The organism is Bradyrhizobium sp. CCBAU 051011 (assembly GCF_009930815.1).
Classification (GTDB): Bacteria; Pseudomonadota; Alphaproteobacteria; order Rhizobiales; family Xanthobacteraceae; genus Bradyrhizobium.
Map to the genome: position 1 here is coordinate 8,857,252 of NZ_CP022222.1, position 56,929 is coordinate 8,914,180.

Consider the following 56,929-nt stretch of genomic DNA (forward strand, 5'->3'; position numbering starts at 1 on the left):
GTGCGCGCGCTGGAGGGACGGCTGGCCTGCCTGCTCGAGCATCACGGCATGATCGCGGTCGGGCCGTCGCTCTCAAAGGCGATGTGGCTGGCGGTCGAGGTCGAGACGCTGGCGCGCCAATATCACGGCTGCCTGCAGATCGGCCCGCCGCCACTCCTCTCAAAGGAGGAAATCGAGAAGGTACGCCTCCGCATGGCCGGATACGGCCACGCGGAGGAGTAGCAATGCGCTACTTCGCGACGAAGCCCGCTTCGTTCATCAGCGAGGTGTTGAGCTTGTCGTCCTCCTCGAGGAATTTCAGCATGTCCTTGCCGGTGAGGAAGATCGGCTTCAGCGCCTGCTTCTCCATATAGTCCTTGTACTCCGGCGTCTGCGTCACCTTCTGGAACAGGTCGACATAGAACGCCTGCTGGTCCGGCGTCACCTTGCCGGGCAGGAACATCGCGCGCAGCATCAGATACTGCACGTCGAGCCCCTCCTCCTTGCAGGTCGGGATGTCGTTCCAGGATTGCGTCTCCGTGACCTTGGTCTTGTAGGAGATCCGCTCCTTGTCGAACACGCACAGCGCGCGGACCTGACCGGCGCGCCAGACTTCGAGATTTTCGGATGGATTATTGACGTTGGATTCGGTGTGCTTGCCGACGAGCTGCGTCGCCGCCTCGCCGCCGGACTTGTAGGGCAGATAGGAGAATTTCGCGCCGGTCTTCTGCTCCATGAACACAGTGAGTACGTGATCCTCGCGCTTGGATCCGGTGCCGCCCATCTTGAACGGCGAGCTCGCCGCCTTGGCGGCAGCGATGAAGTCCTTCACCGTCTTGGGACCCTCGGCATTGTCCCACAGCACGAACTGATCGAGGGCGACCACCGACACCGGCGTCAGGTCACGCCAGTTGAACGGGATTTTGGCCGACAGCGGCAGCATGTAGATCAGCGAATAGGCGATCAGCACCTTGTTGGGGTCGCCGTCGCTGGACTTCATGTACATCAGCGCCTCGGCGCCGGACGCCCCGCCCTTGAGCGACACCACCATCGGCTGCTTCATCAGATTGTTCTTCTGGATCGCCGCCTGCATCATGCGCGCCATCTGGTCGGAAGCGCCGCCGGCACCGGCTGCGACCACGATTTCGACCGGCTTGGTCGGCTCCCAGGCGGCAAGCGCCGGGGCGGTTGCGATCATGGCCGCCATAGCGGCCGCGACTTTCAGGATATGTCCCACGAGTTTCATCCCTATGTAATTGTTGTATTTAGACAAATAGGCACTTCCCGCTGCGCCATTGTGCGGGGTAAAGCGGGCGAGTTCAAGCCGACCGGCAACCTTACTGCGTATGACTTTCGCATGAGTATGCGACATACGCAAAAAGGCGCGGGGATGGCCCGCGCCTTCATGGAGCCACTCACACGACAGCGAAGGCTACTTGCCCTTCCAGTTCGGCGAGCGCTTGTTGAGGAACGCGTCCATGCCCTGGCGGAAATCCTCGCTCATATAGGCGCGCAGGATCAGGTCCTCGCCTTCGTCGCGCGTCAGAGTCCGCCGGATGCGGCGCACCGCTTCCTTGGTGACCTCGAGCGTGATCGGCGCATGGCTCGCGACGAGCTTTGCGGTCTCATCGGCGCGGCGCTGCAGGGTCTCGACATCGGGCACCACTTCGTTGAGCAGCCCGAGCGCCAGCGCCTCGGGAGCCTCGACCAGCCGCGCCTTGAAGATCAGGTCCTTGGTCCGCGCCGGACCTACCAGCGAAACGAGCCGGGAAATGTTGGACATCGACAGGCAATTGCCGAGCGTGCGCGCGATCGGAAAACCCATGCGCGTCGTCTCGGTGCCGATGCGGATGTCGCAGCACGCCGCGATGCCGGCGCCGCCGCCGGTGCAGGCGCCGGCAATCGCCGCAATGGTCGGCACCCGGCATGCTTCCAGCGCGCCGAGCACGCGGTCGATCCGCGCTTCATAGTCAAGCGCATCCTGCGCGGTCTTGAAGGCGCGGAACTGCGAGATATCGGTGCCCGACGCGAACGCCTTGTCGCCGGCGCCGGTCAGGATCATCGCCTTGATCGAGCGATCATTGTTGACGGTCTCGCAGATAACAGCCATTTGCTCGTACATGGCAAAGGTCAGCGCGTTGCGCGCCTGCGGACGGTTGAACGTCAGGCGGGCGATCCCGTCCTCGACGGAATAGATCAGGTCTTCGGTCGAAGCTACCGGAGCGTTCATCGCAGCTCTCTCTGTTTTGTTTCGGTCAAACGATATCAGGCGACGGCGGCCTTCGGCATCGCGACGACGTCACGCCCCTTCAGCACTTCCATCGCCGCCAATACGCCCCCGCCGCGATGCGGCACCTTGGCGAGATCGAGGCCCATCTCGACGCCCGACAGCGTGCCCATCAGCATCAGATCGTTGAAATGCCCGATATGGCCGATCCGGAACACCTTGCCCTTGATCTTGTTCAGGCCGGTGCCGAGCGACATGTCGAAGTTTTCGAGCACGACCTTTCGGAAATTATCGGCGTCATGGCCTTCCGGCATGACGACGCCGGTCAGCGCGGGCGAGTGTGCGCCCTGCTCCTGACATTGCGTTTCGAGGCCCCAGACCTTGATGGCCGCGCGCGTGGCGGCGCTGTGGCGCTTGTGGCGGGCGAAGACGTTCTCCAGCCCCTCCTCCTCGAGCATCTTGACCGCCTCGCGCAAACCGAACAGCAGGTTCGTTGCCGGCGTGTAGGGCCAGGTGCCGGCCTTGTTGATGGCGATGACTTCCTGCCAGTCCCAATAGGAACGCATGGCGGGGTTCGCTTTCGCAACCGCGAGCGCCTTTTCCGACACGGCATTGAAGCCGAGGCCCGGCGGCAGCATCAGACCTTTCTGCGAACCGGCGACCGAGACGTCGATGCCCCAGGCATCGTGCTCATATTCCAACGAGCCGAGACCCGAGATGGTGTCGACCATCAAGAGCGCGGGATGATTGACGCGGTCGAGAATCTTGCGAACTTCCTGCGGATGGGTGACGCAGCCGGTCGAGGTCTCGTTGTGGACCACGCACACGGCCTTGATGTTGTGCGCCTTGTCGGCCGACAGCCGCGCCTCGATCTGCTCAAGGTCGGCGCCGTGACGCCAGTCACCGGGCAGGAAATCAACTTCGAGCTTGAACTTCTCGGCGATACCGTGCCACAGCACGGCAAACTGCCCGGTCTCCGCCATCAGCACCTTGTCGCCGGGCTGCAGGGTGTTGACGAGAGCCGCCTCCCATGCGCCGGTGCCGGACGACGGGTAGATGATCACCGGCTGCTTGGTCCGAAACACCCGCTGCATGGCCGCCAGAGCGGCATAACCAACCTCGGCGAACTCGGGACCCCGGTGGTCCATGGTCGGCATATCCATGGCCCGCAGCACCCGGTCCGGCACGTTGGTCGGGCCCGGAATCTGCAGAAAATGCCGTCCAGTATGCACAGTCATGGGCGTCCTTCCCGGTCTAGGCCTGGCGTTTCGAGCCGCTCGAATATCACCATTTGGCGGGCTTGTCGCCCGCCGGACGCCGCACGTCAATGCACAAGAAGCAGGGCTGGAGAAGCGAGGGCAGGCGCGAGCTGCCGACTAGCTGCCGACGACCTTGAGATGCGCCGGGGAATTGCCTTGCGGGCGCTGCTCCAGATACTTCATCGCGGCATCGACGCCGCCGGCCCGATAGGGAATTCCGGCGACTGACAATCCCATCTCCACGCCCGTCAGCGCAGCAAGCAAGGTCAGTTCGTTGCACTCACCGAGATGACCGATGCGGAACACCTTGCCGGCCACCTTCGACAGTCCGGAGCCGAGCGACATGTTGTAGTTGTCGAGCACGACCTTGCGGAACTGGTCGGCGTCATGCCCCGGCGGCATCAGCACGGCGGTGAGAACAGGAGAAAAGTCCTTTGGCTCCTGGCAGAGCACCTCAAGTCCCCAGTGATTGACGGCGGCACGCGTCGCCGCGGCCAACCGCTGATGGCGCGCGAAGACCTGGTCGAGCCCCTCCTCAAGGAGCATCGCGATGGCCTCGCGCAGGCCGTAAAGCAAATTGGTCGCCGGGGTGTACGGGAAGAAGCCGTTCGCATTCGGCTTCAGCATCTCCTCCCAATCCCAATACGACCGCGGCATTCTGTTGGTCTTGGCAGCAGCACGGGCCTTGTCCGAGATCGCGTTGAAGCCCAGACCGGGCGGCAGCATGAACCCTTTCTGCGAGCAGCTCACGCTGACATCGACCTTCCATTCGTCGTGCCGGTACTCGACCGACCCGAGCGAGGAGATGGTATCGACCATCAGCAAGGCCGGATGACCGGACCGGTCCATCGCCGCGCGGATTTCGCCGATCCGGCTGGTCGCACCGGTCGAGGTTTCGTTGTGAACGACCATCACCGCCTTGAGCGCGTGCGATGTGTCGCGCGCCAGCCTCTCTTCGATCACCGCAGGGTCCGCACCGCGGCGCCAGTCGCCGGGCAAGAAGTCGACGTCAATTCCCCACCGTGCAGCCATCTGGCGCCACAGGGTGGCGAAGTGGCCGGTCTCCACCATCAACACCTTGTCGCCCGGCGACAGCGTGTTGACGATCGCAGCTTCCCAGGCGCCGGTACCCGACGAAGGGAAAATCACGACCGGTCCGGAGGTCTGGAAAATCTTCTGGGAGCCCTCCAGCACCGTGCGCCCGAGCAGGCCGAACTCGGCGCTGCGGTGATCGATGACCGGCATGTCCATCGCCCGAAGAACGCGATCGGGGACAGGGCTCGGTCCCGGAATCTGCAAAAAATGCCGTCCTTGCCGCATGATAACCTCCGTCGTCGCGTCCTGACGCCAATTTTGCATTCATTTTTCTGTATGTAAATGATATTTTACATGCAATTCTGCCATCGACGCTGGTGTTTCCGCAAACTACGGTTGCGCCTATGAAATCGACGATTCCCGAATCCGGGGTGCCAATCGCCAAACTCGCCGATAGTGGCGACTCGGACCGTGCCGAGCCCTCGCTCCACGGGGAAATCCTGTCGCGGCTTCGCGACTATGTGGTCGAAGGCAACATTCCAGACGGCGGACGCGTTCCCGAACGGCAGCTCTGCGAAATGTTCGGAATTTCCCGCACCCCCCTGCGCGAAGCGCTCAAGGTGCTGGCCGCCGAAGGCCTGATCGAGCTACTGCCGAACCGCGGCGCGCGCGTGCGCCAGCTCGGCCAGCGCGATCTGGAGGAGCTTTTCGACGTGATGGGCGGCCTTGAAAGCCTTGCCGGACGACTTGCCTGCGAGACCGTCACCGACGAAGAGATCGCTGAGATCGAGCGGCTGCACTACGAAATGTACGGCCACTACCTGCATCGCGACATGCACAATTACTTTCAGGCCAACCAGCGCATCCATGAACGGATCGTCGCGGCATCCCGCAACGAGACTTTGCGCACCACCTACGCCAACCTGGCCGGCCGGATCCGCCGCGTTCGTTATTCCGCCAACTTCGCGCGCGAACGGCAACGCTGGACCGAGGCCATGCGCGAGCACGAAGCGATCCTGGATGCGCTGCGGCGTCGGGCCGGCAGTGAGCTGGCCGACATCCTGTTCCAACATTTGCGCAACAAGCGGACCGCGGCAGTCGAGCACCTCAATGGGGTGTCCGAGGGGGCAATCGCCGATGCCACAAAGGGCTAGCCCTCAATGGATTATGAATTCACAATTGACGCCACCCCAAGATAAATTGCATCTGTTTCCTTGAGAGATTGCCGAAGTAATCCTCTTGGACGATAGGATTTGGGATGAAGAACGCGTCACCGCTTGAGCGCCGGCTACGATCAAATATTACCGGCGATGTCCTGTTCGACCGATTTAGCCGCGGCCGCTACGCGACGGATGCCTCGTTCTATCAGATCCTGCCCCTGGGCGTGGTGGTTCCCCGGACCATGGACGAGGCCCTGCGGGCGCTCGCAGTCGCAAGGGACGAGGGACGAATCGTAACCCCGCGTGGTGGCGGGACTTCCCAATGCGGCCAGACCATCAACGAAGGCATCGTCGTCGACTTCTCCAAGCACCTGAACCGCCTGCTCTCGCTGGACGTCGAAAATCGCACCTGCGTGGTCGAGCCCGGCATCGTGCTCGACGACCTCAACCGCCAGCTCAAAAAGCACGGGCTGTGGTTTCCGGTCGACGTCTCCACCGCCTCACGCGCCACCATCGGCGGCATGGCCGGCAACAATTCCTGCGGCGGCCGTTCGCTGCGCTACGGCACCATGCGCGACAACACGCTATCGATGGATGCGGCGCTGGCTGACGGCACGCTGCTCCATTTCGGCGAAGTGCCGCGGGACCTCGCGCGGGTGAACTCGCCGCAGAGCGGGCTTGCCCTATTCCGCGACATGCTTGATCTCGGCGAGCGCGAGGCCGCCGAGGTCGCCGAGCGTTTCCCGAAGGTGCAGCGCCGCGTCGGCGGCTACAATCTCGATGCGCTGGTGCCGCGCAATGCGCCGAACAACATGGCCCACATCCTGGTTGGCTCCGAGGGCACGCTGGCGTTCACGACGCAGGTTGAGCTGAAGCTGTGGCCCACCATCCGCAACAAGATGCTGGGTGTCTGTCATTTCGGCAGTTTTTACGAGGCGATGGATGCGGCCCAGCATCTGGTGAAGTTGCGGCCGATCGCCGTTGAGCTGGTAGATCGCACAATGATCGCACTCGGCCGCGATATCGCGATGTTCCGGCCCGTGATCGAGGCGACCGTGCGCGGCGATCCGGATGCACTGCTGATCGTCGAATTTGCGGAAGAGGATCAACCCGACAATCTGCAAAAGCTGAAGCAGCTTTCCGAATTGATGGCAGACCTCGGCTTCGGCTGGAGCCGTCCGCAGCGCAAATGGGGCGGTGTGGTCGACGTCATCGAACCCGCGACGCAGACGGCAATCGCGGATTTCCGCACCTCCGGCCTCAACGTCATGATGTCGATGAAGCAGGAGGGCAAACCGGTCTCCTTCGTCGAGGACTGCGCCGTGCCGCTGCCGCATCTCGCCGACTATACCGAACGGCTCAACGCCATCTTCGCCAAGCACGGCACCCGCGGCACCATGTACGCGCATGCTTCCGAAGGCTGCCTGCATGTGCGCCCCGTTCTCAATCTGAAGCTCGACAAGGACGTCAAGGCGATGCGCGCCATCGCCGAAGAGGCGTTCGAGATGGTACGCGAGTACAAGGGGTCGCATTCCGGCGAGCATGGCGACGGCCTCGTTCGCTCCGAATTCCACGAAGCGATGTTCGGCGCGCGCATCGTCGCCGACTTCCGCGAGATCAAGCAGCGCTTCGATCCGGAGAACCTGCTCAATCCCGGCAAGATCGTCGATCCGCCCCAGATGGACGACCGCAACCTGTTTCGCTATCGGCCGGATTATCGCGTCGGCGAGCTGAAAACCGCGCTGGATTGGTCGGCCTATCCCGGCGCCGGCGGCGGTTTTCAGGGCGCCGTCGAGATGTGCAACAACAACGGCGCCTGCCGCAAGCTCGAGGGCGGCGTGATGTGCCCGTCCTATCGCGCCACCCGCAATGAGAAGGACGTCACGCGGGGCCGCGCCAATACGCTGCGGCTGGCGATCTCGGGCCAGCTCGGGCCGGATGCGCTGGCTTCGGACGAGATGATGGAGACGTTGAAACTCTGCGTGTCCTGCAAGGCCTGCCGCCATGAATGCCCGACCGGCGTCGACATGGCAAAGATGAAGATCGAAGTGCTGGCCGCCCGCGCGGCAAAGCACGGCCTTTCGCTGCGCGACCGGCTGGTCGGCTATCTCCCACGCTATGCGGAGATGGCATCACGCTTCGCGCCGCTCGCCAACTGGCGCAACAGCAGCCCGTTGCTGCGTACGTTGTTCGAGAAATTTGCCGGCATCAGCGCCAAACGCGCCCTGCCCGCTTTCCGCCGCGACGTGTTCAAGGCTGACGCTGAGGTCTTCGGCCCCGCAGATGGCCATGAGGTCGTGCTGTTTGCCGATACCTTCAACCGCATTTATGAACGTGAAAATCTCGACGCCGCCTTGCGGGTTTTGGTTGAAGGCGGATATCGCGTGCATATTCCAAGACCCGTCGATCGCTCCCGCCCGCTATGTTGCGGGCGGACATTCCTCTCCGCGGGCCTCGTCGAACAGGCGCGGGGTGAACTGAACCGGCTGGTCACGACCTACGCGCCATTCGCCGCACGCGGCGTGCCGATCATCGGGCTGGAGCCGAGCTGTCTTCTCACACTTCGCGACGAACTGCTCTCGCTGCGCTCGGATAATGAGGCGAAGAGCATCAGCGCGCATGCATTGCTGTTCGAGGAATTCCTGGTTCGCGAGGCGGAAGCGGGCCGCTTGAAATTGCCGCTTGGCGCCATGCCAACAAGGGCGCTGGTTCACGGCCACTGCCATCAAAAATCATTCGGCGCCTTCAAGCCGGTCGAAAAGGTACTTCGCCTCGTTCCCGAGCTCAACGTCGAAACCATCGAATCCAGTTGCTGCGGCATGGCCGGCGCCTTCGGCTACGGCGCCGACACCTATCAGGCCTCGATGGAGATGGCGGAGCTATCGCTGCTGCCGGCGGTCCGCCGCGCCGATGCTGGTTCGCTGATCGTGGCCGACGGCACCTCGTGCCGGCATCAGATCAAGGATGGCACGAACCGTGCAGCGCTGCATGTCGCCCGCGTGCTCGCGATGAGCCTCGACAGCGCGCAAGTGAAGCATTAATCCCCACTCAATCGCAAAGGACCTGATTTATGGTTGAACTTACCCTCGACCTCGCCCGCAAGATTCTCGATGCCGCCCTCGCCAAGGGTGTCGAGAAGAAGCTGAAGCCGCTGGTCATCACCATTCTGGATGCGCGGGGCTGCGTGAAGGTCACGGCCGCACAGGACGGCACCAGCCTGATGCGGGCCGAGATCGCGCACGGCAAGGCCTATGGCGCGCTCGCGATGGGCATGGGATCGCGGGCGCTGTTCCAGCGCGCCCAGGAGCAGGCCTATTTCGTCAGCGCCGTGAACGCGCTGGCGCAGGGACGCCTCGTGCCGGTGCCCGGCGGCGTGCTTATCATGGACGGCACCACGCTCCTTGGTGCCGTCGGCGTCAGCGGGGACACATCAGACAATGACGAGATCTGCGCCGTCGCGGGCATCGAAGCTGCCGGGCTGAAGGCCAGCGCCGGATAATCAACGCCCCGGCCAGGAAGGCTTGCGCTTCTCGCCGAACGCCTTGAGGCCTTCCTTGGCATCTTCCGTCATCGCCAATAGCGCGATCTGGCTCTCGGTGTAGGCGATGCTCTCGTCGAACGACATCGAGGCGATCGCGCGCATCGCATATTTTCCGCGGCGGATCGCGGTCGGCGACTTGTCGACGATGCGACTGACCAGCCATTCGACCTTGGCGTCGAGCTCAGCCGTCGGCACCACATAGTTCAGGAGTCCGGCGGCCTGCGCCGTATGCGCGTCGAACGGCTCGCCGGTCAGCGACCACTCGCTGACCAGCCGCTTCGGCGCGATCGATTGCAACAGGCTCAGCACCTGCATCGGGAACACGCCGACCTTCACCTCGGGCAGACCAAAGATCACATGATCGGCGGCGACGGCCATGTCGATCATGCACAACAAGCCCATGCCGCCGGCCATGCAGGCGCCACCCACACGGGCGATCGCGGGCTTGGTGGCGTTTTGCGACAGGCGCAGCAGATCGGCGTAGTCGACATTCGGCCGCGAAAAATCCATCGCAAAGGCTGCGCCGCTGTTCTGAAGGTCGGCGCCGGCGCAGAACGCCTTGTCGCCCGCCCCCGTCAGCACGATGACACGGACATCCTTGTCATCATGCGCTTCGCGATAACCACGGGCGATGCCGGCGACGACGTCGGCATTGATGGCGTTGCGCTTGTCCGGCCGGTTGATGGTGATCCAGAACGCCTGCCCGCGCTTTTCGCGTATCACGCTGCTTGAATCGGTCATTGTCCTGCTCGCTCGTTGCAAAATGCTGGTTAGCATTTGCGGCAGGATAACGGTGGACTGCAAGCGCGATTTAGCTCTTGCGCGCAGTAGCTGGCGCCATCTTTTTGACCCAGACCTTGTTGTCATGGAACGCCGCGCCCCCGATCGGCGCGATCGTTTCGGCACCGGTCAGCATATTGATGCCGCGGCCACCGATATGAGCCTTGTTCGGATGGATGGATTCGGCGATCAGCACGCCGCGGCGCACGCCGTCAAACAGCCTGGCGGTCAGCGTGGTTTCGCCGCGCGTGTTGCCGAGCGTCACAGCGTCGCCATCCATGATGGAGAGAGCTGAGGCATCTTCCGGGTGCATCATCACCGTCGGCACGCCCTCGCGCGCCTGCGATCCCGGCGTCTCGTTGAAACTGGTGTTGAGATAGCTGCGCGACGGCGAGGTGGCGAGGCGGAACGGATGCTTCTCGTCCGCCTCCTCGATGATCGTCCAGTGGTCGGGCAGCGACGGCATCTGCGCCCAGGGGCCCAGGCCCGGAGTGCCGACTGGGGGATTCGCCCAATCAGCCTTGAAGTGGAATTTCTTGTCGGCGTGCGCGAAGCCATCGAGATAGTGAGAGGTGCGAAAGTCCGGCTGGATGTCGCGCCACAGATCCGCTTCCAGCGTTTCGATATCGCCGTGGCCGCTCTTCTTCAGCGTCGCGTCGATCAGTTCGCGCGGCGTCATCTCAAATCCGGGATGCACGGCGTTGAGGCGCCGGCCGAGGCCCTGCAACACTTCATGGTTGGAACGGCACTCACCGGGCGCATCGATCAGCTTGGGCCCAACCGAAATATGCTGGTGCCCGCCGCCGTAATAGAGATCGTCATGTTCCATGAACATGGTCGCCGGCAGCACGATATCGGCCATGACGGCCGTCTCGGTCATGAACTGCTCATGCACCGCGACGAACAGATCTTCGCGCGCAAAGCCCTTTCGCACGAGTGCCTGTTCGGGCGCCACCGTCACCGGATTGGTATTCTGGATCAGCATCGCCTTGACCGGCGGTCCGCCCTTCAAGGCTTCAGCGTCGCCAGTCAGGATACGCCCGATCTGTGACTGGTCGAGCCAGCGCGTCGTGCGGTCGATCGCGTCGTGCCCCTCGATAATGGATTCGTCGAACTTCCAGATCGACGCATTGTTGAAGAAGGCTCCGCCACCTTCATATTGCCAGGCTCCCGTCACCGCCGGGATGCACAGCGCTGCATGCATCTGCGCCGCACCGTTGCGGCTACGGGTGAAGCCATAGCCGAGACGGAAGAACGAACGTTTGGTCTGGCCGACCAGGCGCGCGAACGCCTCGATCTCTTCGACCGGCACGCCCGAGATCTTCGAAGCCCATTCCGGCGTACGGGTCTTGAGATGCGCCTCGAGTTCGTCGGGGCAATCGGTGTAGCGATCCATATAGGCGCGATCCGCGTACCCCTCGCGGAACAACACATGCATGACGCCGCAGGCAAACGCGCCGTCGGTGCCGGGCCGGAGCAGGATCTTGGTATCGGCCTGCTTCATGGTGTCGTTGTTGTAGATGTCGATCGCCGCGATCTTGGCGCCGCGCTCCTTGCGGGCGCGCGAGGCATGGGTCATCACGTTGACCTGGGTATTCACCGGATTGGTGCCCCAGATCACGACGAGATCGGAGACACCCATCTCGCGCGGGTCGACGCCGGCGATCTTGCCCGTGCCGATGGCAAACCCGATGCGCGCGACGGTCGCACAGATGGTGCCGTAGAAACGCGAATACTTCTTCACATGCGACAGGCGGTTGATGCCGTCGCGCATGACGAGCCCCATGGTACCGGCGTAGTAATAGGGCCAGACCGACTGAGCACCGAATTCGCGCTCAGCCTGATCGAACCGCGCGGCGATTTCGTCGAGCGCCTCATCCCAGGAAATCCGCGCGAACTGGCCCGAGCCCTTCGGTCCGGTGCGGCGCATCGGATAGAGCACCCGGTCAGGATGGTGAATGCGCTCGGCGTAGCGCGCGACCTTGGCGCAGACGACGCCCGCCGTGTAGGTTTGCAGCTTGGAGCCGCGGACCCGGCCGATCGAGCGGCCGTCGATCACCTCGACGTCGAGCGCGCAGGCCGACGGACAATCGTGCGGACAGGTGGAGTGACGGATATCGACCTTGGCATGCTGGTTCATGCGTTTCTAGGTAACATCAAATGCTTCGGTCGCCGAGGGGCTTTATCCGACAATGCACCAGCAAAAACGGCCTTTAGCCATGCATCAGGCGCCCAAATAGGCGCCGCCATTGGCGTGGATCGCCTGCCCGTTGATGTAGCGCGCCCCGGGCCCGCACAGGAACCGCACGGTTGCGGCGACGTCTTCCGGCAGTCCCCGATTGCCGGTGATGGTCTGATGGGTCAGATGATGCGCCGGCTCCGGCTTGTCCTTCGGCCGTGGCGTGCCGATCAGGCCAGGTACGACGCAGTTCACCGTGATGCCGTCGTCGGCGAGATCATGGGCCAGCGCCCGCGTTAGCCCGATGATGCCCGCCTTCGCCGTCACTACATGCGCGCGGTTCTTCGCTCCCGTATGCGCGCTGAGGCCGCCGACGTTGATGATGGTTCCTGCGCCGGACTGCCGCAGCGCCGGCAGGCAGGCCTTCACGCAGTGGAAGGTACCGTCGAGGGTCACGTCGAGGATTTCACGCCACGCCGCATAGTCCATCTCGGCGAACGGCTTTTCGCGGCGCAACGCGGCATTGTTGACGAGGATATCGATACGGCCGAATTGCTTCACGGCGGCATCTGCCATCGCCTGCACGGCGCCGGGGTCGGCGACGTCGCCGATATGAACCAGCGCCTTGCCACCTGCGGCCTCGATCTCGCGCGCTACGGCCTCGGCCTCGACGCGGTTGCTGCGTGCATTGACCACGACGGACGCGCCGCCTTCCGCCAGCGTCAGAGCGATTGCGCGGCCGATGTTGCGGCCTGCGCCGGTGACGATAGCGACCTTGCCTACAAGTTCTTTTGTCATCCGCTCTCTCCACGTCATGCCCGGCCTTGTGCCGGGCATGACGACAATCAGTGGCGCAACAAGCCCAGATCGATGCGGCCATCAAACAGTCTGGCCATCAATTCCAACACCGCATCGCCTTGTGCAGCGCTCCAGCCGCCATGCTTGACGTTGAGCACAAACTTGTCGGTCACGTCTTGCCGCGTCAACGGCTCCTGCGCGCCACCCCGAAGATGGGGCTGCCGGTCTTCGACCACGCTGCCGTCCGTGAGGGTTGCGCGGATGTGGCCGGTATAGTTGTTCGGATAGGGATTGTCCGGGTCGATCACGTATTTCACCTTGGCCGCGAGCGCCAGCACACGCTGGTCGCGGATCGCGTCTTCGGTGAATGCGCCTAGGCCGACGCCGCCATGCACGAAGCCGGCAGCCAACAGATAGGGCACGGCGAATTTGGCGGCATAGCCGTTGGGCGGGCGCTGCTTGTCGGCCAGCGGCTCCCACAGCCGGTGCACCGTTGCCTCCGCCACCTCGCAGACGACCTCGGCGACTTCCTCCGGCTTGATGCCGCGCGCGGCCAACCGACGCGCGCAATCGATAAAGGGCTGCGCCATCGTTCCACATGGATAGGGCTTGAACGCCAGCATGTCTGTCACCCAGCGTGCACCGAAATCGCCGATCAGCGCGGCGTAGTCGCCATCCGTGGTGTGCGCGAAGCCGTGGAACAGCCCGTGGACGCCTTCGAACACCGTGCGTGGTCCGACGAACCCTCCCCGCGCCAGCAGCGCCGCGCGGATGCCGGATTGCGCCGCCCACCCGGCATGCAGTCGCTTGGTCCAGGCGCCCTCGGCGAGATATTCGATGATGCCGCCGGCCATGCTGCCGGCTATGCCGAGCGCATCGACGATCTGCCTGGCGTTGAGGCCGAGCGCTGCGCCGACGCCGGCGGCCGCGCCCATCGCGCCAAAAATCGCGGTCGGGTGGAAGCCGGCCTTGTGAACCGCCTTCGGCACCACGAGGCTCAACCGGCAGAGCACTTCGGTGCCGACCGCGATCCCGATCAGCGCCGCCTGACCTTCCGGATTATGCCGCTCGCAGGCGGCGAGCACCGCCGGCACGATCACCGCGCCGGCATGCACCGGACCGCCCTCGAACGTGTCGTCGAAATCCTCGCCATGCGCGGCCGTGCCGTTGACGAAAGCGGCGCCTGCAGCATTCAGGGTGCGTCGGTGCCCGATCGCCGTGCATGGGCCGTCATCATCGCAACCTGCCAAGGCGCTTTCGACGTAATCCTGGTTGCGTGCAGTGACGCACAGGCCCACCACATCGATCAGCAGATCCTCACATTTGCGCCTGGTCGCTGCAGGCAATGCGCCGGGCCTGAGCGCGACGATCTTTTCCGCTAACGTTTCGGCGACCGAAACCGTGGGCAGTCCGGAGGGCATGCCGGTCAAATGCGGAAAATCTTGGTGTAGCGCGCCTTGATGGCCTCGCTTTCCTTCTCTACTGCCGCCGCGTCGTCCTTCATGGTCTTGATGTCCTTGAGCGACGTGCGACCCGCTTTCTCGACGGTTTGAGAATGCACCGAGCGGAGGCCGCCGACGTCGACGATGAGTTGCTGCGCCTCCCGGCTCAGGCTGAACGACTGGAACAGCCTTGCCGCATTGGGATTGGGAGCATTCTTGAAGACGCCGTTCGGTCCGATAATCAGCGGCGATCCTTCCGTGGCATAGACCGGCTCGACCGGACGGCCCGCCTCCTTCATCTGGAAGATGTTGTATTCGTTGCCGTCGGCCATCACCGCGCGCTCGCCAAGATCGAGCTTCTTGGGGGGATCGGCCGATGACTGCACCTGCATGATGTTCTGCCTGGCGAGCTTTTCGAAATAGCTCCAGCCGAGATCGCGCTGCATCTGGTAGGTCGCGGTCATGATGGTGCCGCTGTAGCCCGGGTGCGCCTTGACGATCTTGCCCTTCCATTTGGGATCGAGCAGATCGGCAAAACTCTTCGGCGCGTCCTCCGCTTTCACCATGTTGGTGTTGTAGGCGATGATGCTGAGCCAAACGCGGAAGCTGGCAAACTGGCCATCGGGATCCTTGTGCTCGGCCGGATAGAATTTTGCGACGTCTTCCGTCACGTAAGGCGCCAAAATTCCGTCGCGCTTCCAGACGATGAAATGCGCGGCATCGGACGAGTTCACCACATCGACGGCGTGGATGTTGCTGGCGTATTCCTGGCCGATGCGCTGGAACACGCGCTCGGCGCCGGTACGCTCAACGTGTACCGCAATGCCCGGATATTTCGCCTCGAAGGCCTTGGCCAGTTTCTCCGCGACCGGCAGATCGGTCGAGGTGTAGTAGATGACCTTGCCTTCCTTCTTTGCCGCGTCGATCAGCGCCGGGGTCACCGTCTCCGGTGGAGGGGCAGCGGCCATCACGCGCGTGGAAAATGCTGCGCCTGCGAGAACGGCGCCGGCGCCGGACAGCATATCGCGGCGCGAAATCCCTGGGTGTTTCATGTTTTCGTTCCCCGCGCTGGTGGCGAAGTTACCTGAACCCTGTTCATTATTCCCATGGATCGGCGGCTGTCCATCGCCGATGGCGCTTTGCTGTCGCAGCTAAGCCGACCTGCGCAGGATGGGCCATTTTGGGATTTCGCGCTACTGCGAGCCACAGGCAAAAACGCCTTCGCCCCCTTCCATGCGCTTGATCACCTTCAATTTGAACGCCGTCGGAAACCGACGGTTCTTCGCTCTTACTGCCACAGGTCATCCTCCCGGGCTCTAAGTTCGCATGCTTGTCTGGGCGGCGGCGACGGTCCCGGTCGAGAGCAAGAATGCGGCAACGAATATCTGATTCTGGGACTAGCGATCAGTCCGCGGATAGCTAGACTTGGCACGAGGCCGGTAAACGGGCCCTTCAAAAAAAGACAGAGTTCGGGAGGTTGACATGATGCGCTTGGGAACGGCGCTCGCGCTGGCGGCAATGCTGGCGGTGCCATCTCTGCTGATGACGCCCGGCCTGGCGCAGGACTATCCGTCGCGTCCCGTGAAGGTGATTGTTCCCTTCGGCGCCGGGGGACCCGCCGACGTCACCGCCCGGCAGATCGGCAGCATCCTGCAGGAAAGCCTTGGCCAGCCCTTCGTGGTCGAAAACCGCACCGGCGCCGGCGGGGTGATCGGCACGCAGGAAGCGGTCAAGTCGCCGGCGGACGGCTATACGCTGCTGATGATGTCGAACACCCAGACCGCGAATGAATCGCTGGTGCCGCAACGCAAATACGAACTGATGCGCGATCTCGCGCCGATCGCGCCGGTGAACTATTCCGACCTCGTCATCGTGGTTCATCCGTCCGTGCAGGCGAAGACGCTGCAGGAATTCATTGCGCTCGCCAAATCGCAACCTGGCAAACTGAACTACGCCTCGTCAGGCCAAGGCACGCCGTATCATATGGCGGGCGAGCTGTTCAAAGCCATGGCCGGCATCGACCTGGTGCACGTACCTTACCGCAACAGCGGCGAAGCGCGCAGCGGTGTGATCGGCGGCCAGGTTCAGATGATGATCGACGCCGTTCCGGCGATGGCGCCCAACGTGGCGGAAAACCAGGTGCGCGCACTGGCTACAACGGGCAAGACACGTTCAACCGTTCTGTCCAATGCGCCGACGGCGATCGAGGCCGGCATTCCCGGCTATGAGGCCACCATCTGGCTCGGCTTGATGGCGCCTGCGGGTACGCCCAAGCCGATTATCGACAAGCTCAACGCGGCCGTGAACGACATTGTGAAGCGACCTGACATCGTAAAACTGTGGTCCCAGCAAGGTGTCGTCCCTATCTCAATGACGTCAGACGAATTCGACAAATTCCTCCGCCGCGATATCGTGAAATGGGCGGAGGTTGTCAAAAAGTTCGACAAGCCGCCGCAATAATAAGAAGCTGCGAGAGAAGGTTCGCCCTCGATGCCGAGCGTTCGATTCCGCCTCAACGGCGTCGAGACTATGGTCGACGCCGATCCCGACCGGCCCTTGCTGGATATTCTGCGCGGGCAGCTCGGAGTGACCGGACCGCATTTCGGCTGCGGCGCCGGTGAATGCGGCGCTTGCAATGTCATTATCGGAGATCGCGCGGTGTCGGCCTGCGACACGCCGCTGTGGTCGGTCGCGGACAAGGATGTCACGACCATCGAAGGGCTGGGTACGAGCGAGCGGCCGCACCCGCTGCAGCGCGCCTTCATCGCCGAGCAGGCACTGCAATGCGGCTATTGCGTCTCCGGCATCCTGATGAGCGCAGCGGCGCTGTTGAAGCGAAATCCGTCGCCGACAAACCGGGAGGTGAAGGAAGCGCTCGACGGCAATCTCTGCCGTTGTGGTTCGCATCAGCGCATGGTGCGGGCGGTATTGCGCGCAGCGGAAGAAATGGCGGCAGGATGAACCAGCAGGTCGACGCTCCGTCTCAGCCCGCATTGCCGGCAAGCCTCGCGGCCAATCCGAAACTGTCGTCGTGGCTGAAATTCTCGAGCGCCGGACGAGTAACGGTCTCGCCAGGCAAGGTGGAGATCGGGCAAGGCATCGTGACGGCGCTGGCGCAGATCGCCGCCGACGAACTCGATGTCGACCTGTCGCGCGTGCAGATGATCCGGGCGTCGACTGCCGCCAGCCCTAACGAGGGCGTCACCTCGGGCAGCCTCTCGATCCAGCAGTCGGGCCGCGCGCTGCGTTATGCCTGCGCCGAGGTTCGCCGGATATTTCTGCAGCATGCGGCAGAACGGCTCGGGGTCGATATCGATGCGCTCGAAATCGAGGACGGCACCATTTCGGGCCCTGGCAATGTCAGGACCAGTTATTGGGAACTTGCCGATGAGGTCTCGCTCGATCACAACGCCACATCAGGCGTGACGCCAAAGATCGCAACGCGCCGTGCGCTGGCCGGAAACTCGATCCACCGGATCGACATACCAGACAAGGTATTTGCCCGGCCGCGGTTCATCCACGATCAGGCGTTGGCGAGGATGCTGCATGGCCGCGTGCTGCGGCCTGAGAACGCGCGCGCGAAGCTTTCGGAATTGAGAGAGGATGGTGCCCGTGCGGTGGACGGTCTCGTCGCCATCGTGCGCGATGGCAGTTTCGCGGGCGTCGTCAGCGAAACCGAGCGTGGCGCGGAACTGGCCGTTCGAGCCTTGCGCAAGGGCGCCGTCTGGTCCGACGGCGAGCCCCTTCCCGACGAAAACGATCTGGCTTCATTCCTGAAAGCGCAGCCATCGGAAGCGACGATCATCGACCAGAAAACGGCTTCATCATCAGGCGCGGCGGCGCGAACCATTCGGCGGCAATATACCCGCCCCTACATTGCCCATGCGTCGATCGCACCGTCCTGTGCGATGGCGCAGTGGGACAGCGACCGCGTTCATGTCTGGACTCACAGCCAGGGCGTCTATCTCCTGCGCGCCGATCTGGCGCTGGTTCTCAAACTGCCGGTCGAGAACATCACCGTCGAGCATCTGGAAGGCGCCGGCTGTTACGGTCACAACGCCGCCGACGATGTCGCGCTAGACGCCGTACTGCTAGCCCGGGCCGCCGGCGGCCGTCCGGTGCGGATGCAGTGGTCGCGACAAGGCGAGATGTCGGACGCACCCTTTGGCGCGGCGATGGCAATCGAGATTGAAGCGGACCTCGATGCGCAGGGAGAAATCGTCGACTGGCGACACTCGATCTGGAGCAACGGTCACGCGGCGCGGCCGGGGCGCGCGGCACAGCCCGCCTTGCTGGCGGGATTCGAGCTGGCAGAGCCGTTTCCGCGCATGATCTCCACCAATCCGCCGCAGGCGAATGGCGGCGGCGGCGATCGCAACTCGATCCCGCTTTATGATTTTCCGTCATGGCGCATAGAAAGCCATCGCCTGACGACGATGCCCATTCGCACTTCGGCGCTGCGGACGCTGGGTGGACAGGGCAATGTGTTTGCGATCGAATCGATCCTCGATGAAATCGCCGCCGAGCGTGGCGAAGATCCGGTCGCGTTCCGGCTGCGCCACTTGCGGGATGAGCGGGCCAGGGATGTCATCCGGGCTGTGGCCAAGCGCGCGAAGTGGAAGCCGGAGAAGCAGCCCGGCATCGGTCACGGCATCGGCTTTGCCCGCTACAAGAACACTGGCGCCTATTGTGCTGCGATCGCCGAGATCGAGGGCGCCGAGGAGATTGCCGTCAGGAAATTGACGCTGGCCGTCGACGTCGGCGAGGCCATCAATCCGGATGGCGTCGTCAACCAGATCGAAGGTGGCGCCATTCAAGCCACGAGCTGGGTACTGAAGGAACGCGTCCGCTTCGACCGGCAACGCATCACCAGCACGGGTTGGACGGAATATCCGATCCTGCGCTTCAGCGAGGTGCCCGATGTCGAGGTCGAATTGATCCAGCGCCCGGAAATCGACCCGGTCGGCGCCGGCGAGGCGGCGCACGGCCCCGTCACAGCCGCCATCGCCAATGCGGTGTTCGACGCGCTCGGCGTGCGGGTGCGCGATTTGCCGATCACGCGCGACAGGATCATCGCTGCGATGGAATTGAGCTCATGAACAGCCTGAACATTCTGAGCGGCGGCGCAGCGCAGGGCCTCGTCGGCAGCCTGACACCCGCCTTCAAGGCCCGAACCGCCTTCGACATCGCAGGCGAGTTTGGCGCTGTCGGCCTCATGGCGGAAAAATTGCGCAAGGGGACGCCGGCTGACATCGTCATATTGACCGCGGCGCTCCTCGCCAAGCTGGCGCAAGAGAAGCTGATCGCAGCGCCTTCGATCGCCAATGTCGGGCTGGTTGAAACCGCCCTCGCCGTCCGTACCGGCGATCCCCAGGCCGCCGTCAGGGATGCCGCGGATTTGCGCGAGGTCCTGCGGGCCACGGACGCGATCTTCGTACCGGATACCAAGACCTCGACGGCCGGAATTCACGTCGCAAGTGTCTTTCAGCAGCTCGGCATCGCCGATGAGGTTGCCGCCCGCCTCCGGGTTTTCCCGAACGGCGCGACCGCGATGCGTGAACTGGCGGCCTCGGATGCGCGGCGTCCGATCGGCTGCACGCAATCAACCGAGATCATCAGCACCAAGGGTGTAACCCTGTCCGGCTCACTGCCGCCGGGCTGCGAGCTCGCAACCATGTACACAGCGGGCATCACGACCACCGCAGCCTACCCCAAACAGGCTCAGGAGCTGATCGGCTTGTTAACCGGCGCTGACCAACTTGAACAGCGAAAGCGCGCTGGCTTCATCAGCTAGACCTCGTTCTAAGCTCGTGAGCCTCAGCGGGCGCGCGGAATCGAATTCCGCTTGATTATTCTGCAGTTTCAAGGCGCGCATTTGGAAAATATCGGCGACCATCCATTACGATCCTGGAACTCGCCGATCGGCCGCCCGAACTGCTCGCGCGTTTTGGCCCATTCAACGGGCCTGCTCTAGCGCACCCGCAGCGATCTGCATTTCAACAGTGCTCGTGCCCACACGCTGGCTGTTATAGGCATTGATAAGGTCGGCGAAGCTCAAAAAGCTGCATGTCTGGCCCGGATCCGAAGCGCCTGGTTGGCACGAGAACGTCAGCTCTCAGAGGCAAGCCTCACCACCTTCGCAGCTAACACAATTCGCGCCAGCGAGCTCCGACCGCAACCGTCAGGAGTGTTTGGCGCAGAAAAACGTGGCCTGTGGTAGCGGGGGTCCCCTACAGCCCGATACCCACTATCGTGAAAGCATCTTTCTCGTATCGCCGCGCAGCCTACTGAAGCATAGCGACCGTTTCCAGATGAATGACAACCATCTGCGGTGAGAACTAGCTTATACTCTCCAACACCGAGCGAGCCTTTTGCAGATCCGTAGTGCCGTGGCCATTCGTGAACCCACCATACCTCGCCGAGAGCAGCGTGCGCGCGCTGTCAATTCGTCCGGCATCCCGCCAGACCTGCGCCAGACTTGTCGCGGTCCGCAATTCGAAAAGTCTCGCATTCTGCCTTTGTGCCGTTTCCAATCCGCGACGGAACAAAGCCTCTACCTCAGCAAGCGATGCGCCCTGAGAGAGTCTGGCGCAGGCTCGTACGCGAAATTCCTCCGCCTCGCTGTAACGCTGCCCAGTTGCATCGGCCTCCGCCGCCGCTCGATCCAGCAAGGCGATAGCCTCATCGTTTCTCTGGTTCTGCATCAGGATATCGGCTTCGCTGATCAGGAAATAGGGAAGCCAGATCCTGGTTTGCACCCGATCTCGGATTTCCCTGCTGCGCTGCAGTCGCGCCAAGCCGGTATCCAACGCGCCCGTTGAGGCCGAAGCCCAACCTAGAAGCGCCTCCGTAAAACATTCCCAGTAGAAAACATGATGCCGGTTCATGATCTCGACAAGCTCTTCAGCGAGCGAAAAGACCGCCACAGGATCCTGCTCAACCATTGATTTCATTGCGCAATGATAGATTACATAGCAGCTCGTCAGGTGGTGTCCACGTTCACGAGCCTCATGCAAACTGCGCACGCACAGTTCCTCTGCCTCGTCAAGACGACCGAGTTGTTGTGCGGCGATCGAATACTGTGCCAGGGTCGTTGGACGCGGAATCGTCAGATAGTTACCGAGCGTCGTCGCCGTGCCTTCGCGCTCAAACTCCTCTATCACTTCCAGGAACCGCTCGCGCGCCGTCACCAGTTCGCCGCTCGCCAGCGCAATCATTGCCCTGATCCGAACCCCTTGTGCCGCCGATGTCCCGTCCTCGGCCCGGCGCGCCAGTTCGAGAAAACTCCCCACGTACTCGAGAGCGCGTGGAAAGTCGCACCGTACGAGGGCGCCGCCGGCCCGGCCCCACAAGATCCGCAGCAATTGCCGCGTTTCTCCGAGATCCTGACCAAGTTCGAGCAACCGGCCGTAGTTCTGTTCGACCTCCGTCCCGGAATAACCACTCGTCGCATAGAGCGGTTCGATCATGGCGATCCTTAGTTCGAACTCCCGGCGTTGGGTCGATGAACCATCCGCAAGGTGCGTGAGTAGGCCCAAAGCACGGTGAAACTGGCTGACCGCTTCAATGTTGTTGTATCGGCCTGCCGACCGCGAAGCGGCGCGGGCCCACCAATCAATCGCTTGCGAGATGAGGCCCGCTTCGGTGAAATGGTGCGCCAACAATTCCGGTTGCGCCTCCGCTATCTGGGCAGAGTTGCTCTGCAACGTGTCGGCGATGCGTTTGTGCAGCTTCTGGCGCCGACTGATGAGCAACGTCGAGTAGGCAGCCTCCTGTACGAGGCCATGCTTGAATGTGTAGATCACCTCCGGTGGATTTCCTCGCGCGCTGATCAGGTCCGCCGCCTCAAGCAGTGTCAAAGCAGCTTCAAGTTCCTTGGGCTTTGATGGCACCACCGCGGCCAACAGTTCGAATGAAAACTCCCGCCCGATTACCGCACCAATCTGCGCCACGGATTTGCTCTCTGTCAGCCGGTCAAGACGGGCAAGCAATGAATCCTGCAGCGTTACCGGTATCATCGACTCACCAGATCCCCGCTTGTCGTCATAGGAACCGGTACTCGCCTCATACGGGCCGGAGTCGATTACGACCTTCGTCAATTCCTCGATGAATAAAGGCATCCCGTCCGCCTTGGAGACGATTTGCTCAACAAGTGCATCGGCTAAATCCTTCCTCGCCACCCGTCGGACCAACTCGTACGACTGCCGTCGGCTCAGCCGATTGAGGCTGAACGAAGCAACCTGGCTACGGCCGGTCCACGGGGGGTGAAATTCCGGCCGGTGCGTTATTACGGCCAGGATGCGAGCGCTGTTTGTCCGGCCCAAGCCGTGGCTGATTGCCTCGACCGTTGTCGGATCAATCCAGTGCGCATCTTCCAGTATCCATAATACTGGCTTCAACCGCGACAGGTTCACGACCCAATCGTCCAGAGCATCAAGTGTCAGGCTCTTCAACTTCTCGGGTGCTCCCTCGTGTCGGGGCAAACGATCGCCAATGGGTATCGACAGCAGGTCTGCAAAAAGCGCTATCGTCTCGGGCGCCACATTTCCGGACTTCTGCATCTCAGCAATCAATCGATTCAGTTTCTCCTCAGGCTCCATGCCGAGCGTCAGTCCGGCCACGCGTTCAAAATAGGTGAAGATCGGATGCAGCGCACTAACGGTATGGAACGGCGAGCACTGCAGGCGGATAATGAAATGGCTCTCTGTTGCAATCCGGCTCGCAAGGGCCATGCACAATCGCGACTTTCCGATTCCTGCTTCGCCCGTCAGCAGGACCAGCTGACGCTCGCCTTCGCACGCGGTCCGCCATCGCCCAAGCAACAGCGACAGCTCATCCTCCCGGCCAACCACTTCTGTCAGATCGGCGGGGTGTGTAGCATCGAAGCGGCTTTCGGCCGCTGCCTCATGCAGCACGCGCCATACAGGTCTTAGGCCGGGCAGACCCTTCAAGTCGCACATGCCGAGAAATTCAAGCTCGAACATGCCCTCGACCAACCGGCGTGTGCTGCCGGCAATAGCTACGCCGTCGGGGGGAGCAAGACCCTGCAGCCGTGCGGCGAGCGCTGGGGTTTCGCCGACAACCGCTTCTTCCCTGGCTGCGCCCTCACCCAGAAGGTCACCAACGACAACAAGACCTGTCGCGATACCCGTTCGCACATGCAACGTTACATCTGGTAACGGGGCCAGATTTGGTACAACCTGCCCGAGTTCCAAGCCCGCGCGGACAGCCCGTTCCGCGGCATTTTCCAAGGCGGCCGGATAGCCAAAATAGGCGACGATTCCGTCTCCGGTGTATCTGGCAATGAAACCGCCAAGGGAGGTCACAGCATTCACGCACGCATCGAGGTAGACGCCCATCACCTTGCGAAGCTCTTCAGGGTCCAGCTTGGAGGCAAGGTCCGTCGACTCGACCATGTCGCAGATCAGCACGGTTAACTGTCGTCTCTCAGCGTCAGGCCACGTCCGCACAAGTTTGCTGCGCGCGTGCTGTTCGGTCGTTTCCCGCCCGAGAAGCTCGTCGATAGCCTTAAGAATCTTTTTGCGGTGCCCGAGCGGTACACCAAGATGCACCAGATCGTCGCCTGTCAGGTCAGGCAGAACATCGCTGTCGATCGCCTGATCGGAAAAAAGGGCCCGGTATTGGCCAAGCCCAAGCTCTTCAAGCCACGCACCGACGTCCAGACTTTGCATGAGCTTGCACGTCCCAAAACCCTGATAGCCTAGCGCACTTGCTCGCTCTGATCACCGCGACGCTGCACCTCGGCGCCCTCTGGGCAGCGTCGATCCAAAGTTGCGCGCGCTATGTTATCAAAAGCTCGTTTCTTCAGCTTCCACTTTGGCGACCTTACACCAGAAATCGCTGGCTAGTAGCGGCTCAATTGCCGGGTTTGCTCGATCAGCGCGATCAAGGGGGCGGGATCAACAGCGAACGATCGTGCCTCGGTTCGCCCCTCCTCGGCGATCTGGTCGAGATAAGCTTCTGCTTCGGGCAGCTTGGCGACGAAGTGCCTGCCCAGCTCTGCCAGATTGCCGCCTTCCGGGTCGCAAAATAGCTTTACCGCCGCGGGATCGCGAATTGCCAGCGCCGCAGGTAGCGTAAGGATGCCATCGCGCAAGTCCTCCTCCCCACCGCCTCCGAGTGCGGCCAGCCCCTTCACGTCGCCAACATCGTCGCAACCGTGATAGAGCAGCCCCAGCAGGCCACCAAAAGTTCGCAGCCTGCCCGACCGATCGCCCAGGCAGGCACACACCTCGAACATCGAGCCGGTGTCCTCTCCGGCGATCTTGCGCCAGTCCTCAACTCCCAGCGGTTGACGACGAAGCCGCCACTGCAGGCATTCAGCCACGCCTAATCGTTTCAACAGTTCCGAAAACAATGCAATGCCTGTTAGGTCATCCTTCAGTTGCAGATAGCCCTCCGCCACGATGTAGCCCGAAGTCATCAAAGCCGATAGTTCGCCGAACTTGGTGTGCATGGTGGCCCGACCGCGCCGCGTCGGGGAACGATCAACGATGTCGTCAATGATCAAAGAAACATTGTGAAACAGCTCGATCACCAGAGCCGATTGCATGATCTGTTCGGGGATCGGCCCTTCGCGCACTGCCCGATAACAGGAAAAGATCGTCAGGGGACGAAAGTATTTTGATCCAGTCAGGAACTGCCATTCAAGCGCTTCGCGCAACTCCTCGCTGCAACCGTCAATCCAGCGCGCAATGCGCTCGCGCAAGTCGGCCATCTCCGTCTCGAAACCAAGTCGCGCAATGACAGATTTTGTCGTTTGCTCTGGCATGTTTGAAACGCGCCGTCCTAGATTTTACTGCGCCAGCGCCTGCGGTAGGATCCGCACAGGTCGGGTTGTTGAAAATTCTGCGCTAAGCGCTCATCCAAATTGCTCAACTCGCTCTGCAAAATGCGCGCCTCCCTGACAGCCAGGTCCCCCACCTCACGCAGCAATGCACGCAATTCATCGGCCGCAAGGAGGCGCTCAGCTCCCGACGCACGGCCGTCGGCCGCGTTGACGCCAACCGCCTGAGCGAACCTCGCTTGATGACTTGCGAGTATTTGAGCCAGCCCGAACCAGTAACTGGCCGACCTGTTGGCGGCGATCATCATGGCGTGGCTCATTGGCACCACGAAATCAGTGGCGACCGAATTCTCCTGGCCGCCCGGCGGCAAACCAATCGCCCCCTCGGCGCTCGACTGGTCGAATCGCTGGCGATTGGCGGCGGCCAAATCAGCCATCGCGCCGAGCATGCCGATCACGGGCCCTAGCAGCGCTGCCCCGAGCAAGCCCGCCCCCGGATTGCCGGCCGCGGATTGCACGGTCATGTTTTCCCGAAGGCCAGCACCCGCCAACCAGGCGTCACGCATTGCCATGAAAATGCCGGTGAGAGGGTCGTGCGCCGATCGACTGGGACCAGAACCAAGCATGCCTTCTCCCTTTGACATTCTGAAAACCTGTGCGTCGCACTGTTACCCGACCCTGCGTCGCGCTGGGTGGCGTGCGCGGTTGCGGAGCGCAACCAGCACTTTGTTTCCCGGCAATTTAGACGACGGTCAATCCCGGCCCATGGCGCGCCGTCCACGCAAATTGTCATATCGCGAAAGGAATTCCATCATTGAAACCCGCGGCAGGCCAGCGAAGCCACGACAGAGGTCTGACAAACCCGGCCGGGATGCTCCGGAAATCCTGGCCCCATCCACCGGACGCGCAGGCCCGACAGCCCCGCCTTTGGGCTGTGTTTCCGCAGCAAGCGTCAGGAGCGCTTCCTGATACGCCTGCCCCATTAGCTGGGCATAGCGGCCAGTGGCATCGGCGAACGCGCCCGCCGCGGCCGATTGGGCCAGAAGCATTTCGGTGAAGATTGTCCGATAGTTTGCCTGCATCCGGTAGTATTCCATTGATTTGCAATCAACGAGAAGCGACAATCCTAGTATTATTTAGCGCAACTCGAGGGCGAGATGCCAAAAGTAATTGTAGTCGGTTCCGGTTTAGCCGGTATGTCCGCAGCCACCCGACTGATGGAGCAGGGTTTCGACATAACATTATATGAGCAGAACAATTTTCTCGGCGGCAAGCTTGGCGCCCATAGGGACAGCCACACACCCGATCCGCACGAACATTGCTACCACATGTACCTGAACTGGTACAATAATTTCTGGCAATTCATGAGGGAGGTCGACGCCGTCGACAAATTCATACCAAGCCCTGTCATCGGCTGCCGCTTTCCGGGAGACAAACAGACGCGGCCATATCTCACCAATCCCGGATCGCCCGCGACCGTTTTGACCAACATGCTGAACGGCATCGCGTCGCCTGCGGACCAATTCCTCTCGGCGTATTCGTTGCTCGACCTCATCGGCACGCAATCGATGTCTGGGACTGTGCTGGAGCAAACTTCCGTTAGCGGTTTTTTCCGATCCAGGGGCTACAGCACTGAAGGTTCGATAGCAGCCTCAGCCCGCACCTTGGCGGAAGCGTTCGCCTCGCCAAGCTACCTTTCTTCCGCGCGAAGCTATCAGAGCTTGATAAAGTACGGGTATCCTGACCCGACTCCATCCTTGTGGCTGCTCACGCAGAATACCAACGACGCCATCTTCGAGCCGTGGAGACGTCACCTGGAAGCGCGTGCAAAGACTCTTAAGCGCCGCTTCGAGATTTATTTCCAAACGCGGGTGGAAACCCTTCACCTGAGGGATGGCCAGGTGCGCGAATTGACACTCGGCCAGATGCCGGAGGAGCCGACCACCCACCGCAACGACAGGCCGAGGGCAAGCAAAAAGTGGAAGATCGACGTTCCCGGAGATCTGGTGCTCGCCGTACCGCCGGGCCCGCTCGGATGCCTCGTCAGCCCCGATGTCGCGGCTTGCGCACCAAAGCTTGAAACGGTTCGCGAGCTGCGATCGGAGCCGATGATCTCCCTTGATGCGTATTTCAAGCGCAAGATCCCAGGCTTGACCAGCAGCATCACGCTGCTTCTAGGCTCGAAATACAATCTCAGTCTGCTCGACATTTCGCAGGTCTGGAGCGACTGGCCAGCGGGAGGAGGCACGGCGCTTAACGTCATCTCCTCAAATGCTGACTTGATCGCTGATTATCCGGAAAAAGTCATCAAGGACATAATGCTCAAGGAGTTGCAACGCTTCCTCGACTTCAAGCTTGCTGATGTGGACTACGCCCGCTGCCATGTTCAAACCAATGTTGGCGAAGAGCTTTTCGTCAACCAGGTTGGCAGCTGGAATTCCCGCCCAAAGGCGACTTGTGAGATTTCGAACCTCTTTCTGGCCGGCGATTTCTGCCAGACCTTCATCGATGTCGTCACGGTCGAGGGAGCCGTGGTCAGCGGCCTGTTGGCGGCGGAGGCATTGCGCCGCAAGCACAAGACTGGCGCTCCGATCGATATCATCCGGCCAGATTCCTATCCGGCACTTCTTCCAGCGGCGCTCGCGATGGCTCTACGCCCTGCGGCCTGGGCCGCAAAGACGGTCTCGGTAACCGACTCCATGATGCGCGCAAATTTCTCCCGGATTTTTCCCAACGGATGAGATGAGACGCTGCAACTCATCGAGGAAAATCCAGCAACCGCGGCGGACCGTAAACGGCGGTCTGCCGCTCCGTCCAACCATTCGCGGCTGGCAACCTGTCTGCGATGTCGAAACGGTGTAGCATCTCGCATACGCAAACCGACTTGCCGTCGGCACACAGACACAAGCCGTCTCCCGACCTGCCCAATTCAAGTCTCACCGTGCCGCCGATCTGCGTTCCCTCTCCACTGCCGCTCTTCGTCGTCATTGCCCAATAGGTCTGCCGTTCCGTACCCGCTCCACGTCGAGAGATAGAAAAGGTCGGCAGATCGAAGGACCGTGCATCGCCGAATCGCGGAAATCGGATCGACAACGCCTTCCCCTTCCTGCTTGGAACGCCGAACAACACGTTGTCCGCGGCGTAACGGACCGCAAGCTTGGGAGAGACGGTCTTTTCCAGCCCCCACGCGATGCGGGCCGCCTCTTTGGTGAACTCCTGCGTGACGACAATCGCCAGGTAATAGGCGAACAATTGCTTTGCGGGATCGCCCTTCACGGTCACTGTCAGCGCAACAACGAACTCCGGATAAACGCCAAAATCGCTGTTGCGATAATCCACCCCGACAATCATGAGCGGCGTCCGCCCGCCGCCCGCATCGAACGCCGACAGGATTTCGCGCACTTCTTCGCCAAGCGCATCGTTAGCCGCCTTGATATCCACGAAAAACATCGCCCATCCCTGCGACGCGTCCAGAACCCGTGCCGGCATCGCGAACGGTTTGCCGTCCACCTGGAAAATCTCTCCATCCGGTTCCGGCCCGGTGTGCTCGTCACCAATGTAGGGCTCCAGACCCGCATCCGGTCGCCGGGTTAATTCCATCGCCGCCTTTTCGGCCGCCGACGGCGCTATCGTCGCCAACTCACCCAGGCAATTTACGTAGCCGCTGACCACATCCCGCAGCAACGCCTCCGGCGGCACGGATGTCATCGCGCCCCGCACCAAACGGTCGACCTCGTATCCCCAATTGCGACTGGCTATTGTCCACCATTGGCCATACGCCTCCGCGCCGAAACGAAGTGCCATCTCGCCGACGCGCAGCAGGTGGTCGCTACGCGATGGTCGGGGGGACCCTGCAGAAGACAGAATAGGCGGCATGACGGAAGCTCCCTAGCCTGCTCCGATCGGGCGACATGCCTGTGGCTGACACAGTGCGCTAAATGGACATTGTGTAATGAGCAATGGCAAGCATCCCACGATGTTACACGGAGGCGAGCCGAATTCAAGTTGGCTTTGCTATCTGTTGGCGAACGGATAACTGCATCTACTTTGGTGGCAGCGTCCTTCTCCTTTAGGTTCGCCAGTTGAACGGCCCACGAACCCTTGCGGATGATTGGCTCCGGGACTCCTGAGAATCGACTTTCGCGAAATTTTGAGAGTCGTTCGATTTTCAGCTTTTGCAACCATCTGCCAGACGCGGCCGTCTCGGCGCCGGCTGGCTCAGCGCGCCCCCGGCGCATCGAGGGCGGCAAGCAATGACGACCGCAATCGGTCATCAGGTTCGAAATTCCCGGCAAGGGTTCGTATGACTTCCTCGAAGCGAGCTCTGTACCTGGCCGCCTCGGCCGGCTTGCCGAGGCTCTCGCAGACCTCCACACCCGCCCGATAGACCCGCCAAGCGGCGAGCGGCATGTCGGTATCTTCGAGAGTTGAGAGGGCACGCGAGAGCTCCGCCCTTGCCTCCTCCAAATCGCCCGCAGCGAGCGCAACCCGGGTGAGCAGCCCGTGCGCCTGCGCCAGATGATTGCGATCGGGCGCGGGCGCGACGTACTCGTACAGCTTTGTCGCCGATGTCCGCGCCTGTGCGATATCGCCAACCTGAAGGCAGTGTTCGCAGAGGCAATGGTGTAGCTGCGCGTAGATCGTGTAATCCATCATGATGCCGTCGGAATTCAGCCGTTGCATGACGTCATCGAACTGCAGGTGCGCTCGCTGCGGCTCGTTCAGTCCGACGAAGACCTTCGCAAGAACGGCTCGCTGAAAGAAGAAGGCGAAAGGATTTTCTTCAAGCACCGCTTGGTCGATGCTCTCGCAGAGCTCGCGCGCACCATGAAAATCCATCGCCTCGACGTGGAGCCACCCCAAGGTGAGGCGGCACAGGGCGATCGCCGGGCGGTTAGCGTTTCTCTCCGCCAGCGCCAGCGCGGCGATGGTCTCTCGCTGCAATCGCCGCCATTGGCCAAGATGGATCAGCGCGGTCGATTCCATCACGTTGAACAGCACAAAGATGTAGACGTCGCCGACCTCCTGCGCGAGCTTCTTGCCATCAGTTCCCGAGCGACGGCATTCCTCGTAACGCGACCGCAAGCATTCGAGGATTCCCTCGATCCCGTATCGCCGGATCAGCGTGCCGTGATCGCGCGCGTCAGCTGTTACGTGCAACGCTTTCTCGCAAAGTGCAGCATCCTGCTCCTGCCAGCCTTTCAGCCAGAGATTGATGCTGGCGCTGCTACCCTGCACGAGAGCCTTGAAGGCGTCATCCTCAAGCGCTTCACTCTTGGCAAGCGCTTCGTTGGAAGCGTGAAGGCACATGCGGCGGTCGGCATGAAGGCAGAACCGGCTCACGGCCAGGAGCCCGTTAACCTCATGGCGAAGCTGCCCCGCCTCCGCGGCGCAAGCGATCATCTCCTCGAGATCGCGAACCGAGCCGGCGAGATCCCCCGCCGAGCGCCGCGCCCAGCTCCGCTGTCGCAACAGGCTGGTGCGCGGCCCATACTGATCGGTCGTTCCCAGACGGTCGAGAATGCCGAGTGCACGGGACAGATAATTGGTCGCCTCCTCGTGACCGAGGCGTTTCGCGGAATTTTCTGCGGCCTGGCTGAGGTAGCGCAGTGCACGCGGGAAATCATGGCTCTGCTCGAAATGCAACGCGAGCGTAGCCGCAATGTTTTCCGTCCGGCCCCCATATCCCTGCTCGAGGCGCTCGCCCATGCGGTGATGGATCTGGAGGCGCCGTGCCGGGGTGAGCCGTTTATAGAGCACGTTCTGATAGAGAATGTGTTGGAAAGCGTAGGATCCGGAATAGGTCCCGTCGGGCCATTCAGAAACGCCGCACGACACCACCGTATGATCCTTGCGTGCAAGACCCTCCAGGACTTCCTCGGTCTCCACGGTGTCGCGCGACAGACCAGCGGCCACGAGGGCTGCGGCACATTCGCTCCCCGCTACGCTGGCCGCCTCGAGCAGCTGCTGTTCGTCCTCACTCAGACGATCGATCCGATGTGTGATCATGTTGATCAGATCGTTTGGCACGACATCCTCGGATAGGGCGATTCCAGATCCGAGGCGCCAGGCGCCGTCGATCTCCACAATCGACTCGTGATTGATCAGGTAGTCCACAAGCGAGGCGATGAACAACGGCTGCCCCTGGGTGCGCCCGAACATCGGCCCGGAGAGCGCCGAAGCGAGCTTCTCGTCCTGGAAACGCAAGGCGAGGTGGTGCTCCACCTCGGTTTTGGACAATCGATCGAGTTGCAGCGCGCTGCACCTTCCGTGGATTTCCAAATCCTGATGCAGACGGCGAACCGGATGTCCGCTCATGATGCTGTCGCCAACACGATAGGTGGCAAGAACGAGCACTTGAGCCTTGCGGTCTCCGTGTGTGAAGCGCGACAGGACGTCGACCGTCTGGAAGTCGCTCCAATGCATATCCTCGATGACGAGGACCCACGGGCGATCCACACTCAACACTTCGACCAGGTCGCAGAACTCACGCGACATCCGTTCTCGTGTCGCCCCGAATACCTCATTCCGGAACGCGGCCCGGTCCGCCACATCGAGAAAACCGGGCATCTGGAGCAGCCAAGTCGGCGCATTGGCGCGCACGGCCTCCAGGACAGCCGAACCGTCCGGACCGCGACAACGCGTCGTCAGCGAATCGATCAGGGGGAGAAATGCCTCGTTCATGCCGAAACGCTCGGTGCAGAAACCGCACAGGGTCTCAACGCGATACCGAGAAAGCTGCTCCAGCGCCATTTCGACGAACGAGGTCTTGCCGATACCAGCCTCGCCGGTGATGAAAACGACCTGTCTGTCGCCGGCGAGCATTCGCTGCGTAACCTTGTCCAGCGTAGCCAGCGGACCGTTTCGCCCGACGAGCCAGCGGGGCCGGCGGGGGATTGATCCCTCCTGACTTCTGCCGCCGGCTGCAGCGGGGGACAGGATAGCGCGCCCAACTCCCTGGGCAGGCGGCACCTTCTCTTCGATCCCGCTGTGGTGCGATCTCGTCGTGATCGGGCCGACGAACCGATATCCACGGCGCGGCAGGGTTTCGATCCAACGCTCCCCGCCCGGCTCGGCTGCAAGCGCTTTGCGCAGCGCCGCAATCTGAACCGACAGATTGCTTTCTTCGACGACCAGGCCTGACCAAGCGGCCTGGATCAATTCGTCCTTGGAAACCACCAAACCTTGACGTTTCGCCAGCACGCTGAGCAGTGCGACGGCGCGGCAGCCAACGGGTAGCAGATCGTTGCCACGATAGAGAGTTGCGGTATCGACATCCAATCGGAATGGTCCGATTGCAAGCGTCGCGCGCTCATCGCCATCGCCAAGAACGGACCGAGAGTCGTTCAACACGGCGAGCCTCCGCGATGCCATTCTGCATCGGCTGAAGGCGTACCTTATAGCAGAGAATTCCGTTCCGCTGTGAGGGAGTACAGGAGTTGCGAGCAATGCCATCGCCCCGGCGAACCTGACAGACCGCGGTGGGATCGGGTTGATTGGTTCAGACGAGGGGTATTCCCGTAAGGCTCCGCCCGACCGTTGGGCAGTGCCCCTTGCGCCACTCTTGGGAAAGACTTGGACGCCAACTCAGCAAAGCCGCTGATTACTGTCCTTCCTGCGCCCTTTTGGGCGATCCGGAGGCATAAAAGGCTATCGCCTTTTCGCTTTCGTCAGGTTGTGCCGTCCCAAACGCGGCTATTCTTGCTTCTACCTTAACGCGGCTCATCCGAGCACGTTGCCGGCCGTCCGCCAAGTCTCAGCCGATGGAGTGAGACATCATAGTTTGCCGTTTTTCACCTGGGAGCGTGCGCCTATTGCTAATTGCTGCCTGGGCTTGATACTGATCAAGTTCAGCAGCATTGCGGTCGCGATCATCGCCGCGATCCCAACGAGACTCACCGCGATCTGCATCGCAAACCCGTCCGAGATATCGAACAGCACCATGTGACCGGCGAACGCCAGTAGAACGCCAAGGCAATAGATTGGCAGCGAGTTCCGGCCACAACAGATCGCGCCGCGCATCACCGGCGTCATCAGCCCTCGCCAACTGCGAGGCACAAACCACGCTGCCAAAACCGCTATCGCCAAAAAATGCAGCAATCGCAATGGATCGAGATTTGATTTATCCATGTGGTGCAGCTGCGCAAACGTCTGCGGGATCAGTGCTTCCAGCGGTTTGATGCGCCAGCTCAGTGCGATGACCAGACTGAAGAGTAGATACAGGACAGCAAGTCCAAGCACCGTGCGTGACGTGACCCACGGCCGGACGCTCCTCTCCTCGAACATCCACCACGCGCCAAGCACAACGAGGAGCTGCCAGGCCAGCGGATTGAAGGCCCAGTGACCGCTCGGCCACGCCGGGACGGTCCAGCCGAAGACATGCACCAGCACATAAAGTGCTACCGATGCGCCAAGCGTCACGTTCGGCAGTCGCAGCAGCAACCACAGTAGCGGCGCGAACAAGAGATGAAGAAGCACAAAGATCGGCAACACGTCGGTATTGACCGGACGGTATTGCAGTATCGCCGCGTGCGCGAGCGTCGCGCCCAGCTGGTCCAACAGAATGCGCGTATTGCTCTCGTCAGCGAGACGGCCACTTCCTGCGAGGTGAACCAGGATGGCGCAGGCGAGCGTGAGCAGCAGAAATGCGACATAAATGTCCCAGCTTCGCCGCAGGGTCCGGCGGATCAGTGCGGTCCAGCCCTCGCAGCGCCATGCCTTGCCGTAGGCCAGCGCGCAGGTTACGCCCGAGACGAACATGAATACTTCCGCGGCATCGCTGAAGCCGTAGTTCCGCAGCGTCAGCCAACTTCCGATGTTGTTTGGGATATGGTCAAGAAAGATGAACCACAGCGCGATGCCACGGCAGGCATCTATTCGCAGGTCGCGGCCCGCGCCTTTGAGCTCCGCCAGCCCGCCGACCGATGGCTTAGAGGTGGCTTTTCGGTCGCTCATCTCGTCCCTCCAGACTGGAAAGATGGCCGATGTTGGAGTTTTTGGTGTGAGGGGGTCACACTCCGAGACTTATGATTGCGCTGAAATTACAAGCCAGCATGAAAGAGGCATCGTTCGAAGTCCTAAAGCGCTGCCGAAAAAGTTACGAATTCAGCCAGATCTTTGCTGAGGCTCCGGAGATTGTGGATTCGATGTTTGATGCGCCAAAGCAGGTGTCCAATTCGCTTGAGCAAGGCGCTTGACGGTCTCGCCAAGACTGCATGCCGTCGTGATGCTGAGGTGCGCGTCTGGATGTTAGACGGTTGCATGGGGACTGAGTGGCGAGGTCGGCCGGTGTACCCCAACACAGTACAAATCTCACCCCATGATTCCGCTTGAGGTCGGGCTTCGGCGGCCAGGTTCGCGATGTCCGCTCTACACCGATAGAGTGCAGCGAAGCTGAGAATTTTCCCGGCCGCTCGCTGACCGAGACCGCCGAGGCGTTCAATCGTCAAACCTATAGGAGAGAGCAGCTGCGGCTGCGAATCTCCACCCGAAAGTCATCCGGCAGGGACTTAGACTGGCATTCCTCGCGCCCACCGCATTAGAGGTCGTCCTGTGCGGCGATGCATCCGTCCAGCTGAAGCAGATCCCAAAGCTTCTTCCCTTGTCATGGCGTGAGCAAGGCCCGTCGATGCCCTGAGTTCAACTGTTATGAAACGTTCAGACGCAATTTGCCTAACCCCGCATTCGGTCGAGTAACGGATTTCTACTCCGCGGGTTGCAGGTTCGAATCCCGCCGGGATCGCCAATACTTCTGGGTCCGTTCCGGACACATAGGTTACGGTTTATTCCGGAGACATAGGTAACACCTTTGGGCCGAACGGGTTGTCTATCGGTTCGAGTCTGCATGTCTCGTCGTGGAAGTAACCCAAATCATAGTTCATGAAGGTGACGAGCCAAATCCTGTCGCTCACCTGCTTAATCCCGACGTTCTGCCCAGCGAAGACCACGCTGAGGTTGATTTTCTGCCGGTTGAAGCAGATACGGCCGCATGTCGTTACGGTCGCGGTCCTGTCGTGGAAGGGATAATCAAGGTCCGGCAGGCCCTGGTAGATCCGCCTTGAGGGGATATAGCGCTCGGCCGGGCACTGCATGTTGAGCGCTTGGTGGGGCCGCTCGTTGTTGTAGCAGTCGATGAAATCGTCGAACCTGGCCTGCTGCTGCAGGAAGTTGCGCGCGGCCGGCTTGATGGTCTCCAACTTCAAGGTCAGATGCATCCGCTCGTGGCGGCCGTTCTGCTGCGGGTTGCCTGGCTTGATCCGCTCGATCGCGATGCCGAGCCTGAGCCACCAGACCGACAGCCTGCTCAATCCGAACAGCGCATTGGGACTGGCAAAGGGAACACCGTTGTCGGTGCGGATGGCCTGCGGCAGGCCAAACTCCTTGAATGCGCTTTCAAACACCGAGAAGGCATAGGCTTCCTTGGTGGTGTGCAAGGCTTCGCAGGCAATGAGATAACGGCTGGCAAAGTCGGTGATGGTCAGCGGATAGCAGTAGCGGCGATCGGCGAGCATGAACTCGCCCTTGTAGTCGGCACACCACAGCTCATTCGGTTGGGCCGGGTGAGAGAGTGTGGTGCCCTCAGCCCGGTTGCGTCGTCGGGTTCGCCGCTTGACCAGGCCATGACGATCGAGCACCGCATGCACGGTGCTGATCGCGGGCGTGTGCACATCCGGATAAAGCCGGGCCAGCCGTTCCCTGATCTTTGGGGCGCCCCAGCTCGGCTTGTCCTGCTTCAAGCGCACGATCAGCGTCTCGATCTGGGTGGGCAGCTGGTTGGCATGGCGATAGGGCCGGCGCGAGCGGTCGGTGAGCCCTTCCAAGCCAATCTCGTTGTAGCGCGAGAAGATCTTGTAGCCGGTCTTGCGGGAGATGCCGAACTCGCGGCAAAGGCCCGCCATCCGCTCCCCGTCCAGCCGCCGGGCAATGAATTTTAGACGCTCATCCATGGGTTTACACGCCTTCCAGGGCATTTTGCGCTCCCCGCAAAAGGCCCGATTGTGTAACCCATGTCTCCGGAATGAACTGTCACCCCTCTCTCAGGAAGGGCACTGACGATCAATCAACAGCTTGCTGCAGTTCTGTCTGTTCTTGTGTGAGAAGAACTGTGCTGCAACGTGCTGCAAGACAGTGCAAGCAAATTCAAGCTGTTACGATGGGGTGCCAATTGTTCCGAGCAGCACGGAAACAGCATGGCACTTTCGGGATTTGTTCTCTACTTTCGACCGGATACCTGATGGCGCAGGAAGGCCCGCCAGCGTGAACCGCCGGGCTTTGATTTTGTGAGCTATCAAACGGCCACAGCCTTCCACACAATGCCTAGCTAGTGGAACCCCTCAGTGTTCGTGCCCGTTACTCTTCAAGTACCAAGGAGGACTCACCGTGATGAAAATCGCTTTTGTCGTGGCGGCAGCGGTGCTGACGACTGCCCCGCTCGTCACTCCGGCCAACGCCCAAGGCGTCAAGATGGCCCAAGTCGATATGCAGACCGGCCGGCACTACGAAGACCGCGACGACCGCGACTATAGGGACCGTCGGCGTTATGACTCCAACGCCACAGTTGGCGTCGGTCCAGGCGGTGTCACCATCGGCCCACGACAACGCTGCCGCACGGTGACTACCCAGGTTGAACGGGACGACGGCCGCAGGATCACGCGCAGGGAGCGCGTCTGCGACTGAACGGCGCTTTTTAGACAGACGAGACGTGAAGATTGACCACGGATCGAGCTAACGTTTAGTACCAGCGTCCTCGGCCGTACCAGCCGCCGCCGCCAACCAGCAGAATAACAAGCACAATAATGAGAAGTGTGGTGGTATCCATGAGCCTTACTCCGCCTGCTGCGTATACGCAGTGCGCAGCTTGGAATTCTAGCTATTGATAACGTTTAGCCGCTGGGTCCGGTTCCGAGACCTTGCGTGGCGAGACGGCGCACGTCATCAGCCGAAGTAGGTAATGCGCGCAGAATGACGACAGGACTCGTCGACGTGCGCTGCCGCACCGTCATGCGTGACGCTGCTGACGACATGGGCAAGCGGGCCGCGGCACGGCGTACACGCCTTTTGGCGTAGGAGGCCAGCCTCCGGGTAGTCAGTCAACGCCATACGGCTTGTTGAGAAAGTAATCGCGATTGCCCAGCGCCTTCTCCGCGTTTTGATCAATAGCGACGGTGATCGCCTGAACGTGTTGATAGCAGTGGCCTTCACGGGCGGCCCGCTGGCGAAGTTCAGCAAGCGCGCGAATCCATGGCGAGTTATCGGCCTTCTCGTCGTACCATTTCAACTGTTCGCGCATCACCAGCTCCGACCGCCCAACCCTTTCGTTGGACCGCCCTGCACACACTCTCGTTCTTAAAAGAGACAGCCGTGACGCGGGGCAGGGTTACGCCACGACTGTCCCAGTGCGCCCATCATGCGGAAAGCGCAAATCTTTGTACCGGGAAAAAATGGCAATGAAGAGCAGAAACAATGGCGGGCGCAAGCCCGACACGATGGTTCCAGAGCACGGATTACAGCGCGTCTTTCCTGGTTCCGCCGACACCATAGGGTTTGTTGAGGAAGTAGTCGCGGTTGCCCAGCGCCTTCTCGGCATACTGATCGATTGCGACCGTGATCGCCTGGACGTGCTGGTAGCAATGTCCCTCACGCGCCGCACGTTGCCGCACCTCAGCAAGCGCCTTGAGCCAAGGCGAGTTGTCCGCCGCCTTCTCGTCGTACCATTTGAGCGGATCGCCCATCACCAACTCCGGCCGCCGAGCACGCGCCCCTTCGTCGGACCGCCCTGCTCTTTCCTGAGCCGGTCCCGCTCGGCGCAAAGATCTTCGATCCTCCCCAGCATCCGCTGCAGCAAAAGCTCAGCCGACGCAGTCGATATGCCTGCTCGTTGAAGCTGCAGAATCTCTTTACGCTGCCTTCCGACCTGGACGCGCATTTGCTCGATTTCGGAACGGACGTGATCTAGGCCCATAGCGCTCCCCTAATGCCCTCTGGATCATTCGAATGAGCCCCTCGGCATGCCGCCCGAGCTGGTCGTAGAGGCGCAGCCGCCTGAACAGGATCTCGATTTCACGATCGGTCTTCATCTCATGATAGTACAAACCGTGAACAAGATGACAAGCCGCTAGGTATTGGGATTTAACCGCCTGGGGCCCAATTTCACAGGAACCTTGCGTTCGACCCGGCGTCGAATCCCCGCTTCCGGCCGATGCCCCCAAAGCCCCCTGGCCGGAGGAAAACCTGCCTACAGGTTGGCGGCCCCAGCCTGAAAACCTGGGGCCGCTTTGGCTCGCTGGATCGCGGAAGGCGCCCATGCACTTCAGTCGCATTGCTCCCGCGACACAGGAGCTAGAGATATGGAGCGCGAGCGAGTGTGGCTTCTCATTCGTGATCAGTAACGAGAGTAGCAGTGGTCCTGGACTCCACGGGAAGCCTGACTTTGTAGCCTCTTGGCGCCCCATCAATTTAAACAGGACTGCCATCAGGGTAAGCGGATCACCCTTTAAGACGTTCGCCGAAGCCGAGAACGCCTGCGAGGCCATGCTTGCGCACCTGACCAAATAGCTTCGGACCCGGTGGGGACGCAGAAAAGCTGAAGAGAGACCAATGACCGTTTTTGTCTACGTCAACACAAGCAAGCAGGTCGGTGACGCCGAGCACATCAAGGTATTCGCCACCACAGATGCCGCGGAAAAATGGTTTGAGGAAAACGACCCCGAAGGCGCGGCCTTTGAGTATGAGGTTCTGGCGTGAACCCCGCCTTGCCAATCACAACTGGCGGAGAGCGAAATGGCTGAAAGAATCGATGTTGAGGTTACCGGCAGATCGCAGTTTGAAGTCGCCTACGAAATGGCGAGGTTCATTCTAATCAATATGGAAGGGCGTCAGGTGAAAAGCATAAAGCGGCAAGAGTTCTTGCATTTGGTAGCTGACTGCATCGAGGCCTTGCGGGGCATCAAGGTCAAGGAGATTCTCAGCTAGATGAACCGAGTTGGCCGCAGGTGATCTCCTTGGCTGCAGCATGCATCAAACAGTGGCGCTCAACATCGTGCGCCGATCGAAGTCCACGCCGATCCATGAACTGGAGCGATACATGCGATGCAAGGATTGCTCACGGCTTCAAGGGCGGCCATACAAGCGCAGCCATCTGGTCGCGCTGCGCATCACCAAGATCACGGCGAGCAATCCACCGTCGAAGTGGTGGCCGGGCGAAAGGTGAACAGTTGATGATGGAGCAACGATGAACGGAAGCCGCTACTACGTGGTGCGATCAGAAGGTGCGAAGTGGGGCGTCAGCTTCGGCAGCGCACTCGCCATCGCGATCAGCTACACCACCAACAAGTCGATCCTCTGGGCGATCATTCACGGCATCCTGGGCTGGCTGTACGTGATCTACTTCGCGCTGTTCAGGACGTAGCCGTCGCCGATGTGCAATCTTTACAGTAACACGACCAACCAAGAGGCGATCATCCGGCTGTTTCGCGTGATCAATCGCTATGTCGGCAACCTCGCCGCAATGCCGGGCGTCTTTCCCAACTATCCGGCTCCTGTGATCCGCAACACGGATACCGGCACTGAGCTGACAATGATGCGCTGGGGCATGCCACCCCCGCCCCGCACCGGCGGTCCGCCCGTGACCAACATCCGCAACACCTCTTCGCCGCACTGGCGCGGCTGGCTAAAGCCAGAGAACCGTTGCTTGGTACCGTTCATTAGCTTCGCCGAATACGCGCCCGAGCCGAACCCGGAGACCAAGAAAAAGGACGTGGTGTGGTTCGCAATCAATGACGATCGGCCGCTGACCTGCTTTGCCGGCATCTGGACCGAGTTCAAGGGCGACCGCGGGACGAAATCGAAACCGATCCCCGGCCCGCATAACGTCTACGGCTTTCTCACCACCTCGCCGAACGCCGTGATCGAACCGATCCATCCGAAGGCGATGCCGGCCATCCTGATGACAGACGAGGAACGCGACGTTTGGATGCGCGCGCCGTGGGATGAAGCCAAGGCGCTTCAGCGCCCCATGCCCGATGATGCGCTCAGGATCGTTGCCCGCGGTGCTGATAAGGAAGACAAGGCGGCGGCATGAAGCCTAACGATCTATGATCGTCGGGAATCGATTAATAGACAGCGAAGTTCATCGATCCGCCGCGCGAAGTCTAATGCATTGGCCTTCAACACCTCCATGGCTGGCCGCGATGACCTTCATTTTCCAATTCTATGATTCGATCGTTAAATTCGTTCAGATGCTTTTGCAGTTTCTCGATTTCGTGTTGAACAGGAAAACGCGCAAATATTTGTCGACCTTTGCCAGGATTTCTGCACGCATCGCCAAGAGGTTACCGAGTCTCGGTTGCCGTGCGGTCATGGCCCCTCCGAATCGCGCGGTTGACTACATCATCCTATAACCAGCCCGGCGAGTGTGACAGCGCGTCATCGAGACGACGCAACGACCGCATGGGCGCCGGCAAGAATAAAAATGGCCCCAGCGCGAAATGTGCGCCGAGGCCATCCAAAGTATTCCCATTTCAAATAGCCAAACGGGGTAGTGGGTACCCGTCCAGCGCTCTCATACAACCGGGAAAGTATGGCAACGTCTGTCCAGTAGTGAACAGAAGATGAAGGCGCTGCCTAAGGGAAAGGGCTCCCCCTCCTCGCATCGCCCTCAGCGCCACGCCCCCGCATTGGCGCACTGGAATGGCGCCCCCGGCGTTAGGCCCCCTCAAGGCTGGGGCCATTTTTGAATAACTAGACGATCAACCTACCCTGAGGTTCTCGGCGGATTCTTTCCCGCGGTTGGCCACGACTTCGTAGCTCACTTTCGCACCTTCATTCAGATTGCTTAGACCTGCCCTCTCGACGGCTGAGATATGGACGAACACGTCCTTGCCACCAGTGTCGGGCTGAATAAATCCATAGCCCTTCGTCGCGTTAAACCACTTCACTGTACCTATCGCCACGTCAATTCTCCCCATTGATTCTAAAACACGAAAAGATGGGGACCGAAATCCGGCGAAAGAAAGGGCCCGCTAGCGTGCACAGCGGGTAGGAAAAGCCGCCACTGGAGCCGTATCAGCGACGGCTCTTACGCATTACTCCCCGCGAGGATGTCTCACCGGAGTATGAGGTTCTGGAGTGAATGCCAAAGGAGGCCCTTATGCGCATTCTGGCCTTGGCAATTTTGGCAATCGGGATGATCCCGATAGGGTCGGCGGGAGCGCAGACGTACGATCCAGCTTATCCGGTTTGCATGCGGGTCCATGCCCACTATTACGAATGCCGCTACACGTCGCTGCCTCAGTGCAATGCGTCGGCATCGGGCCGCGCCGCCCTGTGCTTTATCAATCCATATTTCGTGCGCGCGGAAAAGCCCACGCAATATCGGCGGCATCCCGGGGTCTACTAAAGTGAACCGGATTGGCCGCCGCCAGCCCTGCGTCGGGGCCGTTCTAAACGCGCTCGCTAATGCGGCGCTTCTCCGCGTGGCCCGACGCTCTTGTGAGCGCCGGGGTCAATCTTCTAGTCGGGGGACTGCTAGTCGCAACGGCGGACCCTGCGGACCGAGCCGTCGTCGCGCTCAATCGTGACGGTGCGGCATCCGCCGCGATATCCGCGATCATATCCGTAGGCGCGATAAGCTCGATCGGAGTAACGCGACTGCGGGCCCACTCTCACGCCACGGAGGGGAGTGTCAACGGCAACTTGAGCTGACGCGGGTGCAATGGAGATCGGCGTGGCGATAGCGAAACCAGCAACCGCCACCAGCCAGTAACAGAGTTGTTCTCATAAGAGTTGTTTCCTCCTGAGTTATTGATTGCTTTCCAACATCCCCGGTAGGGCAAGGTTCCTGCGCGCGAAAATGGCGGGCGGCTCAGACTTAGGTCGTCTGAAGCCCGCGGGCTCTTGTCGCCAAATCAGACACCCGGGCTCGCCGATTTTTTTCTAGCTGGTTTCCCCCGTGGACGCCTCGGAGGCCGGCGGCCCCGCCGGGCTTTATGGTGAGCGGCGGGGCCCGCGCCAGCGGAAGGGGTTCGGACCGGTATTCCGCCGCGCGGACAACCAACCGCGAGCACGGCGACGGGTTCTTGCTGCTTGAGATCGCGCTCGCGCGGGCCCCGACGCCGCGCGCTGGGTCAATGCGGGGGATCGGCGGCGACGGGGAACGCAACGCCGGCTTACGCCGCGCAATAGTAACAACGCGCCGGGACCTCGACTGTTTCTGAGGGGGTATAACGCTTATAGCCCCTCCATCCCCCGCGCTCCTAGTTTGCGAAACTTCCGCTCGCGGGCACACACCTGAGCGATTTTTTTCCTAGGCCGCCCTTTTAGAGGCGCCACCTTCTCCGACATCGCTCGTGATCTCGCCGACAAGCTCCTTGCCGCGATAGACCTGCACTCTTTCATCGGGCGCGATGGGCCAGACCTTTTCGCGCGCAACGGCTAAGGCGGATTCGAGCGTCGGCTTGGCGGCGCGGTACTCGCAATTTCGCGCCTTAACCGTGTAGGTTTCCTTGGTCATGATGGGCATCCCTAGGTGCAACCTCCGGGGGTCGGACAATCAGCTGCGAGCCGTGATCCGATCGTGATCCTCGCCGATGACAGAAGCTGGACGCGCTGGCAGAGTCGCACCGCGCGACGGTGCTGCGCAGAACCTGGACAAGCAAAATCATGTAAGGTCACTTCTGGAAGTCACGCCAACCCGCGAGCGCGGGCCGCCCGTGCATTTAACGCGGCAGGCCGAGGGATTGCACCGGCTAATGCCGCCGAGTGTTCTTGAGTTCATGAAGTGAAAGAGGCCGCAGCTGAGGCGGCCCGGAACGCACAACGCCGCCAAGCGGAATATGATCGCTTGCCGGCGGTGCGAATAAATACTGGAATCTCAAATCCCCAGCAAGGTTACCTCTGCACAGGTCGCGCCAAGGTTCAATGACTAATCGGGGTTACCCTCTAGCTGGCTTGAATCGGAGCGCCATGGGCGCAATAGCGCCCCCGTCCGTGCGCTCGCTGAACAAGCAACCGGCCTCTTAGCTCGGCCGGCATAGTTTGATTGCTGTATCCACTGACGAAAACAATCGGGACGCTTCGTCTATCGAGGATATGGACGACCGGGGTTACAAGAGAACCCGCGATGTTAATGTCCAGCAGGGCTAGATCGAACGACCCCGTTTCAGCCAATGACATGGCTGCCTCAATATTTGCGGCTTCCGAAACGGTCAAGTATCCCAGTTCTTCCACGATTTCAGCCAACATCATCCTGATCAGGGTTTCGTCCTCGACCAGCAGTGTGGAGATTGTGCGCATCAGGACCCAGACTAGTCGGCGACCGAGTTAGTCATCTGTCTTCGGGCGGCTTGATGCTGACCGGCGGCCGAACCTCGCCAACCTGATCCTTTAGATCGGCGGCGGCGTCCACCAGCCGAGCGGCTAACGCGGGATCAGAGGTTGCCTTCGCCATTTTTAGTAGTGCCGCCGCTGCTTGGCGGGCATGGAAGCGACTTTGAGACATAGTTCCCCCATAGCCGTTCCCCCATAGCCCCTAATCTTTTGCGCATCACTGTGGAGTTCGCAGAGCTCCCGAACGGGGTTTTCGTTCCGCAGCGGCGTTCAAGATTGCACCAAAATGCCTCCAATCAGGGACGTGATCGCTCCTGCCACCACCTCCGGGGTAATCCCAGTGTGACCCAGGCTCTCCTCGTCCGCAAAACCTCGCCTGCCAGGTCTGCAAGCAGTAGTTGCGACTTTTTCCCAAACCTTACTAGAATGGTCAAAAATCGCGCTACAGGCATATGGCCTCAACGGTGGAGGGACCGATGCCACTAACCAAGTACTGCGTCTACGTAATAGGCGCGGATGAGGGAATTCTAGGCCGGATCGACTTACTCTGCGAAGATGACACGGCGGCGAAAGAGCGCGCTGAGCATCTTCTTGGAGAGCACGCGATTGAGCTCTGGCACAGCGATGAGTTGCTGGAGAGATTTGATCCAATGCAATAGCGGCCACCAGCCGAAGCCCGGGGTTTGTAGTCATGGAAACCCAGCCGGAAAAAGAGGAGCGCACCGAGCTCACCCATAGCCAGATCGTCGCGCCGCCGCGTGAGTCGATCCTGACTGACGTGGAAATCCAGCCGGAAAAAGAGGTCAGCCGTCGCGGGATCAAAATTCTCATGGTTGAATCGTTGGTCGGGACGCTCTTGGGCAGAATCAGTATCGGCAGGATTGAAGAGGACAATATTGTACGGGACTCTATCCGGCGGATCGGCGCGACTGATCCGGCAAACGTTCAGATGATCGCTGCTGCGCAGCTGGAGTTATTGGCGGAATATCATCAGATCGCGCTGGCGCAATCACGCCGCATCTTCTTTTGGGCATTAGTGGGTTCGGGAGTTGGGCTGATTTTCTTGCTCGCAGCATTTGTGCGGGCGTTTCCAACTGAAATCGCGTTCATTTCCGGCGCTATAGTCGAAATCGTAGCAGGCATTGTTTTCGTTCTTTATGGCAAGCCAATACCGCAACTCAATACGTTTCAAAGAAGGCTAGACGATTTACAGCGCTACATTCTAGCTAATAGCCTGTGCGAGGCCCTTGACGGAGACGAGCGAAACAAGGCTCGGGCTGCCCTGATACAGGAAATAACCCGGTCCTAAGGCAGTGCAGAATTCGAGCTTAACGCTGCAAGTGCGAAGGCTAATGCCCCATCGATGGAGCCCGGTAGGATCACAGGAACTAGCGCCGTTGCGCCGCGTCCCTGTCACTCTTCCACGCCGAGAACGCCTTGAACGCTTCCAGCCTGACCTCCTCGCTTGGCGTGGCGTCGGGATGCAGCGCCTTCGCGATCAGACTGCTTGCCTTGAAGGTCAGGCCGCCCCCGTTTGCGATCTCGTTGTTGTACCAGTCCCACATTTGACGAAGTTGGGATTGCAGCTCCTTGTTCTTCTCCTTGAGGCGGGCAATTTCGCTGATCGCCTTGGTCTTGGCAGACTTGGCGGCACTCTCCTGGCGAGCACTCCTGGCGAGCAAGCGCCGTCTCTAGGTCGAGTACGCGCTGGCGCAACAGGTAGTTCTCGGCCTGTGCCAGTGCCAGCTCCGCCTTGTTGGATGCGACACGCAGTGTCTCGATGTCCACGTCCCGCTTGGTGCGCCAGCGCCCCTGCCGTTCTGCATTGCTTGTCACGATGAAAGCCATCGGGTCACTCGATTGCACTACAGCGTGTCGGGGGTGCGCGTGGGGGCTGCGCTCAACTTGAACGCTTCCCTTCCTGCTCAGCCATCAGCATCCGCTCGATGCGGTTGGCTTGCTCTTTCGTCAGATCAACCGCCAGACTGGTCCCAATCATTGCCGGCCCCTTACGTTGCCGATCGTAAACCATCCAACCCTTGCACCCCTGGCGAACCAAGAACCTGGATGGAGGAGACGCCTTGTCGCACTCCTCCATATGCGACCCCGCGTGTTTGATCATCGGACCATCACCTCAGTCGAGGCGACCGCGTTCTTAAGATCGCTTCGGTCGAGATAGTCGAAGGCCCGCTGCTTGCACCGCTCGACATATTTATCGCGCGGCATGTCAGTTATCAGGGAACGTTCCATTCTCGCCTCCCCAACCGATGACTGTTTCTAATCCAACAATGCAGGTTGGCCGGAACGGACTTGACCTGTCTGTTCGAGAAGATACAAACAGGCCCTCTTTTGGTCGCAGTGTGGGAATTAGGACACTGACCTCCCGAATCCCTAAAGCAAGAAGGCGGATCCCACTGCTGACCCGGATCCGGATATGGACAGCAACAATTTGACCGCGGAGTTCGAGCAAGGCTTAGCTCGCATCCTGCGATCGGGTCTAACGCGGAAGCGCGCGTCGCAGCCCGAACGAAGCGAGACGGAGAACGACTGACCATATCTATTGAGATCGTATTGATTGGTCCAAGTAGAGACGCACGACGCTAGTCCAACAACGCGCCCTAGGCTGCGGAGCACCTATCATGCTTTGCATCGCCACCGTCTGTGTGCCTGCTGCCAGATTAAGCGAGTCCCACGGCGCTTGCCGCACCGGCATGCCAAGGCGCGGTGCCGTTCACGCGCAGCAGTTAGGCCTCAGAGGATGAAGTAGTCAGGAGCCAGAGGCGCCGACCCAACAACCACACCAAAGTCGGCCATGTGATCCCCGTTGGCGTCGGCTGACAGAACCCCGTTGCTCAATCGAAGCTGTCCTGCTGCGGTAAAGGGATCCGATCCTATGAAGGTAAAGGCTTGATTGCCACTGACCAGCGTGTTGGCATCGACAGCACTAAGGTCGATGCGATCTCCTGCGGCCCCTGAAAACGCGATAATGGTGTCCCGCGCAGAATACGGACTTTCCACGATGCTCTCGAAACGGAACGTGTCCGCCCCGCCTTCGCCGTCCAACCGATCGATACCAAGACCTCCGATCAGCAGATCGTTCCCGTTTCCACCATAGAGCTTATCGTTCCCGCTCCCTCCGAGCAGCCTGTCATTGCCGGCATCGCCATACAGATAATCATCGCCGGCCAGACCCGAGAGCGTATTGGCGTTTCCATTGCCATAGAGGTGATTGTTTCCGCTGTTTCCGGTCGCGTCGAGGGGACCTGAACCAGAAAGACGCAGCTTTTCGACGTTTTCGGGCAGGGTATAGGATACCGTTGCAATGACGGTATCGAACCCGCCTCCGGGCTGTTCGCGTATTTCAGTGGTCGCGGTATCAACGATGAAAGTGTCGTTGCCATTCCCTCCGACGAGCACAGGACCGGGGCCGGGCACAAGGAGGTCCAATTCATAGGCACGAAAATAATCTACATACAGCATCTGATGATCGAGCGCTGGATCAATCGGCCAGCCACCACCTGCGGCCAGATCGATCATGAACATCAGATCCGTGTTGAGGGTGGCAGGCGTGGGCAGCGAAAAGTGGGCGCCGCCGTCCATGGAGAACGTTATGGTATCTGGTCTGATTTCAACGCCGAAGGTATGCCATCCTGTCGTCAGCACACTTTGCCCGACTACGTTCTGATGGGATTGGTTGGTGTGGCTTTCCAGGACCGTTCCGTTCCAATTCCAGTCGTGCAAAGAGCTTGAATATCGATCGGCCAGCGCGATGCCGTGCTGCTCCATCACGTCGATCTCAAAGACATGGTCTCTTGTTGGCGAGAGACGCTCTTCCTCAATGCCCCAGAAGGCGGGCCACACGCCCTGGCCTGCGGGCAACCACATTCTGATCTCGTAGTACCCATAGGGATCACCATCCTGCGGAGTGGCGCTGGTCCCGTCCGGAAACGTGTTCGAGATAAGACCGCTCTGGAGTTGGCCTGCCGCATTCCGCGTCATTTCGATCTGCAGGGCACTCTCGCCGCCCTGTTGCACGATCGAGAACGGAGAACTACCGCCACCAACAGGCAAGAACGAAGCGCTACCAAAGCCGCCGCCCCAAGGCTGAGCGGTGTACCAATTGGCCGTTGCCGTCGTGGTGTTGGCAATACTCAGCCCAGCAAATTCGTCTGCAAATACGAGGGAATAGTTGGCTGGTGCAGGCATGTTTCCCTCGCCATACTTAAGAGATTCCGCGCTTGAAGTACTCGGACACCAAGGTCAGATCGCGACGATTGCCTCAAGCTCTCTCGAAGAGACCATCAACTTGCTGTGAAATGTTAAGAGAGCATAGCCCCACATATTGCGACATACCACGGCGATTTGGTTGATGCAGCGAGATAGGAAGAAGAGCCTCGGCCTTAGAGCGCGAGGAGAGCAATTTTCTCCAAGTTCGCACGCGACCACGACTCTAGGATCAGAAAGGAAGAAAGCTACGCTGAGCGCAATTCGGTGCACCTGAGGAGCTGAGTCATGAACGCACCCGCGAAATCCTTTTTAGATGCCCTGCAAGCCGAGGGACCGGCCGCCGATCGAGCCGAAAAAATGACTCTCTACGGCCAGTTTGTCGGAGGCTGGGAGTCCGATATCGTCAGCTATGAGGAGGATAGCACCAAGCACACCGGACGGGGCGAGATTCATTTCGGCTGGTTGCTAGAGGGCCGCGCGATCCAGGATGTCTGGATGATCCCGCGCCGCGCCGAGCGCCGTCCTGGGATGCCGGCGATGCCGGTCGCGGGCAACTGGTACGGAACGACACTGCGAGTCTACGATCCTGGCCTCGATGCCTGGCATATCCTCTGGAGTGATCCGGCAACGCAGGTTTACGCGCGCCAGATTGGACGGGCGCGTGGCGCCGACATCGTTCAGGAGGGGAAACTGCCAACGGGCGCTATGCTTCGCTGGCGCTTCACCGAGATCACGGCCAATTCGTTCCATTGGCTCGGCGAACATTCGGCGGATGACGGCACGACCTGGCGACTTCAGGTCGAGGTGTTTGCGCGCCGCATCAGCTCTGCTTGAGCGGGCCGTTAAGGCGCTACGCTGGGCATACAGGGAAAACCAGATACCGCGACCAATAGCTGGCTGTGCGAGCGACAGCATGAACCCATCGAGATATCCAGTATGGGCGGAGCTAGCGGTGCTGACAGCGGCCTTTGCGCTAAGCCACGCATTTCGCACCGTTGTGACCTTGGTTGCCATGTCCCTACGCTCGGAGCTGGCGCTTGGCAACGAGACCATAGGCTTAGTCGGCGCCGCCTTTCACATCACATTCGGCGTCATGCAATTGCCGATGGGGCTAGCATTGGATCTCTACGGCCCCCGACGCGTCGTCGCCGTTGTCTTTCCAGTGGCGGTGGGCGGTGCGATCCTTGCGGTCTTGTCGTCCGATGCACAGAGCCTGGTCGCTGGTCAGTTGCTCATCGGACTGGGCTGCTCACCGGTTTTCCTGGCCGCATTGGTCATAATTGGTCGCAGCTACCCGCCAGAGCAGTTCTCGCGTCTGTCGGGAATCGTGCTCGGTGTCGGCGGCGCGGGCATGCTGATCACTGGGACGCCGATGGCATGGCTGGTGGACGCCTGGTCCTGGCGAGCTGCCTACCTCGTCCTCGCCCTGGCCTCTCTTGTGGCATGGGCCCTCGCCCTGCGCCTGCTTTCCTCCGAGCCGTTCATCGAGGATCGGCAAGGTCAGACGTTCGCTGCCGCGCTGCAGCAGACGAAGGCGATCCTCGTCGAGCCCCAGACCATGGGCATCATCGCCTTGGGTGCGGTCACCTATGCATCTTTCATCAGTCTGCGTGGTCTGTGGCTGGTGCCGCTCTTGACGGACAGGCACGGCCTGACGCTGATTGAAAGCGGTCACGTGGCGCTCGCCGGATCGATTGTTGTGCTTTTCGGTCCGCCTCTATTCGGTCGCGTGGATCCCGGCGGTCGTAAGCGTCGACCGCTAATCGTGGGTTGCACGATCGTATATGCCGGTCTGTTTGCGCTCCTTGCGAGTGGGACATCCGCAACCAGCGACGTAGTGTTGACCGTGATAGTGAGTGGGCTGGCTGGCTACTTCGTGCTCCAATACGCGGACGTACAGTCATCTTTTGCACCGGCTGTGTTAGGGCGCGCATCGGCGATCTTCAATACCTCGATGTTTCTCGGCGTGGCAGGGATGCAATGGATTAGCGGGCTCGCTGCTTCTGCCGCAAGCGAACATGGCATGGACCCGCTATGCGCTGCGCTGTGGATCATCTCCGTATTGTTACTGATAGGCGCCGGCGCATTCGTTTTCTTGCCTTCGTCTAAGCACTCGCCCAGCGAGTAACTGTGAATCGGCGAGCAGATTGACCCCCGTGTTCTCATCTGCGAACGTTACTCTCATGGAGCCGTCGCGGCATGCGCCAGTCACTTCCAGTCGACCCCTTGAAAGCAGACATATTCAGTGCGGGCCGCATGTCTCAAAGGGGCCCAACAACGGACCTTGGTCGGCGCCGATAAGTTCGCGCCGCATGCACACACGCCCGACAATACCATCGTGTCGTCAGGCAGCCAGTCGGTATTGGGCTTGGCAATGTGGTTGCGACCCATGGTCTTCGCGATGGAAGCCCATGGCTTCGCAACTGATCAAGATCGTTGTGCTGGACGCCTGACGAGGCCGACGCCGAGAGCCAGCACGCCGACCGCCAGCAGCACCGCACCGACATAGGCTAGATAGATGAACTCGTTCGGCGCCTTTGCCTCGGGCAACAGCATTGACAAAAAAAAGGCGGCGGGGACCAGGATCGCAGCGATGGGTATCGAGCCCCGCACGATCCACCTCATGAGATTGGAGAGGTTGGCCTCATCAACGTAGCGGAGCGCCACAAGTGCCAGGATGAGCCAGACGCCGGCATGCGCGTGTCCGGCGCGCCATAGATCCTGGCGCAATGGGTTCTCCATGTAGGCCGGATCGCCAATGAGAAGCGAAAGTATGCTTACCCCACCAACCATGACGGAGGGCAGGACGATCAGAAGGATGCCGGCCAAGAGACGCGATTCGTAGGTCATGATCACCTCCGATTGTTCGAGAAACTTGCGATTAGCCTGAGGACGTGGCCGCGGCCGAGGCGGATTACGTCAACCACGCCTTCATGCAGTGGCTGGTAGCAAATCACGTCAGCTTTACCTACAAAATGAGACCTGAGCTCGGCCTGCCAATATCGACGTGATGGGCCACGAAGCGATATCGGCCCTTCGCCTCGGGGGAGGCTTTCCACCTGGGTGGTAGTAGCTAGCCTCGTGACGGCTAGAAACCATTTTATTTTGGGCGTCATTTCACCAAACGCGCCTGCCACCAGATGAAGAGGGGCGCACCTATTATTTCAAGGGCTGTGAATCCAATGAATGGCAGCGGTGGCGGAGCGAGAAACAGCATCGACATCAAACGACCAACGCCACCCAGAAAAATCATACCCCACAACACACGAAATAGAAGAGTTTGCTTTTCGACGTTTGGAATGAGCCAGTAGAGCCCGATTCCGAGGCCGAGCCACACGCCGCTGAAGAAGCGAAGATTGCTGTCGAGCAGCGCGTTTGCTGGGATCTTGGCGGATGCGTAAATTGGATCGCTAAGCCCGAACATGCCAATGATTCCGGTGACAATCGGGATGGCACCAAGCAAGGCGGTTGCAATCTGAAGGCCTCGCTTGTTCATGCGCTTACTCCGATCCAACAGCCGCTTCCTGGCATGTGCATCACCTGTTGCTTTCCAAGGAAGTCGCTGTCGGTCGCCTGAGGCGCGGTCCCGCGGCCCAGCGCAAAGCTCTAGCTAAGCGGCAGAACCACATGACAACTTCCCATGTTGCCCTACGGCCGTCGCCGCAGCGAGTAAGCCAGATGGCCGAGGGGTCAGCCGGCCTTGAGGCACCAGCCGCGCGTGGCGTCCCGCTCGATCACCGTGGTGCGCATCCCGAACGGATCGGGCGTTACGCCGCGAATCCAAAGCTCTACGCGAGCGACGTCGATTGTGACGAATATGGCGCCCGAGTTATCCGGCCCGCCAGGAGCGAAGGCATCATAGGCGGGTTTCCAGCGTCTGCGGATCTCGGGCTTATCCTCGACCAGACTGGCTTTCCCGGCGAGCGCGACAAAGGCATCGTCGGGATCGTGCTGGAAGATGACGGAGACGTGGCCGACACGACGCATGTCGGCCACCTTGGACGAGCGAGCATCGGTGATGAAGCGGAGCGTCCAATCATCCTCGTCGGCATCGAGCGGCACCCGGCCCATCGGCCGGGCTCTGATACCACGCTCGACAGCGCTAGTGACCAGCCAGCAATAGCGCACCTTTCTGATTTTCTCGGCGGCGGCGCCAAGGAGCCGGTTCACGTCGGCAGCATTGTCCGGAAGCGACATTGTCGACCCCTTCGGTTGGTTGCGCTCAGACTCAGCTCGTTGCGCCGCTCGTGGCCAACTGCCGGCCCATCGCCTGGTGCAACGCGTTGATCGCCTTCAGCGGTCGGACCATCACTTTGAAGTGGTTGATCCGATCTTCTGAATTCCAGCTAATGATGTCGACGGCGTTGATCGTCAAACCATCGATCCGAGTCTCGAGCTCCAACACAGCCGATTGCTGACTGAACCAGCGGTTGACCCAGCGGAACTCCGGGCTGTTGAGCACCTGCACCGCTGCGACCAGGTATGCCTTGGTGATCGCGCGACCAACCTGCGGCGCATGCACGATCGGAGATTCGAATACCACGTCGTCGGCCAACAACTGGTCGAGCAGGTCGAAGTCACCGCTCTCTGCTATTTTTTCCCAGTACTCGCTTGCCAGTAGGGTCATGGCGTCTCCTTATCGCGGTTTCCCGCAGTTTGTGGGTGGATCAAGGATAAGGATCGAGGTGTCGTGGCTGCCGCCCGTTCGGACCAAAGCGTTCGCAAAAGGCGACCGACTGAGGATTCACGCCCGCTTGGAGAGGAGTGCATAAAGTCGGTGAAGTTGTCCCCCTGTGGAAGCAACCACGAGAATCCGGACAGCAGGATCGGCCTCGGCTTTGCTATTCTCGATGGCTTCGAGCAGACCGTCGTACATCGACTCCGTGATGGCATTCTTCTCGGGCCGATCGAAGCGCGCGCGAGCAATAGCCCCAGCACCTTCGAACTGGTATGCTCGTTGAGCATTTGTGATCTCCTGACGGTTAGACGGTTGTCGGCTTTCGACCGCTAGGTATCGAGGTGACTGCGGCGCCTGACGACGTCGGGAGGCATTGCAGCGCCTCCTGGCACCATTCGATACAGGCCTCCTCGTAACGCAGGCCCATCCGAAGCCCGAGCAGCCGGCCAGTTTGCGACAGGCTGAGCGCCTTGCCGGAAAAATGTCGCTCTAAGATCGCTTTAAATCGATGAAGGCGATCGGCGTGCAGATCCAGCCGTTGCATCAGTTGCGCCCGCACTGCACTGATATCAACGTGCTCAAGCGCATAGAGGCGCACCAGCAGATCATCCTTGATCGGCGCTGGCGCACTCGGCCTTTGCGACCAGGTCTTCAGCGTGGCGAGACCGGATTGCGTGATTGTGTAGATGAGTTTGTTGGGTCGGCCACTTTGAACGACTTCATGGACGTCAACGTGCCCTCTCTCCTTCAAGCGACCTAGCTCGCGGTAGATTTGCGGGTGGTCTGCCGTCCAGAAGAACCCGATCGACGCGTCAAAGGACTTCGCCAAGTCATAGCCGGACATCGGCTGTTGGGTGAGAAGCACGAGAATGGCGTCTGAAAGGGCCATGGTTCGATCCCGCGATGGGACCCATATATGGACTAGTGTACGTATGTGTCAAGTTACATATCAGGGAATCCTGGAACTTACGGGATCGGCTCATTTCCTTGGACAGCGTCCTTTCGGACCGCCGGTAAGACTGGCCTCATCGAAGCCCGGTTCCGGGCCGACACCATTCAGGCGGCTGCTGCTCCCGCGCGCTTTCGCCCAGGACATTACATAACGTTCACGCACTAGTGTCTATTGACGATTATTAACATTTATCAGTGAGCACTCGATACTTCTCATCAGCGTCAGCACAAAGGAGTGTCTGATGTTGGTCCAGTCGATTTTGTCGAGCTACTCCAGACTGTTAGTGGGGGCATTGCTGGCACTGCTGGCGGTTTTCTTGGCCGGCTGCTATGAGACGGTTGCCGAAAAAGTCGGGCCCTCTCGCCCGGTTCTGGTCGCCACCGCGCATTACGAGGCTGAGCAGCCTGAGCGCAGTTTTGTCGGCACAATCCGGCCGCGGGTCGAGGCCGACATGGGTTTTCGGGTGCCCGGCAAGGTGGCGAAGCGCCTTGTGGAAGTAGGCCAGACCGTCGATGTCGGCCAGCCGCTCGCGACCCTCGATGAGGTTGATCTGAAATTGCAGGCCGAACAGGCCGAGGCCGAATTCAGCGCCGCCACCGGGGTGCTGGCCCAGGCGGGCGCCGCCGAACAGCGCGCCAAGAATCTACGCGCCAAGGGCTGGACCACCGATGCGCAGTTCGATCAAAGCCGCGCCGCCGCCGATGAGGCGCGTGCGCGGCTCAATCGCGCCGAGCGCTCGGTCAATCTCACCAAGAACTCGCTTTCCTACGCGACGCTGGTCGCCGACAGCCGCGGTGTCGTCACCGCCACCTTGATCGAGCCGGGTCAGGTCGTGGCCTCTGGCCAGACGGCCATTCGGGTCGCGCGCTTTGCCGAAAAGGAAGCCGTGGTCGCGATCCCGGAGACGCTGGTCGGCCGCGCCAAAGACGGCACGGCGAGCGTGACCCTATGGTCCGAGCCGAACCGGAAATACGCCGCGAAGCTGCGCGAGATCGCGCCCGCGGCCGATCCGGCCACGCGTACCTATCTTGCGAAATTCTCGCTGCCGGAAGCCGATGACAAGGTTTCGCTCGGCATGACGGCGACGCTGACACTCTCAGATCCTGCGACCCAGCGCGTCGCGCGGCTGCCATTGTCGGCGCTGTTCAACGAAGGCGGCAATCCCTCGCTCTATGTCGTCGATGACCACGGCGACGTGACGCAGAGGCCGGTTGCCGTCAAGGCTTACGAAAGCAACGACGTCGTGATCACCGGCGGCGTCGACGAAGGCGCGAAGGTTGTCGCGCTTGGCGTGCAGAAGCTTGACGCCGCCCAGAAGGTGCGGGTTGTGTCGTCGCTGTCGTTCTGAAGTCGAAAACCGTGTCCCGTCATTGCGAGGAGCAACGCGACGAAGCAATCCAGTAATTGCCGACTTAAGGCCTGGGTTGATCGCTTGGCTCGAATGACGATCTCGGGATCATCGTTGGAGAGTGCGATGAAACGCTTCAATCTTTCGGGCTGGGCGGTCAGTCATCCGGCGCTGATCCTGTTCCTGATGATTGTGCTCGGCGCGGCCGGCTTCTTCTCCTATCAGCGGCTCGGCCGTGCCGAGGATCCGTTCTTCACGGTGAAAGTGGTCAACGTCACCGTGATCTGGCCGGGCGCGACGTCAGCGGAAATGCAGACTCAGGTCGCCGATCCCATCGAGAAGAAACTGCAGGAATTGCCGTTCTTCGAGAAGGTTCAGACCTATTCCAAGCCGTCGTTCACGGCGATGCAGGTCACGTTCAGGGACTACACGTCTCCCAAGGACGTGCCGCACCTGTTCTACCTGCTGCGCAAGAAGTTGGACGATGTGCAGGGGCAACTGCCATCTGGCATCCTTGGCCCTGTCGTCAATGACGAATTCAGCGACGTCGACTCGATCCTTTATATGATGACCGGCGACGGCGCCGATTACGCCGAGCTGAAGAAGGCCGCGGAAGGCTTTCGTCAGCGGCTGCTGCGGGTGCCCGGGGTGAAGAAAGTCAACCTCTACGGCACCCAGGACGAGCGTATCTATGTCGAGTTCAGCCACGCCAAGCTTGCGACGCTGGGCGTCACACCGCAGGCGCTGTTCGACTCGCTTGCCAAGCAGAATAACGTCACCCCGGCCGGCACGGTCGAAACGTCGTCGCAGCGCGTGCCGCTGCGCGTCACCGGCGCGCTTGACGGCGTGAAAGCCGTTGCCGAAACCCCGGTTGAGAGCAATGGCCGCGTGTTCCGCTTGGGTGATATTGCAACCGTAACGCATGGCTTCGTTGATCCGCCAACTTTCACGGTTCGCCAGGAAAGCAGGCCCGCGCTCGGCATCGGCATCGTTACCACCAAAGGCGCCAACATCCTCGAGCTCGGCAAGGACGTCGAGAAGGCGACCGCGGACTTCATGAAGGCGGTGCCGCAGGGCATCGATGTCGAGCGGATCGCCGACCAGCCGAAGGTGGTCGAGCATGCGGTCGGCGAGTTCATGCACTCCTTCATCGAGGCACTGGCGATCGTGTTGTTCGTCTCGTTCGTGGCGCTTGGCTGGCGCACCGGCATTGTGGTCGCAACGTCGGTGCCGCTCGTGCTCGCGATCGTCTTCATCGTCATGAGCGCGATGTCGCTCGACCTGCACCGCATCACGCTGGGCGCGCTGATCATCTCACTGGGATTGCTCGTCGACGACGCCATCATCGCGGTCGAAATGATGGTGGTGAAGATGGAGCAGGGCTGGGATCGCATCCGTGCCGCGTCCTTTGCCTGGGAATCCACGGCGTTTCCGATGCTGACTGGTACGCTGGTCACGGCAGCCGGGTTCCTGCCCATCGGCTTCGCCAACTCGGCGGTCGGCGAATATGCCGGCGGCATCTTCTGGATCGTCGCGATCGCGCTGGTCGCGTCCTGGTTCGTGGCCGTGATCTTCACGCCCTATATCGGCGTCAAGCTGCTGCCGAACATGAAGGTGCACCACACCCACGATCCGCATGCGATCTACGAGACGCGTCTCTATCGCGGCCTGCGCGCCGGGGTGCAGTGGTGCGTCAACCATCGCATCAAGGTGGTGGTGGCGACCGTTGGCGTGTTCTTCGCTTCCATCGTCGGTTTCGGCAACGTCCAGCAGCAGTTTTTCCCGCTCTCCGAGCGTCCCGAACTGTTCCTGCAGCTTCGCTTGCCGGAAGGCACCGCCTTCAACGTCACCGAGAAGGCGGTGAAGGACGCGGAGAAGCTGTTGGAAGGCGACAAGGACATTTCGACCTACACGGCCTATGTCGGCCAGGGCTCGCCGCGCTTCTGGCTCGGCCTCAACCCGCAACTGCCGAACGAGGCCTTTGCCGAGATCGTGATCCTCTCCAAGGACGTCGAGGCGCGCGAGCGCGTCAAGGCCAAGATTGAGCACGCGGTCGCCAATGGTGCGATCAGCGAGGCACGCGTGCGCGTCGATCGCTTCAATTTCGGTCCGCCGGTCGGCTTTCCCGTCCAGTTCCGGGTCATTGGCCCCGACGCGGGCAAGGTGCGCGACATCGCCTACCAGGTGCGCGAC

Annotated in this window: 51 protein-coding genes and 1 pseudogene (2 of these 52 running past the window's edge); 22 read left to right on the forward strand and 30 right to left on the reverse strand. The window is 60.8% G+C overall.

Annotated elements, in window-relative coordinates:
• Positions 1-222, forward strand: partial view of a class II aldolase/adducin family protein gene (locus ACH79_RS41625; protein ID WP_161855934.1) — the end only. 429 nt of this gene lie to the left of the window's left edge; 222 of the gene's 651 nt are visible here — the last part of the coding sequence; its start codon lies off the left edge, out of view; its stop codon occupies positions 220-222.
• Positions 223-229: 7 nt separating this feature from the next.
• Here the strand turns inward: ACH79_RS41625 and ACH79_RS41630 are convergent, their stop codons facing one another.
• The 4 genes from ACH79_RS41630 to ACH79_RS41645 form a co-directional block, all read right to left on the reverse strand.
• Complete coding sequence (locus ACH79_RS41630) at positions 230-1,186, reverse strand: Bug family tripartite tricarboxylate transporter substrate binding protein (RefSeq protein WP_371419495.1); 957 nt, start codon at positions 1,184-1,186, stop codon at positions 230-232.
• A gap of 225 nt (positions 1,187-1,411) precedes the next feature.
• Complete coding sequence (locus ACH79_RS41635; protein ID WP_161855936.1) at positions 1,412-2,209, reverse strand: enoyl-CoA hydratase/isomerase family protein; 798 nt, start codon at positions 2,207-2,209, stop codon at positions 1,412-1,414.
• 35 nt (positions 2,210-2,244) lie between these two features.
• Positions 2,245-3,444, reverse strand: a complete 1,200-nt coding sequence (locus ACH79_RS41640) for an alanine--glyoxylate aminotransferase family protein (protein ID WP_161855937.1) — start codon at positions 3,442-3,444, stop codon at positions 2,245-2,247.
• 138 nt (positions 3,445-3,582) lie between these two features.
• The gene (locus tag ACH79_RS41645; protein WP_161855938.1) at positions 3,583-4,824 is read right to left on the reverse strand and encodes an alanine--glyoxylate aminotransferase family protein; all 1,242 of its coding nucleotides are present in this window, start codon (positions 4,822-4,824) and stop codon (positions 3,583-3,585) included.
• Positions 4,825-4,904: 80 nt separating this feature from the next.
• Between ACH79_RS41645 and ACH79_RS41650 the strand changes: the two genes are divergently transcribed.
• The 3 genes from ACH79_RS41650 to ACH79_RS41660 all read left to right on the forward strand — a co-directional run bounded on the left by ACH79_RS41650 (position 4,905) and on the right by ACH79_RS41660 (position 9,159).
• On the forward strand, positions 4,905-5,654 hold the full coding sequence (locus ACH79_RS41650; protein WP_161855939.1) for a GntR family transcriptional regulator: 750 nt from the start codon (positions 4,905-4,907) through the stop codon (positions 5,652-5,654).
• Between the two features lie 104 nt (positions 5,655-5,758).
• Positions 5,759-8,701 (forward strand): FAD-binding and (Fe-S)-binding domain-containing protein, encoded by a 2,943-nt coding sequence (locus tag ACH79_RS41655; RefSeq protein WP_161855940.1) that lies wholly within the window; start codon positions 5,759-5,761, stop codon positions 8,699-8,701.
• 29 nt (positions 8,702-8,730) lie between these two features.
• Positions 8,731-9,159: a heme-binding protein gene (locus tag ACH79_RS41660; protein WP_161855941.1), complete on the forward strand. Its 429-nt coding sequence runs from the start codon at positions 8,731-8,733 to the stop codon at positions 9,157-9,159.
• On the opposite strand, the gene ACH79_RS41665 is transcribed toward ACH79_RS41660, so the two are convergent.
• The 5 genes from ACH79_RS41665 to ACH79_RS41685 form a co-directional block, all read right to left on the reverse strand.
• On the reverse strand, positions 9,160-9,942 hold the full coding sequence (locus ACH79_RS41665) for an enoyl-CoA hydratase/isomerase family protein (RefSeq protein WP_161855942.1): 783 nt from the start codon (positions 9,940-9,942) through the stop codon (positions 9,160-9,162).
• A 70-nt stretch (positions 9,943-10,012) separates the two neighbouring features.
• Complete coding sequence (locus ACH79_RS41670; protein ID WP_161855943.1) at positions 10,013-12,121, reverse strand: molybdopterin oxidoreductase family protein; 2,109 nt, start codon at positions 12,119-12,121, stop codon at positions 10,013-10,015.
• A gap of 84 nt (positions 12,122-12,205) precedes the next feature.
• Positions 12,206-12,958 carry a 3-oxoacyl-ACP reductase family protein gene (locus ACH79_RS41675; RefSeq protein ID WP_161855944.1) on the reverse strand — a complete coding sequence of 251 codons (753 nt, stop codon included), beginning with the start codon at positions 12,956-12,958 and terminating at the stop codon, positions 12,206-12,208.
• Between the two features lie 47 nt (positions 12,959-13,005).
• Positions 13,006-14,379 (reverse strand): MmgE/PrpD family protein, encoded by a 1,374-nt coding sequence (locus ACH79_RS41680; protein ID WP_161856835.1) that lies wholly within the window; start codon positions 14,377-14,379, stop codon positions 13,006-13,008.
• A 5-nt stretch (positions 14,380-14,384) separates the two neighbouring features.
• The gene (locus tag ACH79_RS41685) at positions 14,385-15,452 is read right to left on the reverse strand and encodes an ABC transporter substrate-binding protein (RefSeq protein ID WP_202639142.1); all 1,068 of its coding nucleotides are present in this window, start codon (positions 15,450-15,452) and stop codon (positions 14,385-14,387) included.
• Between the two features lie 466 nt (positions 15,453-15,918).
• Between ACH79_RS41685 and ACH79_RS41690 the strand changes: the two genes are divergently transcribed.
• Genes ACH79_RS41690 through ACH79_RS41705 form a run of 4 tightly spaced genes read left to right on the forward strand, consistent with a single transcriptional unit; the run spans position 15,919 to position 20,194 of the window.
• Positions 15,919-16,860 (forward strand): tripartite tricarboxylate transporter substrate binding protein, encoded by a 942-nt coding sequence (locus ACH79_RS41690; protein WP_246738778.1) that lies wholly within the window; start codon positions 15,919-15,921, stop codon positions 16,858-16,860.
• A gap of 30 nt (positions 16,861-16,890) precedes the next feature.
• Positions 16,891-17,361: a (2Fe-2S)-binding protein gene (locus ACH79_RS41695; protein WP_161855945.1), complete on the forward strand. Its 471-nt coding sequence runs from the start codon at positions 16,891-16,893 to the stop codon at positions 17,359-17,361.
• Positions 17,358-19,499: a molybdopterin cofactor-binding domain-containing protein gene (locus tag ACH79_RS41700; protein WP_161855946.1), complete on the forward strand. Its 2,142-nt coding sequence runs from the start codon at positions 17,358-17,360 to the stop codon at positions 19,497-19,499. Before ACH79_RS41695 ends, ACH79_RS41700 begins: the two co-directional genes overlap by 4 nt.
• The gene (locus ACH79_RS41705; protein ID WP_161855947.1) at positions 19,496-20,194 is read left to right on the forward strand and encodes a substrate-binding domain-containing protein; all 699 of its coding nucleotides are present in this window, start codon (positions 19,496-19,498) and stop codon (positions 20,192-20,194) included. Before ACH79_RS41700 ends, ACH79_RS41705 begins: the two co-directional genes overlap by 4 nt.
• A gap of 544 nt (positions 20,195-20,738) precedes the next feature.
• Here ACH79_RS41705 and ACH79_RS41710 read toward each other — a convergent pair.
• From ACH79_RS41710 to ACH79_RS41725, 4 genes are all read right to left on the reverse strand, one after another.
• Entirely contained in the window at positions 20,739-24,092 is a 3,354-nt protein-coding gene (locus ACH79_RS41710) for an AAA family ATPase (protein WP_161855948.1), read from the reverse strand.
• A 173-nt stretch (positions 24,093-24,265) separates the two neighbouring features.
• Positions 24,266-25,138 (reverse strand): polyprenyl synthetase family protein, encoded by an 873-nt coding sequence (locus ACH79_RS41715; protein WP_161855949.1) that lies wholly within the window; start codon positions 25,136-25,138, stop codon positions 24,266-24,268.
• Positions 25,139-25,209: 71 nt separating this feature from the next.
• Positions 25,210-25,833: a hypothetical protein gene (locus tag ACH79_RS41720; protein ID WP_161855950.1), complete on the reverse strand. Its 624-nt coding sequence runs from the start codon at positions 25,831-25,833 to the stop codon at positions 25,210-25,212.
• 126 nt (positions 25,834-25,959) lie between these two features.
• A complete protein-coding gene (locus ACH79_RS41725; RefSeq protein ID WP_161855951.1) occupies positions 25,960-26,331 on the reverse strand; it encodes a hypothetical protein in 372 nt (123 codons plus the stop codon).
• 33 nt (positions 26,332-26,364) lie between these two features.
• Between ACH79_RS41725 and ACH79_RS41730 the strand changes: the two genes are divergently transcribed.
• Complete coding sequence (locus tag ACH79_RS41730) at positions 26,365-27,948, forward strand: FAD-dependent oxidoreductase (protein WP_161855952.1); 1,584 nt, start codon at positions 26,365-26,367, stop codon at positions 27,946-27,948.
• 16 nt (positions 27,949-27,964) lie between these two features.
• Here the strand turns inward: ACH79_RS41730 and ACH79_RS41735 are convergent, their stop codons facing one another.
• The 3 genes from ACH79_RS41735 to ACH79_RS41745 form a co-directional block, all read right to left on the reverse strand.
• Entirely contained in the window at positions 27,965-29,083 is a 1,119-nt protein-coding gene (locus ACH79_RS41735) for a hypothetical protein (protein WP_161855953.1), read from the reverse strand.
• A 342-nt stretch (positions 29,084-29,425) separates the two neighbouring features.
• Positions 29,426-32,488 carry an AAA family ATPase gene (locus ACH79_RS41740; protein WP_161855954.1) on the reverse strand — a complete coding sequence of 1,021 codons (3,063 nt, stop codon included), beginning with the start codon at positions 32,486-32,488 and terminating at the stop codon, positions 29,426-29,428.
• A 495-nt stretch (positions 32,489-32,983) separates the two neighbouring features.
• Positions 32,984-34,162 (reverse strand): OpgC domain-containing protein, encoded by a 1,179-nt coding sequence (locus ACH79_RS41745; protein ID WP_161855955.1) that lies wholly within the window; start codon positions 34,160-34,162, stop codon positions 32,984-32,986.
• 71 nt (positions 34,163-34,233) lie between these two features.
• Between ACH79_RS41745 and ACH79_RS41750 the strand changes: the two genes are divergently transcribed.
• Entirely contained in the window at positions 34,234-34,404 is a 171-nt protein-coding gene (locus ACH79_RS41750; protein ID WP_161855956.1) for a hypothetical protein, read from the forward strand.
• Positions 34,405-34,989: 585 nt separating this feature from the next.
• Here ACH79_RS41750 and ACH79_RS41755 read toward each other — a convergent pair.
• Positions 34,990-36,177, reverse strand: a complete 1,188-nt coding sequence (locus ACH79_RS41755) for an IS481 family transposase (RefSeq protein WP_371419340.1) — start codon at positions 36,175-36,177, stop codon at positions 34,990-34,992.
• Between the two features lie 409 nt (positions 36,178-36,586).
• Between ACH79_RS41755 and ACH79_RS41760 the strand changes: the two genes are divergently transcribed.
• Complete coding sequence (locus ACH79_RS41760) at positions 36,587-36,883, forward strand: hypothetical protein (protein ID WP_161855958.1); 297 nt, start codon at positions 36,587-36,589, stop codon at positions 36,881-36,883.
• A 409-nt stretch (positions 36,884-37,292) separates the two neighbouring features.
• On the opposite strand, the gene ACH79_RS41765 is transcribed toward ACH79_RS41760, so the two are convergent.
• Both ACH79_RS41765 and ACH79_RS41770 read right to left on the reverse strand, forming a co-directional pair.
• Positions 37,293-37,496, reverse strand: a complete 204-nt coding sequence (locus ACH79_RS41765) for a hypothetical protein (protein WP_161855959.1) — start codon at positions 37,494-37,496, stop codon at positions 37,293-37,295.
• Between the two features lie 214 nt (positions 37,497-37,710).
• Positions 37,711-37,938 (reverse strand): hypothetical protein, encoded by a 228-nt coding sequence (locus ACH79_RS41770; protein WP_161855960.1) that lies wholly within the window; start codon positions 37,936-37,938, stop codon positions 37,711-37,713.
• Between the two features lie 865 nt (positions 37,939-38,803).
• Here ACH79_RS41770 and ACH79_RS43500 point away from each other — a divergent pair.
• From ACH79_RS43500 to ACH79_RS41785, 5 genes and pseudogenes are all read left to right on the forward strand, one after another.
• Positions 38,804-38,950: a hypothetical protein gene (locus ACH79_RS43500; RefSeq protein WP_202639143.1), complete on the forward strand. Its 147-nt coding sequence runs from the start codon at positions 38,804-38,806 to the stop codon at positions 38,948-38,950.
• A 36-nt stretch (positions 38,951-38,986) separates the two neighbouring features.
• The gene (locus tag ACH79_RS41775) at positions 38,987-39,178 is read left to right on the forward strand and encodes a hypothetical protein (protein WP_161855961.1); all 192 of its coding nucleotides are present in this window, start codon (positions 38,987-38,989) and stop codon (positions 39,176-39,178) included.
• A gap of 28 nt (positions 39,179-39,206) precedes the next feature.
• A pseudogene (locus tag ACH79_RS41780) lies at positions 39,207-39,416 on the forward strand (hypothetical protein); the annotation flags it as partial.
• A 21-nt stretch (positions 39,417-39,437) separates the two neighbouring features.
• On the forward strand, positions 39,438-39,614 hold the full coding sequence (locus ACH79_RS43505) for a hypothetical protein (protein ID WP_202639144.1): 177 nt from the start codon (positions 39,438-39,440) through the stop codon (positions 39,612-39,614).
• A 9-nt stretch (positions 39,615-39,623) separates the two neighbouring features.
• Positions 39,624-40,286, forward strand: coding sequence for an SOS response-associated peptidase (locus ACH79_RS41785; protein ID WP_161855962.1), 663 nt, complete (start codon positions 39,624-39,626; stop codon positions 40,284-40,286).
• 667 nt (positions 40,287-40,953) lie between these two features.
• On the opposite strand, the gene ACH79_RS41790 is transcribed toward ACH79_RS41785, so the two are convergent.
• Positions 40,954-41,157 carry a cold-shock protein gene (locus ACH79_RS41790; protein WP_057838296.1) on the reverse strand — a complete coding sequence of 68 codons (204 nt, stop codon included), beginning with the start codon at positions 41,155-41,157 and terminating at the stop codon, positions 40,954-40,956.
• A 197-nt stretch (positions 41,158-41,354) separates the two neighbouring features.
• On the opposite strand from ACH79_RS41790, the gene ACH79_RS41795 reads away from it, so the two are divergent.
• Positions 41,355-41,603 (forward strand): DUF3551 domain-containing protein, encoded by a 249-nt coding sequence (locus ACH79_RS41795; RefSeq protein ID WP_161855963.1) that lies wholly within the window; start codon positions 41,355-41,357, stop codon positions 41,601-41,603.
• Positions 41,604-42,509: 906 nt separating this feature from the next.
• Here ACH79_RS41795 and ACH79_RS41800 read toward each other — a convergent pair.
• Both ACH79_RS41800 and ACH79_RS41805 read right to left on the reverse strand, forming a co-directional pair.
• A complete protein-coding gene (locus ACH79_RS41800) occupies positions 42,510-42,716 on the reverse strand; it encodes a hypothetical protein (RefSeq protein WP_161855964.1) in 207 nt (68 codons plus the stop codon).
• Between the two features lie 428 nt (positions 42,717-43,144).
• On the reverse strand, positions 43,145-43,498 hold the full coding sequence (locus tag ACH79_RS41805) for a response regulator (RefSeq protein ID WP_161855965.1): 354 nt from the start codon (positions 43,496-43,498) through the stop codon (positions 43,145-43,147).
• A 724-nt stretch (positions 43,499-44,222) separates the two neighbouring features.
• Between ACH79_RS41805 and ACH79_RS41810 the strand changes: the two genes are divergently transcribed.
• Positions 44,223-44,840: a hypothetical protein gene (locus ACH79_RS41810; RefSeq protein WP_161855966.1), complete on the forward strand. Its 618-nt coding sequence runs from the start codon at positions 44,223-44,225 to the stop codon at positions 44,838-44,840.
• 79 nt (positions 44,841-44,919) lie between these two features.
• Here ACH79_RS41810 and ACH79_RS41815 read toward each other — a convergent pair whose 3' ends face one another.
• The 3 genes from ACH79_RS41815 to ACH79_RS41825 all read right to left on the reverse strand — a co-directional run bounded on the left by ACH79_RS41815 (position 44,920) and on the right by ACH79_RS41825 (position 47,737).
• Positions 44,920-45,213, reverse strand: a complete 294-nt coding sequence (locus tag ACH79_RS41815; protein WP_161855967.1) for a hypothetical protein — start codon at positions 45,211-45,213, stop codon at positions 44,920-44,922.
• Between the two features lie 436 nt (positions 45,214-45,649).
• Positions 45,650-45,781: a hypothetical protein gene (locus tag ACH79_RS44930; RefSeq protein ID WP_256380296.1), complete on the reverse strand. Its 132-nt coding sequence runs from the start codon at positions 45,779-45,781 to the stop codon at positions 45,650-45,652.
• Positions 45,782-46,282: 501 nt separating this feature from the next.
• Positions 46,283-47,737, reverse strand: a complete 1,455-nt coding sequence (locus ACH79_RS41825) for a M10 family metallopeptidase C-terminal domain-containing protein (protein WP_161855968.1) — start codon at positions 47,735-47,737, stop codon at positions 46,283-46,285.
• Positions 47,738-48,043: 306 nt separating this feature from the next.
• Here ACH79_RS41825 and ACH79_RS41830 point away from each other — a divergent pair, with 306 nt between their 5' ends.
• Together ACH79_RS41830 and ACH79_RS41835 are read left to right on the forward strand one after the other, a co-directional pair.
• Entirely contained in the window at positions 48,044-48,592 is a 549-nt protein-coding gene (locus tag ACH79_RS41830) for a hypothetical protein (RefSeq protein ID WP_161855969.1), read from the forward strand.
• Positions 48,593-48,710: 118 nt separating this feature from the next.
• The gene (locus ACH79_RS41835; protein WP_202639145.1) at positions 48,711-49,886 is read left to right on the forward strand and encodes an MFS transporter; all 1,176 of its coding nucleotides are present in this window, start codon (positions 48,711-48,713) and stop codon (positions 49,884-49,886) included.
• Between the two features lie 299 nt (positions 49,887-50,185).
• Here the strand turns inward: ACH79_RS41835 and ACH79_RS41840 are convergent, their stop codons facing one another.
• From ACH79_RS41840 to ACH79_RS41860, 5 genes are all read right to left on the reverse strand, one after another.
• Positions 50,186-50,608: a hypothetical protein gene (locus ACH79_RS41840; protein WP_202639146.1), complete on the reverse strand. Its 423-nt coding sequence runs from the start codon at positions 50,606-50,608 to the stop codon at positions 50,186-50,188.
• A gap of 262 nt (positions 50,609-50,870) precedes the next feature.
• On the reverse strand, positions 50,871-51,254 hold the full coding sequence (locus ACH79_RS41845) for a DUF4345 domain-containing protein (RefSeq protein WP_161855971.1): 384 nt from the start codon (positions 51,252-51,254) through the stop codon (positions 50,871-50,873).
• Between the two features lie 194 nt (positions 51,255-51,448).
• Positions 51,449-51,955 carry a pyridoxamine 5'-phosphate oxidase family protein gene (locus ACH79_RS41850; protein ID WP_161855972.1) on the reverse strand — a complete coding sequence of 169 codons (507 nt, stop codon included), beginning with the start codon at positions 51,953-51,955 and terminating at the stop codon, positions 51,449-51,451.
• 31 nt (positions 51,956-51,986) lie between these two features.
• Positions 51,987-52,385, reverse strand: a complete 399-nt coding sequence (locus ACH79_RS41855) for a nuclear transport factor 2 family protein (RefSeq protein ID WP_161855973.1) — start codon at positions 52,383-52,385, stop codon at positions 51,987-51,989.
• A gap of 355 nt (positions 52,386-52,740) precedes the next feature.
• The gene (locus ACH79_RS41860; protein ID WP_161855974.1) at positions 52,741-53,325 is read right to left on the reverse strand and encodes a PadR family transcriptional regulator; all 585 of its coding nucleotides are present in this window, start codon (positions 53,323-53,325) and stop codon (positions 52,741-52,743) included.
• A gap of 304 nt (positions 53,326-53,629) precedes the next feature.
• Here ACH79_RS41860 and ACH79_RS41865 point away from each other — a divergent pair, with 304 nt between their 5' ends.
• Together ACH79_RS41865 and ACH79_RS41870 are read left to right on the forward strand one after the other, a co-directional pair.
• Positions 53,630-54,736: an efflux RND transporter periplasmic adaptor subunit gene (locus ACH79_RS41865; protein WP_161855975.1), complete on the forward strand. Its 1,107-nt coding sequence runs from the start codon at positions 53,630-53,632 to the stop codon at positions 54,734-54,736.
• A gap of 126 nt (positions 54,737-54,862) precedes the next feature.
• On the forward strand, positions 54,863-56,929 hold the 5' portion of the coding sequence (locus ACH79_RS41870) for an efflux RND transporter permease subunit (protein ID WP_161855976.1). The gene runs 1,074 nt beyond the window's last position; 2,067 of the gene's 3,141 nt are visible here — the first part of the coding sequence; the start codon lies at positions 54,863-54,865; its stop codon lies off the right edge, out of view.

Excerpts from the sequence above, each read along its gene's own strand:
- ACH79_RS41630 (WP_371419495.1), bottom strand. The coding sequence starts at position 1,186 with ATGGCGGCCATGATCGCAACCGCCCCGGCGCTTGCCGCCTGGGAGCCG.
- ACH79_RS41635 (WP_161855936.1), bottom strand. The coding sequence starts at position 2,209 with ATGAACGCTCCGGTAGCTTCGACCGAAGACCTGATCTATTCCGTCGAG.
- ACH79_RS41640 (WP_161855937.1), bottom strand. The coding sequence starts at position 3,444 with ATGACTGTGCATACTGGACGGCATTTTCTGCAGATTCCGGGCCCGACC.
- ACH79_RS41645 (WP_161855938.1), bottom strand. The coding sequence starts at position 4,824 with ATGCAAAATTGGCGTCAGGACGCGACGACGGAGGTTATCATGCGGCAA.
- ACH79_RS41650 (WP_161855939.1), top strand. The coding sequence starts at position 4,905 with ATGAAATCGACGATTCCCGAATCCGGGGTGCCAATCGCCAAACTCGCC.
- ACH79_RS41655 (WP_161855940.1), top strand. The coding sequence starts at position 5,759 with ATGAAGAACGCGTCACCGCTTGAGCGCCGGCTACGATCAAATATTACC.
- ACH79_RS41660 (WP_161855941.1), top strand. The coding sequence starts at position 8,731 with ATGGTTGAACTTACCCTCGACCTCGCCCGCAAGATTCTCGATGCCGCC.
- ACH79_RS41665 (WP_161855942.1), bottom strand. The coding sequence starts at position 9,942 with ATGACCGATTCAAGCAGCGTGATACGCGAAAAGCGCGGGCAGGCGTTC.
- ACH79_RS41670 (WP_161855943.1), bottom strand. The coding sequence starts at position 12,121 with ATGAACCAGCATGCCAAGGTCGATATCCGTCACTCCACCTGTCCGCAC.
- ACH79_RS41675 (WP_161855944.1), bottom strand. The coding sequence starts at position 12,958 with ATGACAAAAGAACTTGTAGGCAAGGTCGCTATCGTCACCGGCGCAGGC.
- ACH79_RS41680 (WP_161856835.1), bottom strand. The coding sequence starts at position 14,379 with ATGCCCTCCGGACTGCCCACGGTTTCGGTCGCCGAAACGTTAGCGGAA.
- ACH79_RS41685 (WP_202639142.1), bottom strand. The coding sequence starts at position 15,452 with ATGAAACACCCAGGGATTTCGCGCCGCGATATGCTGTCCGGCGCCGGC.
- ACH79_RS41690 (WP_246738778.1), top strand. The coding sequence starts at position 15,919 with ATGCTGGCGGTGCCATCTCTGCTGATGACGCCCGGCCTGGCGCAGGAC.
- ACH79_RS41695 (WP_161855945.1), top strand. The coding sequence starts at position 16,891 with ATGCCGAGCGTTCGATTCCGCCTCAACGGCGTCGAGACTATGGTCGAC.
- ACH79_RS41700 (WP_161855946.1), top strand. The coding sequence starts at position 17,358 with ATGAACCAGCAGGTCGACGCTCCGTCTCAGCCCGCATTGCCGGCAAGC.
- ACH79_RS41705 (WP_161855947.1), top strand. The coding sequence starts at position 19,496 with ATGAACAGCCTGAACATTCTGAGCGGCGGCGCAGCGCAGGGCCTCGTC.
- ACH79_RS41710 (WP_161855948.1), bottom strand. The coding sequence starts at position 24,092 with ATGCAAAGTCTGGACGTCGGTGCGTGGCTTGAAGAGCTTGGGCTTGGC.
- ACH79_RS41715 (WP_161855949.1), bottom strand. The coding sequence starts at position 25,138 with ATGGCCGACTTGCGCGAGCGCATTGCGCGCTGGATTGACGGTTGCAGC.
- ACH79_RS41720 (WP_161855950.1), bottom strand. The coding sequence starts at position 25,833 with ATGCTTGGTTCTGGTCCCAGTCGATCGGCGCACGACCCTCTCACCGGC.
- ACH79_RS41730 (WP_161855952.1), top strand. The coding sequence starts at position 26,365 with ATGCCAAAAGTAATTGTAGTCGGTTCCGGTTTAGCCGGTATGTCCGCA.
- ACH79_RS41735 (WP_161855953.1), bottom strand. The coding sequence starts at position 29,083 with ATGCCGCCTATTCTGTCTTCTGCAGGGTCCCCCCGACCATCGCGTAGC.
- ACH79_RS41745 (WP_161855955.1), bottom strand. The coding sequence starts at position 34,162 with ATGAGCGACCGAAAAGCCACCTCTAAGCCATCGGTCGGCGGGCTGGCG.
- ACH79_RS41750 (WP_161855956.1), top strand. The coding sequence starts at position 34,234 with ATGATTGCGCTGAAATTACAAGCCAGCATGAAAGAGGCATCGTTCGAA.
- ACH79_RS41755 (WP_371419340.1), bottom strand. The coding sequence starts at position 36,177 with ATGCCCTGGAAGGCGTGTAAACCCATGGATGAGCGTCTAAAATTCATT.
- ACH79_RS41765 (WP_161855959.1), bottom strand. The coding sequence starts at position 37,496 with ATGCGCGAACAGTTGAAATGGTACGACGAGAAGGCCGATAACTCGCCA.
- ACH79_RS41770 (WP_161855960.1), bottom strand. The coding sequence starts at position 37,938 with ATGGGCGATCCGCTCAAATGGTACGACGAGAAGGCGGCGGACAACTCG.
- ACH79_RS43500 (WP_202639143.1), top strand. The coding sequence starts at position 38,804 with ATGACCGTTTTTGTCTACGTCAACACAAGCAAGCAGGTCGGTGACGCC.
- ACH79_RS41775 (WP_161855961.1), top strand. The coding sequence starts at position 38,987 with ATGGCTGAAAGAATCGATGTTGAGGTTACCGGCAGATCGCAGTTTGAA.
- ACH79_RS43505 (WP_202639144.1), top strand. The coding sequence starts at position 39,438 with ATGAACGGAAGCCGCTACTACGTGGTGCGATCAGAAGGTGCGAAGTGG.
- ACH79_RS41785 (WP_161855962.1), top strand. The coding sequence starts at position 39,624 with ATGTGCAATCTTTACAGTAACACGACCAACCAAGAGGCGATCATCCGG.
- ACH79_RS41795 (WP_161855963.1), top strand. The coding sequence starts at position 41,355 with ATGCGCATTCTGGCCTTGGCAATTTTGGCAATCGGGATGATCCCGATA.
- ACH79_RS41800 (WP_161855964.1), bottom strand. The coding sequence starts at position 42,716 with ATGACCAAGGAAACCTACACGGTTAAGGCGCGAAATTGCGAGTACCGC.
- ACH79_RS41805 (WP_161855965.1), bottom strand. The coding sequence starts at position 43,498 with ATGCGCACAATCTCCACACTGCTGGTCGAGGACGAAACCCTGATCAGG.
- ACH79_RS41810 (WP_161855966.1), top strand. The coding sequence starts at position 44,223 with ATGGAAACCCAGCCGGAAAAAGAGGAGCGCACCGAGCTCACCCATAGC.
- ACH79_RS44930 (WP_256380296.1), bottom strand. The coding sequence starts at position 45,781 with ATGGAACGTTCCCTGATAACTGACATGCCGCGCGATAAATATGTCGAG.
- ACH79_RS41825 (WP_161855968.1), bottom strand. The coding sequence starts at position 47,737 with ATGCCTGCACCAGCCAACTATTCCCTCGTATTTGCAGACGAATTTGCT.
- ACH79_RS41830 (WP_161855969.1), top strand. The coding sequence starts at position 48,044 with ATGAACGCACCCGCGAAATCCTTTTTAGATGCCCTGCAAGCCGAGGGA.
- ACH79_RS41840 (WP_202639146.1), bottom strand. The coding sequence starts at position 50,608 with ATGACCTACGAATCGCGTCTCTTGGCCGGCATCCTTCTGATCGTCCTG.
- ACH79_RS41845 (WP_161855971.1), bottom strand. The coding sequence starts at position 51,254 with ATGAACAAGCGAGGCCTTCAGATTGCAACCGCCTTGCTTGGTGCCATC.
- ACH79_RS41850 (WP_161855972.1), bottom strand. The coding sequence starts at position 51,955 with ATGTCGCTTCCGGACAATGCTGCCGACGTGAACCGGCTCCTTGGCGCC.
- ACH79_RS41855 (WP_161855973.1), bottom strand. The coding sequence starts at position 52,385 with ATGACCCTACTGGCAAGCGAGTACTGGGAAAAAATAGCAGAGAGCGGT.
- ACH79_RS41860 (WP_161855974.1), bottom strand. The coding sequence starts at position 53,325 with ATGGCCCTTTCAGACGCCATTCTCGTGCTTCTCACCCAACAGCCGATG.
- ACH79_RS41865 (WP_161855975.1), top strand. The coding sequence starts at position 53,630 with ATGTTGGTCCAGTCGATTTTGTCGAGCTACTCCAGACTGTTAGTGGGG.